Consider the following 45372-nt stretch of genomic DNA (forward strand, 5'->3'; position numbering starts at 1 on the left):
GAACTCAAGAACAAGTATCTCGAGCTTAAAAAACGTCGCGGAGGAAAGAAAGCCGTTATTGCGATTGCAAGAAAACTCCTGACTGCTATTTGGCACATTCTCAGCAAGAATGAGGTCTACAGCGCCAAGCTCTACAGAAAGGCCGATAAGCCGCCTGCCGCTCGCGAACTGACCATGACTCAGGCTATTACATTCCTGCGCAGCAAAGGTTTCTTGATATTAGACGAGGAAAGCGGCGAGGTCCTGTAGCTGTTCAATCTGTTTTTTTGACCATTCTCGAATGGTCTGATTTGTTATGCCCTTTTGAGAGTGGCTTGCTTGTGATTTGTTTCAAACTATTATACCTTATCTGCTCAGTTAATACAATTATAATTATAGGTTCTTCACATATTTAGCCTCGCTCAGGAAAAAATACTAGCGTGAATAGGCTGTGCAAATCGCATGGCTTCAATACAGAGCGCCCTTCAGCACTCCTTAATTTACCAGGCCGGTAAGGGCTTAATGAAAAAGGATGAAAGGATTCGTTATTATGAGCAGAAGAGCAAAGGTAAGAACCGTAAGCCTTCTTACCGTATTATTCCTCATTATGGGCGGTTTTATCGTAAGAGGGTACGCGCAGGCTAAAGATTATCGTACCCAACTGGAATACACCTATCAGCGTGCACTGGTAGACCTGGGGGGGAACGTTACCGAGATTAGTGCAACCCTAAACAAGAGTGTTTATGCCGGAACCCCCGCACAGCTGACACAGCTTTCCTCCAAGCTTCTGCGGGACTGTGACGCAGCCAAGGCAAACCTTTCACAGCTGCCCACCAGTGCGTTCCATCTTGACGGAACCAACAAATTTATCTCTCAGGCTGGCGAATACGCCTCCAGCCTAACGCGGAAAATCTCCACCTCGCAGGATGTTACAGATACCGAAAAGCAGAATCTTTTAAAGCTTTTAAACTATGCAAAGGAACTTGAAAAGACCATCAATGCCATGAAGGATGATATCGACAGAGGAAACATGGATATCGGCAAGGTATTTCAGGCAGCGAAAGAAGAGGGCGATGTCACCGCAAAGGAGCCTTCGGTAACCAGCGGTTTTCAAACTGTCGAGGAGAATATGCAGGGCTACCCCACACTGATTTATGACGGACCATACTCCGATCATATTCTGGAGAAGGAACCTGTTCTGCTCAAGGATGCCAAAACGGTAACCCGAGAGGATGCCCGTAAACGTGCGGCATGGGCGCTGTATGCCAGCCCCGCCGACCTTAAGGACGATACCGACGAAAACGGCAGGATGCCCGCCTACTGCTTTATTTACGGCAGCAGCAACATCTCGATGACCAAGCAGGGCAACGTAATAAGCTATATGGTAAACTCCCGCGCGGTATCCGAGGGCAAGCTTAGTATTAAGCAGGCCGGCATCAAGGCAGGGGAATACCTCAGGCGTCTTGGCATAGAAAACATGGTGCAAAGCTACTACGATACCGCAAACAACATCTGTACCTTCAACTATGCCTACGATCAAAACGGTGTGGTATGCTACCCTGATTTGATTAAAGTAGGTGTTGCACTGGATAACGGTGAGATTGTAAGCTTCGAGTCCCGCGGATTTATTACCAACCACAAGGAAAAGCGTGATCTGCCGAAGCCCAAGATTACCGAGGAACAAGCCAAAGCGGTAATCAGCAAGCGGCTCAAGGCCGGTAAGGTAAGGCTGGCCGTTATTCCCTCCATCGGCTTAAATGAGGTATTTGCTTATGAAATCCGCTGCAAGGGCTTGGATGACAACCAGAATGTACTGGTTTATGTGAATGCCGTTACCGGCGCGGAGGAGCAGATTCTGATATTGGTTGAAACCGAAACCGGCGTGCTTACAATTTAAAGTTACTATTAATAAAAACCAGCCGCAAGCATTGTTGCCTGCGGCTGGTTTTTAAATAATAAACATGAACTCCGTACCAGAGCCTTCCTCACTCTTTACCCGAATCTCAATGTGATGCCTTTGGGCAATCTGCTTTGCTATTGCAAGGCCGAGGCCGGTACCGTTGCTGTTTGCTTTCGATTTTACCTTGTAAAAGCGGTCAAAGATGTATGGCAGATCGTCTGACGGGATACCCGGGCCGTTATCCTGAACGGTTACTGTATTCTCCCGCTTGGTTACCGTAACCGCCGTACCTTCCGGCGAGAATTTAACCGCATTATCCAGTATGATAAGCAGCATCTGGCGCAGGCGCCCATAATCACCGGTAATCTTTTGTGCGGGTGTATCCAGTTGAAGCCTTACATCCACCTGCTTGGGCTGTGCAGCCTGCTTAATGCTGCGTACCGCGTCGCTGATAACATCACACCAGTTCAGCTCCTGCATTTCCATCTTGAAATCAAGGTTCTGCAGGCGGGAAAGGTCAAGCAGGTCGTTTACAAGCCGCTCTAAAAACACACTATCCTTGAGCATCTGACGATGGTAAGCGTCCACCTGCTTTGGGCTATTTACTATTCCGTCACATAGAGCTTCTAAAGATGCCCGTACCACGGTAACGGGAGTACGCAGCTCGTGTGAGATATTGACGATAAATTCCCGGCGAAGCTTTTCCAGCCGTTCACTCTCGTGGCTAGCCTGTTCCAACCGAAGGCTGAGGGTATCAATGGTTGCGGCAAGCTCTCCAATCTCGTCCTTTTGCCGCACCTCGGTTCTGGCCGAGTAGTTGCCCTCTGCCAGTTGAAGCGCGGTTGTCTTCATCTGCCTCAGGGGCTTGGAAAATGCAAGGGCAAGCACAATGGACAGGATAACCGCCAAAACGAGCGCCGCAAGCATACTGATAACCAAGATGCCAATACCCTGTGAGGCCGCCTCATCCATTCCCTTTGCCGCCGCGTGCATCAACAGCACACCCGAGACACTGCCGTTTATTATAATGGGGGTTCCCACCGTAAGAACCGGCGTGTTCAGCATGGAGCTAAAGCTTTGGCTGAAGGTTGTTTGGCCTTCAAAAGCCTTTTTCACCACCGCCTCCGCATCCTGCGGAAGGTCGGCATAGTTATACTCGGTGCTTGTCATCATCCCAGAGGTAATCAGCTGCAGGTTCTCGTCCACCACCCATACATCGGTCATCGCAATCTTATCCAACAGCCGCAGGTACATCCCATAGCCGCCTCTGCCCATTCCCATACCCTTGCCCATCATACCGCTCTGGTAGCTTCCAGTCATCAGTTCCGAAAGCGTCTGTGCCATCGAAACCGCCTTGATCTGCATATCCTCCTTGCTCAGCTGAAGGGTATGGCTTTTAAACAGTGCCGCAAACACACCGCCAATCACAACCGAGAACAGCACCAATACCGCTGAAAAATATACTGTAAGCTTCACCGCAATTTTATTTTTCATCTGTATTCCCCTCAAACTTATACCCTACCCCCCAGATTGTTTTAATCTCCCAGTTGGGGTGCGCGGCGGCATCCAGCTTCGCTCTTAGCCGCTTGATATGTGTATCTACCGTGCGGCTGTCGCCAAAATAATCATAGCCCCACAGGCTGTTGAGCAGATTGTCGCGCGAGAACACCTTGTTTCTGTTTATTGCCAGTGTCCAAAGCAGCTCAATCTCCTTTTTGGTAAGCGGTATCTGGCTTTCTCCAACCGAAGCCGTATAATCCTCAAGACTAACTTTAAGATTATCAAACCGCAGTTTCTGCTGTTTTTGGTTCTCATCCCGTGCAATCCTGCGCAGAACCGCACGCACCCTTGCCATAACCTCAGGCGGAGAGAACGGCTTGACAATATAATCATCCGCGCCGATATCCAAGCCCATGATGCGTTCAAAATCCTCACCGCGTGCCGTGATCATGATTACCGGCGTGCTGCTGTTTTTGCGAATTTCCCTACAAACCTCAAACCCATCCATTACCGGCATCATCACATCCAGCAATACTATATCCGGGTGCAGACTTTCAAACCGGCGCAATGCCTCTCTGCCATCAAACACTGTTGTGGGAGTAAAGCCTTCTTTTTTTGCATACTCTGCCAAAACAGAGGTGATCTGTTCGTTATCATCCGCTATCAGCATGGTTGGCATTGTACCGCCTCCGATTCCATTCCTTTATTAAGTATCATCATACAAACACATTATGGCAAAATTATGTCGGCATCATTCCTATTATCACAAAAAAGCACTATGCATGACACACTTTCGCCACAGGGCAGCAGTATTCTTTAGTCATGGCAGCAGACTGCTAAATATCAATTCAGGAGGACTATAATATGAACGTTCTTAAAAAACTGGCAATCGCAGCTGTGAGCGTAGCAGCGCTCGGCGCAATGACTATCACCGCGTTTGCCGCACCGGCCTATGCAACCCCTGCAGAAGCCGCAGCCGCACTGACGGGGAAAACGGTGGAAGCGGTTACCGCACAGCACAACGACAGCCACCTAACCTACGGCCAGATTGCTTCCGAAGCCGGAAAGCTGACAGAATTTAAAGCCGCAATGCTGGAGATTAGAAAGGATGCACTCGATAAAAAGGTAGCTGACGGTACCCTTACTCAGGCAAGGGCAGACGAGATTCTCGCTGCAATTAAGGATCGGCAGGCAACCTGTGACGGAACCGGAACCAACAGAACCGGAGCATGCTTTGGGCTTGGCAACGGCAACGGCGGCGCAAATTGCGGCACGGGCTGTACCGGTACCCGTCAAGGCAGAGGCCGCGGTAATGGTATGCGCGGCAGCTGCAGCGGCACCTGCACCGCAGAATAAGCCTAACCTTATGTGCATATAACAAAGAACCGCCGATTGCTCGGCGGTTCTTACAATTTATTACGCTATTAGTTTAAGATGCAAAGCTCAGACTCTTTATCGAAGAGGTGCAGCTTGTTAACATCCATTGCAACCTTAATAACATCGCCAGTTCTGGCGGTGCAGCGGGGGGAAACTCTCGCGATAAGGTTGTTGCCGAGGCAGTTCAGGTACAGATAGGTCTCGGCGCCCATGAGCTCGGTAACCTCAACGTTGCACTCAATAACGCCGGTCTTGGCAGCAGAGAGGAACATCTCTTCGTCGTGAATGTTCTCAGGGCGAATGCCGAGCACTACGCTCTTGCCAACATACTCGTCGAAATCCTGAGGCTTGGTCTTGGAGTCGGGAACCTCAACGCTGTACTTCTGGTCATCGTTGCCGAATTCAACAACATACTTGCCATCCTTCTTCAGGAGGGTAGCGTCGATGAAGTTCATTTGAGGTGAACCCATGAAGCCTGCTACGAACATATTAACGGGCTTATCGTAGAGGTTTTGAGGGGTATCAACCTGCTGGATGAAGCCGTCCTTCATAACTACGATTCTGTCGCCCATCGTCATAGCTTCGGTCTGGTCATGTGTTACATAGATAAAGGTTGTGCCAAGACGGATGTGGAGCTTTGCAAGCTCGGTTCTCATCTGAGCACGCAGCTTAGCATCAAGGTTGGAAAGCGGCTCGTCAAGCAGGAATACCTTCGGCTCACGAACGATAGCACGGCCAAGTGCAACACGCTGACGCTGACCGCCGGAAAGAGCCTTCGGCTTTCTGTCGAGCAGATGCTCGATATCAAGGATGCGAGCAGCCTCGTCTACGCGGCGCTTAATCTCATCCTTCGGGGTTTTTCTGAGCTTCAGGCCGAATGCCATGTTCTCATAAACGGTCATGTGAGGGTACAGAGCGTAGTTCTGGAAAACCATCGCGATATCGCGATCCTTCGGTGCAACGTCGTTAACCAGCTTGTCGCCGATGAAAAGCTCGCCCTCAGAAATCTCTTCCAGGCCGGCAATCATACGAAGGGTCGTAGACTTACCGCAGCCCGAAGGGCCTACAAGGATAACGAACTCCTTGTCCTGAATGTCGAGGTTGAAATCGGAAACCGCTGTAACGCCGCCTGCGTATCTCTTGTAAATACTTTTTAATGTTACACTAGCCATAATGGACCTCCTGTATTCTAAATTGAAACTGCGTATATCAAAATATACCTCGTCCTTACAACCAATACTATATCAAAAACAGGTTGGAAAGAACAGTTGCTTAATATCCAAACTTAATTTTCGTGCTTTATGAAAATTTACTAATATTTATAAAATACATGCGAATTTAAGGTTTATTCAAAAATCGCGTGTCAAAAGTTTTTCAACATCTTTGTTGATTATTTCTTTGCATGCGCCTTCAGGCAGGCTTTCATCCAGCGGCAGTGCGCCGATTTTTATGCGTTTTAAATGAATAACCTTGCAGCCTACCGCCTCAAACATGCGCTTAATCTGGTGGTACATTCCCTCCGAAATCACCACCTCAACCGTTGGCTGCTCCCCCTCTTTTACCACGGTTACGCGTGCTTTTTTGCAAACCTCCCCGCCGCCGATATCAATCCCGCTTTCGAGCCGTTGTATCTCTGCGCCGCCGATGGGCTTATCAATTACCACAAGATAAGTTTTCGGCACATGGCTTTTAGGGGCAAGCATACGATGTGCAAGCGCGCCGTCGTCGGTTATCAGCACAAACCCCACGGTATCCTTGTCCAGCCTGCCGGCGGGAAACAGGTCTCTTCGCCAGAGCGCGGGCGGCACTAAATCCAGCACCGTTTTGGTTTTATTGTCACGCGTGGCGCTTACAACCCCCGCGGGCTTGTTGAGCATGATATAAATATGCTCCTTGTAGCTTATAATCTCTCCGTCTGCCTTAATCTCATCCGAAAGAGGGTCAGCCTTTTCGGCGGGGGAACGTACAGGCACGCCGTTTACCACAACCTGTCCCATAGCAATCATCTTCTTTACCTCTCCGCGCGAGAGATTCATCTGCCCGGATAGGATTTTATCAATCCGTAGTTTTTCCATCCCGTTCACCAATCCTTTTAGAACCCCGCCTACACATTCAGTCTGCCTGCCCGCCGCCATCCTAAGAGCCGATGTCGGCGGGCAGAGCAGACTTCATTGCACTGCTTATTGATACTATATTATAGTGTCGGCTACGCTTTGTAAATAATGTCTTTCTTAAATTACTCCGTTATGCTCATCACGATTATAAAACCTCTGAAAAGTAGAGAAAAGCTTGTATTTATGGGCTTTTGCGTAGATTTTTAGGTAGGTTTCAATGATGATTAGTATTACTGCGCTTTTTCTTTATCGTCGGCGGCCTCAATGAGCATTTCCAAACTCTGTTCTATTTCATTGCGCGTTTTCTGTTCGATATCTTCCACCGCCTCGCTCTTTTCAGCGGCGCTGTTTACCTTAGCCTTTGTATCGGCACCGTCTTCACTCTTAACCTCCTTAGCAGCCTTATCCTGTGTCTTTTCATCGGTAATCGCCGGTTCAGACTCGGTAGACTTGCTCACCTGCTTAATGCCGCTGAACTCTATGGGCAGGTCGCCCGTCGTCAGCCCGTTTTCAGCAAAGGCCCCGGTCTCCTCCGGCTTAAAGCCATGGATAAACCCGCCCAGGGCTGTTGAGCAGATATCCCCCGCTATAATCTTATTCTCGTGCACAATAACATTGGCGTGCACCTCTTCATCCGAGGGGTAGTTCAGCACCGTATAGGTCCAGCGCTTGGTACGCTTGCCCTTGAAATCCTCCAGATTCAGCCCCTGGCTCTTTTGCAACTCGTTATACTTTTTAAACACCTCATCAAAGCTGTCGGGCATGATGATTTCGCATACCTCTATCGGCTCATCGCTTACATCCCAGCCAAAGCTCTCAAGGAACGCAACCCTTTCACTGTTATTGGCCGCATCAAACTTGGTTTTAGCCGAGGCCGGATTTTCGCCGCTCTTTCCGCGCAGGAAGATCCACAGGCCGATGAGCACAAGTATCAGCGCAGCAATGATGATACTCCAGGTAAGCATCTTTTTCTTTTCTACCTTCATGGACATAATAAACATAGTGTAATCGCATCCCCCTTATATCTGCATATCGATTTACCTTTGTGCACGCCTGTTTTTATTTCCAATTATTTTTAGTCAACTCATTCGGTGATGGTACAACCGTTTTTATACAAGGGATACACTGATTAAGTTTGCTGCTAACGATAGGAATTGCATTAATCAGCGTTTCCCTAGATTATATGCAGACAACCACAACATAAAGAACTTTTCATCATGCCATTTACCGACAAGCCTTAAATTATGATATTGAGTATCCATAAGACAAAACTAAGCCCCTTACATCGTGATAACCCGGCAGTTATATGTATCTTTTTTATAAAAAACTTTCAACATTTGTATAAATTAGTGTTGAAATTAATTAAGGGGTGTGCTATTATAAGTACACACTAAATATGATAACTACTACTTCATCCTTTTCCCATGCTATGTATGTCTCTATCCCCGAAAAAGAGCGGCCAAAACGGCCGCTCTTTTTCAATTATAAAACTGTTTCAAAATTTTTACAATTTCTCAAATTGTTATTGATTTTTGTTTCCGATTATTATATTATTACTTTTAGCGGCGTTTCTGAAACAGAATTTCATGACTTTTTAAATTTATGCAGAAATACTGCGTTTAATTGGCACTATTAAGAAGTCAACTTATTTTTAGGAGGTAAAAAGATGAATAAGAAAAAGCTGTTATTCATACGTACGATAGCTTTCGCTTTAATTCTCACCATGACCCTTCCCCTTGCGGCTTGCAGCAGTAAGCCCACAGAGACCAGCAGTGTAGCCTCTTCCGAGGCCCCTTCTGTGCAGGAATCCTCGGTAGCGGAAGCTGCCCCCGCCAAGATTACCCCCGATACCCAGAAGAAGCTGGATGATGCAAAAGTCACCAACCCGGAAGTGGTTTCGTGGATTTCTATTCCCAACACCAACATCGACTACCCCGTTCTGCAATCCCTTGAAGACAACTACAAATACGAGTCTAAGGACATAAACGGCAAAAAGACCGCCCTTGATACCAGCAAAATGGATAAGGATGTAGCCAACAACCTTGGCGGCACCAAAGCATTGGTTGGTGCTATCTATTTCGATGCTAAAGATATGGTTTCGCTAAAGAAGGAAGAAGCTTCAAAGAACCTTATCATTTACGGTCACAACTGGACCAATATCGTTGAGCCGTTCCGCATCGGCAACCAGAAGGATTACGATGTAATGTTCGCGCAGCTGAAGTCTTACACCGACGAAAACTTTGCTAAAACAAACCCCTATATCTACCTGAGCACCAACGGCGAAACCCAGGTGTATAAGGTATTCAGTGTGGTGTACTTCAATGCGTTCTGCAAGAACTATATCACCCCCAACCCCTCTGATGACGAGTTTAAAAAGCTTCTGGCCGACTCTCAGGCTCGCTCTTTGTATAAATACAACACTGAAGTAAGCACCGGCGATAACATCATCTCGCTGATTACCTGCTCTCGTAAGTACCCCAAGAGCCTCACTCAAGGCAACGGCTTTAATATCCAGCGTTTCGCTGTGCTTGCCCGTCTGCTGCGCCAGGGCGAAACCGATAAGGATGCTGTAACCGTAACCAAGAACACTGGCAACCTTGATCCGAAGTGGACGATGAAGTCCTTCAGCCTTTCCTGATCAGCTAACAATTCTTTCAGCCCGTCTGCACTGCAGACGGGCTTTTTTATGCTCAGCTTCATTCAAAGCTTAAATGCGCTTGCCTGTTGTTTTAAATTGTTCTGGAAATTCAGTAAGAAATATGTTGATAGAATTGTTCATGAGAATATTTTGCCGAGTTTATATCTTAAAAGCAGAAATAATAAACCGTATTCCTCCCATTTTCTGATTGTCAACTCATTATTGGTTGTGGTATAATTTATTTGTTTTTACTAGTAATTTATTCTTCTTCCCGGGAGGACTGCATGTGAAAAAGCTTACCGATCTGGCTGGTTTGATTGGCACGAACCCTAAAAGATTATCCGGTGCTATGGTGATACTTCTTGCGGTTGCGGTGCTAGCTGACAGCTTGTCTTGGGGTTCATTGCATAATGCCATGATTTCAAGTGCTCCTAACACTATTAAATATAATGTTGCCGGAACCGTAACGGCTCCGGTATTTGAACAGCCCGAATATATCATTTCAAAAAGCGCGCGGTTAGAGCTCCCTTCGCTGGAACTGGCGGAAGGCATCTCTATGACCGATGCTGAGTTTGAGGCCGAGCAGAAGCTTATTGCGGCACGCGGCAAAGGCATCGGCGGAAAGTCCGGAGCCCCGGTAGCCGGCACAGGCGGCGCTTCCATCAACTATGGTGCGGTTCCCTCGGGCGGGAGCGGGCAAGACAGTCTTTCCTACTGGCAGAGTATAAACCCCGATACGGTAGCATTTTTGCATATACCGGGAACGGCTATCGATTACCCTGTTATGCGCGGCACCTCTTACGAGCATCGGCAATTTGACGGCTCCTACGGCAAAAAGCCCGGTTCGCTGTGGGTACACACCGGCAGCCTTTCTTCCCGCGGTGCGATGCAGGGCAACACCGTTATCACTGGCCATAACTGGGGTAACTGTACCGGTGCATACCCCTTTATTGGCGCGGTAACCTATGCCGGGCGGATGGATCAGCTGCTTTCTTATACCTCTCCTGCGTTTGCGGCCTCCAACCCCTATATCACCCTTTCCATCCCCGGCGATGATATTACCCTCGCCGTAATCGCCGCATTCTATGTACCCAACATCTATAACGACAGCGACTGCATCTATAACGGAGACCCTGTCTACCTTGCCAACAGTGCGAAGGCCAGAAGCCTGTTCGGCTCGGGCATTGAGGTAGGTTCCGGCGATAAGCTGGTAACCTTCTTTACCTGCTCGCGCTACCTGCGCACCGGCGCCTTGCAGCGTTTTGTTGTGGTTACAAAGATTGTGGGGTAACAAGGCACTCTTATAAGAGGCTTAATCGACCTGTTTTTAACGGGGCAGGATGCTTTCCTGCCCCGTTTTATTTTACCTTAATGCAATAATTTCTTTATTTATTTGCACCTTATTATAAATCGTCGATTCTATTTGTGTCTGCTGTCTGGAGGTTTTATGCAGAAAAATAACAAGAGGCTACAGTTTAAACTATGTTCTGCCGCTCTTTGGTGTGTGCTGCTCACGCTGTTCTTTTCATCCTGTTCTCCGGCAGCACCGGTTATCGCACAAGAAGTCGTAAGCACCCCCGAACCGGAATACAGCTCTTCGCATGCAGTAATTGGGAGTTCATCTGATGAAGAACCGCCCTACGGTGTCCCCAAAATCCCCGGCAAAGAGCTTACCGAAAAGCTTGCGCAGACTTTTCCCGTTGGCAAAGCCTACGGTTGGCTTACGGTTCCCGGCACAACCATTGATAATGCGGTAATGTATAGCCCCGAAAGCAACGATGTCTATCTTGAGCAGCGTATCAATTACGAGGGCAAAGAGAGTAAGGCTGGATTAATCTTTGCCGATTACCGCGATAATATGGGTAACCGGAATGAGCTTTGCCGCAACACGGTAATCTATGGGCATAATGTGGAGATTTGGGGCAGTAACAACGGCAAGCGCTTTTCGCAGCTTTTAAAATACACCGACCTTGACTTTGCGAAGAACAACCAGTTCATCACCTTCTCTACCCCTACCGATGAAATGGTTTGGCAGGTGTTCGCCACCTTTTATACCGATACCAATCTGGATTACGTCGATACCAATCCCTCCGATGAGAAGCTGATGTATATTGTCTCCGAGGCAGGGCAGCGCACCGAGAACTTCTTTGATGTAGAGGTTACCCCAAAGGACAAGATTCTTACCCTTTCAACCTGTGCTTACGACTTTGGGGTGGTTACCAAAAGGTTTGTCGTGATGGCGAAGCTGCTGGATTCCAACGCTGTTTTTAAGCCTGCGGAGGTAATAAAGAACGAAAGCCCCAAAAAGCCTTCATAGAAGCGCTCTCTCTTCCTTCTTCAAATTATCAGTGACTCCCCTCGTTACTTATGCTGATTCCACGTTCTACTAATTAATATGTTAATATTTCTTGTATTTTTTGTTTTCAATTTCATGATATAATAGCTTATAATGCTAATTCCTCATTAAAACCTTTTTAAATCAGCGCTTCCGCTCGATTTTTAAGAAATATTCTTGAATGGTTCTTATAAAAGGGATAAGTATATGTTGTTTAAACGGAGGACGTTATGCAGACCACGAAACCAGCCTCAGGGTCATGGCGGCACAGGTTTTTAAAGCGGTTCAGCTTTCTGCTTGTTTTAGGTGCGCTGCTTGCCGCAACCCTTTCCGCCTGCACCCCTTCCCAGCCTGCGCAGCCCTCGGATGTAATCAGCAGCTCAGCGCCAGTAAGCTCTTCTTCCAAAAGCGTGGAGGACTATATTCCCGAAAAGCCGCCGTATGGTGACCCAAAGGTGCCTGATAAGGCAATAACCGATAAGCTTTCACAAACCTTCAAGGTAGGCAAGGCGTACGGCTGGCTTACCGTGCCCGGTACTACCATTGATAACGCTGTACTGTACAGCCCCAAGAACAATAATGTGTATCTTGACCAACGTGTGAACTATGAAGGAAACTGGGACTATTCCGGCCTGATTTTTGCTGATTTTAGAAATAACCTTGGCAACCGAACCGAGCTCAAACGCAATACGGTAATCTACGGGCATAACATCGAGGTTGGCGGCAGCAACAACGGTGCACGTTTTTCTCAGCTGCTAAAATACGAAGACCTTGAGTTTGCCAAGAAGAATCAGTTTATTACCTTCTCTACCCCCACCGACGAGATGGTGTGGCAGGTTTTTGCAACCTTTACAACCGACACAAACTTCTACTACATCGAAACCGACCCAACCGATGATGAGCTCCAGTTTATCATCTCCGAGGCGTTTCAGCGTTCTGAGCACATGTTTGATGTGGATGTAACCACACATGATAAGATACTTACGCTTTCCACCTGTACCTATAAATACAAGGGTGCGCTCGGTAAAGCCCGCGAGGACCAGCGCTTTGTGGTAATGGCAAAGCTGCTCTCACCCGAAGGAACACCGCTCCCCGCAGAGGTTATTAAAAACGAAAACCCCAAGCTTCCCTCCTTTGTTAAGAAATAGTAATACTGGTTTACCCGTAAGGTTGCTCCCTACGGGTAATTTATTTGGATAGATTAACGTATTATTGGGCTCTTTGTCATAGCGGCGAAATGATAATTGATGGGCGAGTGATTCAAAACAAGGCTGGCTTGGCTTTATGTATGTTCAATGCTATACGGTTGATGCTAATAACACGGATTAATCTATATAAAGCTGAATAATACCTGTTGCTTTTGGGTGGCTAATGGTGCAGCAAAGATTTATTGTGTTATATATATTGACATCATCAACAATATTCGATATGATAACTGTATTAAGAGACGTAGTACAGTTAATACATTGGCAGAGATATTTCAAAGGAGCGGTGCGATGCCATGATGATTTCCATCGATCTTACCGACAGGCGGCCCATCTATGAGCAGCTCAAAGAAAATGTCATTCGTCTTGCAATGCTGGGGGTACTTGCGCCCGACGAGCAGCTGCCCTCGGTGCGCACACTCGCGAAGCAGCTTGCGGTAAACCCCAATACGGTGCAGAAGGCTTATCAGGATTTGGAGCACGAAGGGTTTATCTATTCCGCACCCGGGCGCGGCAGCTTCATCTCGGCCGGTATGTCTGAGAGCAAGCGGCTGAAGGAAGAGGCCCGCGAAAGCCTGCAAAAGGCGTGTATCCAGTGCAGGCTGGTAAACATTAATAGAGAAGAGGCGGCAGAGATACTAAGTGCCGCGTATCAGGAGAAGCTTGAGAAATAGAACATGCTTTGCTCGATGAGAGAAAGGAATGGTCATAGCATGATAGAGGTAAATACAGTTACCAAGCTGTTTGACGAAACCAAGGCGCTCGATAACGTAAGCATGAGGATGAAGCAGGGGGGCGTATACGGGCTGATCGGTTCCAACGGTTCGGGCAAATCCACCCTGCTGCGTATCATCTCGGGCGTATACCGCACCGACGGCGGAAGCGTTACCATTGAAGGCGAGAGCACCTTTGAAAATACGGCACTCAAGGATCGCATCTTCTTTGTGAGTGATGAGCCCTACTTTTTTAGTCAGTACACCATTCACGATGCCGCAAAGTTCTACCGCCAGTACTATTCCAACTGGGATGAGGCCACCTTCAAGCGGTTGTGCGAAATCTTCCCGCTGAACTATAAAAAGAAGATACACACCTTCTCTAAGGGGATGAAGCGGCAGGCGTCGCTGCTGCTGGCGCTTTCCGCAAACCCCGATTACCTGCTGCTGGATGAGGCGTTTGATGGGTTGGACGCCGTAATCCGCAGCCTGCTAAAACGTATTATCGCGGAAAAGGTGGTAGATAAAAACCTTACTACCGTTATCACCTCGCACAACCTTCGCGAGCTGGAGGATCTCTGCACGCAGATTGGCCTGCTGCACTACGGAAAGCTGGTGATGGAGCGGGATTACGACAGCCTGAAGGACAGTATGCACAAGGTGCAGCTGGCATTTGAGCAGGCCCCCGACGAGGAGAAGCTCAAAACACTTGCGCCGCTGAAAACCGAGCTTTCGGGCCGGGTAGTTACCCTGATTCTGCGCGGGGAGCGGGAAGAGCTAAAGCCCAAGCTGGATGCATTCAACCCCATCTTTATAGAGATGCTGCCGTTAACGCTTGAGGAGATATTCCTGTATGAAATGGAGGGAACCGGCTATGACTTCAGCCAGATCATGGACTAACCGCCGGGGGCTTGGCCTGTATCTGCACACCGTAAAGGGCCACATCGGCCTGATGGTTGCGTTTTTTCTGCTGCTCACCCTCACCGGGCCGCTGCCGTATACCATCAGCTCCCTGAGCGTATTGGCACAGATGCGCAACGGCGGATTGATTGGCGCAAGCAGCGGCAGTATCTATGCCTCGCAATACCCGCAGGAGAATTTGTTTGCTTTCCTTATAATTACACTTATTGGCTCGCTGGTGATAGGGCTTATTACCACCGCATACATGCACAACCGCAGCGCGATGGATCTGTATGGCGCTCTGCCGATAAAACGCCAGCATCTGCTGCTTTCTAAGGCGCTGGCAGGTGTTACGGTAATCCTGATTCCGTACATCCTTTCAACATCCCTGCTCTTTGTTGCACAGGGTGTTCTGCAGGCCTATAAGGTGGATACCCTGCAATGGATGATCAGCTTTGGTTCCTTCGCTGTTTACGCAATAGGGGTTTATATCATCTGTGTGTTCAGTGCCGTTACTACGGGCGCTGTGTTTGATACGGCGGTGTTTACCCTGGCACTTTGCGGTGCGCCCAGCATCATCCTGCTGCTTGATCGTATGTTCACGCAGATTGCTTTAATCGGTTACCAGACCGCCGATGATATGAACACCATCATTCTGGGGCTTTCGCCGGTGGCATCGTCGGTAGCGAGGCTTTTTGACAACAGTGTGATCGGGCAAAACAGCTATGTAATCCGCAGCTTTATTATCTGGCCGATTGCCATCGCTCTGCTTGCATGGGCTGCCCTTGCGCTTTATCAGCGCAGAAGAACCGAAATTGCAGGTACATCAAAGCCCAGCGGCGTTTTGCAGATTATTATGAAGCTGATGGCGGCCAATATCGCGGGCATTCTTACCGCAGCGCTGTTTGCCGAAACACTGAACAATACCTGGCCTATGGCTACGGCTGGGTTTTTAATCGGTGCGTTTGTGGCCTACTTTGTTGCCGAGGCAGTGCTGGCCCGCGGCTTTAAAACCTTTAAAAAGATGCTGTTGCAGTTTGCCGCGGTTGCCGCGGTAATCCTCACCTTTACCGGCATTCTTTATACCGGCGCGTTCGGGTACTCCGGCTATGTGCCCAAGGAGGATGAGGTAAAGGATGTGAATATCAGCTACAACGGTGCGGCAGAGTTTATGTACAAATTCTTCCCGACCGCCGATTGGCAGGATACCGGCTTTACAGAACCGGAGGTCATCCGTCAGGTTATTCTTGCACATCAGGCTATCACCACCTCACAGCAGTTCGGCAGGCTCAACCTGAACCGGAATAATCCCAGTGCCTCGGCAGACGGAATACTCAACACCTCTACCCAGATTACCTACACCCTAAAGAACGGGCAGACCGTAAAACGATTGTTTTCCGCAACGCCCGTTGAGGCAAGGGAAAAGATTTACGCCCTGAACGGGCTTGCCGCCTTCCGTGCAAAAACCAATATTGCCTCTTATTTAAAGCCGGAGGATATTATATCGGTTACCCGTTCCGATTTTACCTTTGCACAAGAGCAGCCGATTACCCGCTTGAACAAGGAGCAGGCAACAGAGCTGCTAAAGGCACTCAAGGATGATGAAGCCGCACAAAGTTTTGAGCAGGTAATGTCTCCCCCCTCTCGCGAGCTGTTTACGATGGTTCTCAATTACACGGTAACCTATACCGATACAGAAGGCGGAAAGCATCAGGAGCTGCAGACGGGCAACGTCGCAATAGCGCCGTGGTATAAGAATACCATAGCCGCACTTCGCAACATAGGTTGGGACATTACCGAAGTTCCCGATTACTCTGCTGTTACAGGGGCGTATATCCTGCAGCCGGAGGTTAACCTGTGGAGATACTGGGAATCCTACGCCAGCGAGCAAACCGGCGGGCAGGTAAGCACCACCGATGGCCTGCTGCCAACCAGCGAGCTTTATCAGCAGGCGTTATACAGCAAAGACCAATATTATAAAGAATACGGCACAGTCCCTATAACCGACGGCCAGACCTACGACGCCAATATGCTGGATTATTATCTGAAGGGCCGTATTACCGACAAGGCACAGATAGAGGCACTTGCCAATGCCTGCGTAAAGCGGTATCTCGCACAGCCCGGCGAGAGGATTTACACCGTGGCGTTTGAGGCCCCTGTTTCCAGTTTGCCTTCCGTTAACAACGGTATCTCAAGCAATATGATGATTTTTCTGCTGCCTGAAAGCAAGGCGCCAGCCTTTATAAACGAGCTGCCGTTTTTAAACTTTGAGAAGAATCAAACAGCGGGAACAACCGTGGCACAGAGCACCGGCACTGAATACCTGACACCCGAGCAAAAAGAGAAGGCATTTCAACAAATGGTAGAAGCGCAGAAGAATTAGCGGTCCACCATCAAGCGGGCACAGTAAGGGGGCGCGGTAGGATTACCGTGCCCCTTACTGTGCCCGCTACTACAAAATCTTAAATTTAAATAATTTTATCACAACTGAGGTGTAGAGTTTCTTTATTCCCATTCGTTATTATATTGGAGTGTTTAATAGAAGGGAGGGGTTTATTGTGAAAATGTCGTTGAGATGCGTGCATACCGGGCTTATTAAAGCGTTCAGTTATCTTCCTTTATAGGCTTAAAGCCCTCTCCCCGCACCTCACTGGTACTGGTGACAATTACAAATGATTTGGGGTCAATGCTGTGGGCCAGCTGCTTGAGCTTAACATACTCGGAATTACGCACCGCACACATTACGACGTTTTGCTGCTTGCCGGAGTAGCCCCCCGCGGCCTTCAGCAGGGTTACGCCACGATCAAGGTCGTGTATAATCCGCTGCGAAATCTCATCACTCTTCTCTGAAATTACCAGCACCAGCTTGCCGATATCCAGCCCGTAGAGCAGTGCGTCGATAACCCTTGCGGTTGTAAACATCGCAATAATCGCGTAAAGTGCGGAATCAATGCTCTTATACACAATCGTCGAAGCTGAGATAATAATCAGGTCGATGATGAAGATGATTCGGCCCATCTGCAGGTAGGGGTGCTTTTGCAGCAGCAGCTTGGTTACGATGTCGGTACCGCCGGTGGTGGAGCCGCCCATAAACACAATGGCAAGGCCCGCCCCCATTACAACACCGCCGAACAGCGAGGCTAATAGGGTGTTGCCCGTATAAACCGGCAGCTTCACCACTACATAATCCAAGAAAAAGGTGAGGATGGCGACCGAGATGAGGGTACGCACGGTAAACCTGCGCCCCAGAAATTTTAAGCCAATCAGCAGCAGCGGGATGTTAATGAGCAGCACTAAGATGCCGATAGGGATACCCGTAAGGTAATTGATAATGATTGAGATACCCGTTACGCCGCCGGGCGCGATATGGTGCGCAGAGGTAAAGCAGTGAACCCCCGCAGCGTAGAGAAAGGCTCCTGCAATATCATAGCTCAGCCATCTAATGGTACCCATAACGGAACCCTTTCGATTCTCCATGTTGTCCCATCCTTTCAGCGTTTAAAAACTCTATTCATATTATGAACCCGCAGAGCAGGATTATCAAGCATGGGTTCTATGGTGTGGGTGTTTAAACAGAATTCTCTGTTTTTGTTCACAACGATTTAACAAACAGGCCCTAGTGACATTTTGTGATTTTATAGTAGAATAGAGGATGAAGGATCGGTTAGTCCTTTCCCCATGCCAAGCAGTAAGGCTATAATACTTATTTCCGATAAATTTGATATACTTTTTAATCATATATATGTACATTGGGTAGGATATGCAGGCTATAGCATTTAATCATTTTTTCTAGGGCTTACATAATAAGGGCCTTGCGTGTTGCGTGCGAGTAAAAAATACAAATTATTCGGGTTTATTAAAAATATATAGGCAATAAAATTGTTTGCAGGCTGCACTATATGGTTGTAGCGGCAAAGTAGGTGGTGCTACGATGGAAACAACCCTGTCACTGGTTGGGCTGGCGAAAAACGGTGATAAACAGGCGTTTGGCGACTTATATAACGAAATCTACAAAGACCTATATCGCTTTGCGTATTATACATTGGGAAACCGCGAGGATGCGGAGGATGCAGTGTCTGAAACCTTTTTGGAGGGATACAAGGGCCTGAAAAACCTGCGGGATGAGACATTGTTCAAGCCGTGGATGATGCGTATTCTCAGTATCCGCTGCAAGCGAAAGATTAAGCAGTATGTAACCACGAGGCAGAAGATTGACCCGGAGGATATCTCCGAGCATGTTATCAGCTTCGATTTGAATACCGATAACGACGAAAAGCTAGCACTTCTGGCGGCACTTTCTACCATCGATTATTCAGAGCGTACCATCCTGGTGCTGGCGGTGGTGGAAGGGTATAAAACGCGAGAGATTGCCGACATCTTGGGCTGTCCGCAGGGAACGGTATCCTCCAAACTTTACCGCACCCTTAAAAAACTGCGCGCCGAGCTGGAAAGGAAGTGATGAAGAATGCCCCGTTATAACCCTGAAAAAGACATCGATTTTTTGCGGCAAAAAATGAACCGGTTAAACGAGGATATTCTTCCCTCAGCTCGTATTTCGCCCGAGATACTTGTGCAAAAGCTGGACGATGAGCAGCCCGCACCCGCGAACCGTAAGGTGTTCTTTACTCGCCGGCGGCTTGCTTTTGCCTTGTGCGCCGGTTTTGTGTGCTGCATCGCGCTGGTTTATGCTGCCCTGCAGCCGATGAAAATTGGGTTGCAGGGGGATGTCGCACCTTCAACTGAAAAAAACGCACAGGCGATGGGTATTGCCCCTATCAAGGATGAGGCGATCTTAGAAGCGGCTCCGGCGGCAGATGCGGAAGCTTCCGAAGCGCTGGCAGCGGACGAGAGCTACCAGAGCGTTCGTACCGCGCTTGAACAAACGCAGATCGAGAACCAGGAGAAGGTGTATACTGCGGTAGACGGTATCCCCTCCGAGACCTCCGACAAAAACCCCGACGAGCCCGAGGGATCCGGCGGGAAGGGCGGCGGCGGTGGCGGCGGAAGTGAAGCCGGATTTGCGGCGAAGGTCTCTGGCAGCAGCCGGTTGTCTGACAGTGCCGACGCGGATATCATTCAGGCAGACGATAGGTATATCTACTATACTACCGGCACCACGGTGAAGATAGCAGAGACCTCTCAGAACGGAAAGCTTACCCTTTCCTCCGAGATTGATGTCTCAAAGGAAGATCGGTATGTCATCGAGCTTTTTGTACAGGGTAATAATCTAACCCTGTTGTGCAATAACTATGCTTATATTGCTCCCGGGGCCTCTGAAGAGATTCAGTCGGTGGGTACCACTGTGGAGATGTATGACATCACCAATCGCCAAAGCCCGGTAAAAAAACGCGAGTATACGCAGGAGGGTGAATACCTCACTGCGAAAGTAAGCAGCGACACGCTGTACATGGTTTCGGTGCGCAGAACCTTTGAATACAGCGGGGTGCTGCCGGTTTGCAGCATCGTACCGTCTTATTACGACAGCGCGACGGGTATGGGCGGCGCTGCTCCGTTAAGCTCGAAGGACATTATCCTGCCGGAAGCCGCCGGTGACAACAGCTATGCAACGGTTACCGCCATGAAGCTGTATGACGCTTCGGCACCAGCCTCCACCAAGGCGGTTCTTGGGGGCGCTTGCAGCGCGTATATCGCGCCGGGCGGTGTCTATCTGATAAACTCCGCCATGCTTGCGGAGAATCAAACGGGCACCCGCATTACCAAGCTGGCCTATAACGGCAGTGAACATATCGGCATTACGGAAGCCAAGGTGGCGGGCCGGGTACCGGACGGTACGGCTATGGACGAATCGGACGGAACGCTTCGAATGGTCACCACCTCGCAGAATCAGCAAGGAAAGAACGCCGTTAACCTTTATGTGTTTGGCAGAGATCTTTCTATAGCCGGCAGCACGCAAGCCCCGAATGACCAGACGGTGTATGCCGCACGCTTTTATGGCGGCACGGCTTATGTCTCTGCCTACGGAGAGCAAGACCCGCTGCTGGTATTCGACCTTTCCGATGCCCTGCACCCCAAGCTGTTAGGAGATGTAAAGGTAAAAGGCTTTTCAACCAGTCTGCACCCGGTGGGCGACCAGACGGTAGTGGGCCTTGGGTATCTTACCGCACTGGAGAACGGAGAAACCGTGCGCAAGGGCCTGCAGCTTACCCTTTTTGATATCTCCGACAAACAGAAGCCCGTTGTTAAAAAGGCAATAACCCTTGGCCAGGACGGCAGCTATTCCGAAGCTGTTTTAAACCTTAAATCGTTATATTACAGCACGGAAAAACAGATGATTGGTTTTTCCGCTGTGATTACACGGCTTAAGGAGGGCTCAAACATACTTGAAACGGCGTTTTCCGGCTATTATCTTTACAGCCTGAAGGATAATTCTCTTGCCTTGCTCGGAAAGCTGCCCAATGCCTCGGAGCAGCCGGAGGATGCGGTACACCGCGGTCTCTGTATAGGCAACTATCTTTACACCGCAAGCGACAAGCAGATATCAAGCTATGACCTCTCATCCTTTAATAAGGCAGATACCCTTAAGTGGTAAAAATCAAACCGGGGCGGTGATACCGCTTCCGGTTTTCGTATGGGCCTATTGAAGATTGCTAGCTTTGCTTTTGACTGATTACAATAGCTATAAATGTTGCCTAGCTGGTATAATCCTCAACAAGGGTTTTCAGCTCCTCCAGATTGTTAGCTGTAATACCTTGCTGCAGGGCGGCTTTATCGTAATCGCTCATCGTTTCCATGCTCACGTTAAAAACGTAAAGCGGTTCAGCCCCGCCGGTTTTAAAGATTGCCAGCTTCCCGTCATATTCACGCAGAATATACCCTTCCGATTCTTTGGGCGAGACACTGCTGCTTACAACCGTTAGCGGTACCGTTTCTGCCGCATCTGAGGTTACTTCATCGGCCAGCAGCACCTTGTTTTGCTGTGAGTATTCCGCGAAAATGGTTATCAGTGCCACGGTAGCAACAGCAGAGAAAACCCATCGTAACAGCTTAATCACGGCTCATTCCCTCTCTAATTTGACAAAGTGTAATAATCAATCGACAAATAACGAATTGTTTACACAAGTCTGTGTAGTCCTTCAATCTATTGTTGACGATACTTGGTATTGCTATACAGGAAAGCGTAAAAATTTTCACAGATTTTTCCGAAATATTCTTTAGTATTTAGCCCTATAATATGATATAATAATAAGTCGGGATGTGACATTACAAAGTATGGAAAACACATCCTCATATCAAATTATAAAAGGAGGCTGACTGCGGCTATGGCATATGTATCTAATCCCAAAGGCCCAGCACCCACCCCCAAAGCGACAGGCAGCACAAAAAAAGGTAAAACCACCTCGCCGGGTGTAGTAGCTATAAAAGGAACATTAGGGTTTATAGGCCGTATTATTGCCACTGTGTTTCTGGTATGTGTCATTACGGGCTGCATTGTTGCAACGGTAATGTCGATTTATGTTTTACAGCTGGTGAACACCAACGACGTTATCGACCTGCGCAACTTTAAGCAAAACTATACCAGCATTATCTATGCTGAGAACCCCGAAACGGGTGAAACGTACGAGCTTCAACGCCTGATCGGTGGCGAAAACCGTATCTGGGTAGGTATTGATAAGATTCCGAAATATATGCAGCAGGCGGTAATCGCCATTGAGGACAAGCGCTTTGACAATAAGCTTGGCCCCGCGCATTCGGGCGTGGACTGGAGACGAACCCTTTATGCAACAGTAAACTACTTTGTTAGCTTTTCTGCCCGTACGCAGGGTGGTTCCACCCTTACACAGCAGCTCATTAAGAACATTACAGGTGAGGACGAGGTGAGTATTCCGCGTAAGGTGCAGGAGATCTTCCGAGCTATAAACGTGGAGAAGGTATACTCTAAGGATGATATTCTGGAGGCATACCTGAATACCATTGCGCTTGGCAACAATACCAACGGCGTGCAGGCAGCCGCTAACCTGTATTTTAATAAAGATGTTCAGGATCTTACCCTGATGGAGTGCTGTGCGTTAGCGTCTATTACGCAGAACCCCTCTAGGTACAATCCCTTTGCTCACCCCGAAAACAATAAGGAGCGCCGGGAGTATGTTTTACTGGAGATGCTCAATCAGGGGCGCATTACCCAGCAGGAATATGATAATGCCCTTAAGGAGCCGATTACCTTTAAGAAGGAAGAGGCCATGCAGAAAAAGGGCTCTAAATGGAACTGGTTTGTTGAAAACCTGATTGATGAGATTGTCAGTGACCTGATGACGAAAAAGGGCATGACCAAACAACAGGCCGAAGCCAAGCTGTTCAGCGGCGGATTGCGTATTTACACTACAATGAACCCTATGATTCAGAAGATTCTTGATGAGAAATATACAAGTGACGAAACCTTTAAGGCGGTTACCAATAAGGAGCCGCCGCAGTCTGCGATGGCTATTATCGACCCGCACGGCAAGATATTGGGTATCGCGGGGCAGCGCGGCGAAAAGGTATCGGACCGTGGCTTTAACTACGCCACAATGGCAAAGCGCCAGCCCGGTTCCTCCATAAAGCCGATTGCCACCTATTCTCAGGCCATTGAGCTAGGTATCATTAATTACTCCTCGCCCATTGAAGATTCACCGATGAAAGAGGTGAAGAACGGTGAAGAGGTAATGTCGACATGGCCTAAAAACCACTACGCGGGATATAAAGAGAATATGACGGTGGTGCGCGCAATACAAAACTCTACCAATACGGTTGCCGTAAAGGTGTTGGATATGCTCACGCCCCGCCGCGCCTTTGACTTCTTGAAGAATAAGCTGGGCATAACTACATTGATAGAGGCTCGAAAAAAAGAAGACGGTACAGTACTCACAGATGTTGGCCTTGCTCAGCTTGGCCTAGGAAGCCTTACCGAAGGTGTAACAGTGTTAGAAATGACGGGAGCCTACCAGATATTCGCTAATGGTGGAACCTATACAAAGCCCTATTCCTATACGCAGGTGTTGGATGCCGCTACCGGTGAGGTGATTCTGGAGAACAAGGGTGACTCTAACCGCGTAATCAGTGACGAAACCGCTTATATCATGAACCGCCTGCTCTATCAGGTAGTAAACGGTGCTACCGAGGGTACCGGACTTGCCGCGAAGGTAAAGGGTGCCGAGGTGGTTGGTAAAACCGGTACCTCCGACGATAACTATAACCAGTGGTTTATCGGCTGTACTCCCAAATATGTTGCGGCTCTGTGGATCGGCTATGACCGAAACAAGGAGGTTACCTATAGTTCTTCCTACCCGCCCGTAAACGCATGGAAGCAGGTAATGCAGGAGGTTGTGAAGCTGGATAAAGACCCCGGTACCTTCCCCGTTTCCGATGGCGTGGTGCAGGAGGCCTATTGTGTGGAGACCGGTGAGCTTGCATCGCCGTACTGCCCGACAACCGCAATTGGTTATTATAACAAGAATAACCTGCCCAATATCTGCACCAAACACCTCAACGGAGGAACCAGTACAACTGATCCGTTTGCTACAACAAGCAGCAATTTCTGGGAATAAGTTTTAACAGCTATGAAGCAGCCGCAGAACAGAATCTGCGGCTGCTTTTATGTTTGGGTAAATTCTTCTCGGTTAACATAATTCTCAATACAAATGAAGTATCGTTTTCATTTTGAGGGCTAGTCTGGCGGGAGAGTAATCGTTTTGCTCCAGCTGTACCCAAATTGCGGACGAAATAGTTACAAAGTGTAACAAATTTAAAGGAGTGTTCTTCCAAGGATATAATATACAGCAGAATATCACAATATTTTTTGGTTATTAGTGCACTATGCATATAAATAGATTACAAATTAGTTACACAATGATGTCAAAATAGGTATTGTCAAAGACGGCTACTCACGGTATAATAATGCCAGAGCAACAGCAAAGACGTCCGGGACAGAGAGCAAGCGACAAGCTTGCACTCGATAACGGAACCTGCTGCAGGAGAGCTCGAAACATTTTCAAGGAGGAAACAACATGAAAAAACTTATTGCAATCGTACTTACTCTGACATTTGTACTGAGCTTGGCAACCATCGTTTCAGCCGCCGACATCAGTGGTGAAATTATCGGCACTGTTCCCGGCACTTCCACCTTCCCCACCGCATTGCAGTTTACCGATGAACCCGTTAACGTGGACCTTGCACCCGGTGGCAACTTTGACACTTGGAACGGCGGCGAGAGCCTCAGCGTAGCCTCTTCCGATACCAACAAGCTTACCGTAAGCTACAAGAAGACCACCGCAACTGACGGTTCAGTAGTTTACTCCGTAAAGCTGTCCCCCGTTAAGACCATCACTGCCGAAGAGCATGACGTTAAGGTTACCATTGTAATTGCTCAGGTTAAGAGCACCGGCGATCGTGTAAAGGGTACCGTAGAGAAAACCATCACCATGTTCAACGAAAGACAGGATGATACCGACCTTATCCCTCAGGCTGATGATACCTACAAAATGATTGCTTCCAGCCCCGTTATCGATGCCTCCGTATTCGCGAAGGTAGCCGAGAGCCAGCAGAAGCTGAGCATCAACTACCCCTCTTACAGCGTAGTATTCTCCAAGGTTGCCAACCAGGATACCTCCCTCTACCTTGCAGCTACCACCACCGTGCCGGATTATATCACTAAGATTGCAAACGGCAAGGACGTTAAGTACATCAACTTCCCCGGCAGCCCCTACTTAAAGGACAACGCAAAGATCTCTGTTAACTTCAATAATGACTGGCAGAACGAAAACGGCACCACCGCTTATGTTTATGCCGTAAAAAACAGCGTTCTTGTAGGCGAGCCGATTGTAGCTACCATTGAAAACGGCGCAGTAGTTTTCGAGACCAAGGGTCGTCTCGGCGAGTATGCAATCTTTGCGACCAAGATGGCTTCCATTCCCGATGCAGCTAACACCAGCTCCACCCCCGCTACCGCAAACCCCAATACCGGTGATTCTTCCTCGATTGTAATCGCTATGGTTCTTGCAACCCTTGCACTGGCCGGCGCAGGCTTCGTGGCAGTTAAAAAGGCCAGCAAGTAATTTATTTACCCTTAGTTTCTAACTTCTAACCACAAGCAAACAGCCATCGGCTCTGCCGATGGCTGTTTGCTTTAGCCTGTGAAAAAGTCCGGCTGCGACTGGGTTTTTTTTACAGGCTGGAACCACTCACCCACGAGTGGTTTTCTAAACAAAAACCGAAGCCTGCATCGCTTCGGTTTAATATAATTACTGTTGCTTTGGTTCGTCATTATCATTTGTAAACGGAACAGACGATTGTTGAACATTTTCTTGTTGAACGGGCGGCACAGCATTCCCCTGCCCGTAATAAGGGGGCGGTGTGGTGCCGTAGGGCTGTTGAGGCGGCGCCCAGTTCCAGTTTGGCGCGGCATTTGAGCTGCCATAGATCGATACTGCCGGCTTGTTACGGATGGATAACAGCAAAAAAGGATAGGTGACGCTTATAAAGATGGAGAGCAGCAAAAACATCACCGCGTTTTGCGGGGTGTAATCCTCGAAGGTTTTATACAATACAATATACATCACCACCGAAAACCCTATTGCTACCGCATTCAAAAGAAGAGAAAACAGCGGTGACAATGTCATAAACAAACCAGACGGCCCGGAGGCTGAAAAGCTCCTGTAAAATCCTCTGTGTTGAAAAAAGTTTGGGAGTTGATCAAATCCCGATGAAAAGGCAGTACCAAGACCGAACACAATACCCAGCACTATTACGATAACACCCGAAAAGCTTGTTACAATACTCAGCACCAGCAGCCAGGTTCTGAAGTTCGAAGCCTTGCCCTTGCGCCGGTTAATATCATCGGCAACGGCGCCCTTGAGGTAGTCGCTGGCCACCGGTATCCATGCAAGCCATGGCTTATCATACCCGCGGTTTTTTGAAATGGTATAGTAGCTGATGGCATTAAGAATATAAAACAGGATACCAAGCACCGCACTGATACTCAGCATAACGCCGATAAAGCCAATAAGGAAATTCATTGCCTGCATAAAAAGTAACCTCCAATATCATAAGGATCCATTCCTTCCGATTTGTTTTATTCTACCATAGTATTTTTAGCAGAACAATAACTAAGCTATGAACATTTTATAATATTAATGGCCGCAGACGGGGTTATAAAAATATAACGATATACATACGCCCCCAACCGGCAGAACCGACTGGGGGCGATCATGTTTAGTAACCGATTATTTCTCCTCTTCCTCCTGGTGCAACAGCTTAGCGTCTTCAATTACCGCCGCTTCCAGCTGCGAGGGCAGCTGTTCGTAGCGTGTAAAGGTGAGCGAGAAGCTGCCGCGGCCCTGTGTCATCGAGCGCAGAACGGTGGTAAAATCGCTCATCTCGCTCATCGGCACCTCGGCCTCCACCATCTGCAGCTTTTCCTCGGTGGGAGACATACCCAGCACACGCCCGCGGCGCTTGTTCATCTCGCTGATAACATCGCCGGTGTTAGCGTCTGGCACCATAATCTTTGCAGTACCGATCGGCTCCAGTATCGCGGGGGAAGCCGTAGGCAGTGCGGCCTTGTAAGCAAGCGACGCCGCCATCTTAAACGACATTTCGGAGGAATCTACCGGGTGGTAGGAGCCATCCACAAGTGTAGCCTTGAGGCCCACTACGGGGTAGCCCGCCAGCACGCCGTGCTTTACGCAGTCGCGCAGGCCCTTTTCAACCGCAGGGAAGAAGTTCTTGGGCACCGAGCCGCCGAACACCTTCTCTTCGAACACCAGGTCTTCGCTGTCGCAAGGCTCGAACTCTATCCACACATCGCCGAACTGGCCGTGGCCGCCCGACTGCTTCTTGTGCCTGCCCTGCACCTTTACCTTCTTGCGGATGGTCTCGCGGTAGGGTACGCGTGGCTTTTCAAGCGAAACATCAACGCCGAACTTGCTCTTGAGTTTGGAAACCAGAACATCCAGATGCTGGTCACCAAGGCCGGAGATCAACTGCTGATGGGTTTCGGAGTTTGTAACAAAGCCGATAGAGGGGTCCTCCTCCATCAGGCGCTGGATGCCCTGTGCTATCTTGCCCTCATCGCCCTTGGCCTTGGGCTTGATGGACATGGACATGCAGGGGGCGGGGAACTTAACGCTCTCAAAGCTTACCACGCGCTTGGGGTCACAAAGGGTGTCGCCCGTAACGGTTTCGGAAAGCTTGGAAACGGCGGCGATATCACCCGCAAGAACGCTGGGCGCATCCTCCTGCTTCTTACCCTTGATATAGATAAGCTTGCCCAAGCGCTCGGGGTTGCCGGTGCGGGCATTTATAGGAGCGATTTCAGGGCTGATCTTGCCCGAAACTACCTTAAAATACGACAGCTTGCCCACAAACGGGTCGGCTACCGTCTTAAACACAAACAATGAAAGTGGTGCTGCTTCGTCACATGCAATCTCCACCTCTTTGCCGCTGGCGTCCTTCGCGGTTTCGCCCGCCTTCTCCTTTGCGGTTGGCAACAGGGTGGTAATAGCGCCAAGCAACAGATCCACCGCGGCAAGGGTGAGGCCGGAGCCGCAGAGCACAGGGGTAATCACACCGCTCTTGGTGCCCTCCACCACGCCTTTCGAGAGCTCCTCGGCGGTAAACGGCTCGCCCATAAAGAATTTATCCATCAGTGCCTCGTCGGTTTCGGCAATCGCCTCGCTGATGGCCCCTAAAATCTCATCATGAACCGCGTCCTCCGGCACCGGTACCTCGGTGGCCTTGCCGGAAGCGTCGTACTGATAAGCACGATCTTCAAGGATATTGATGTAACAGGTAACCTTGCGGTTTTCCACATGAGGAATCACCACCGGGCAGATGGCAGTGCCGAAGCGCTCCTTGAGTGCGGTGTAAACCTTGTAGAAGTCGGCGTTATCGTTATCCATCTTGGTAACGAAGATAATCTTAGCCTTGTTGTTCTTCTGGGCGTATTTATAGGCCTTCTCCATGCCCACCGTAACGCCGGATTTACCCGAAACCGCGATGATTACGCTCTCGGCAGGGCGCATACCCTCGTAAAAGCCGCCCTCAAAGTCAAACAGTCCGGGAGTATCTATGAGATTAATCTTGCTGTTGTTAAACTCAATGGGTGCAAGAGAAGCCGAAACCGAGACCTTGCGCTTAATCTCCTCAGCGTCAAAATCACAGATAGTGTTCCCCTCAGCCACCTTTCCCAGCCTGTCGGTGCCCTTTGTCAAAAACAAAAGAGCCTCCGCCAAAGATGTTTTTCCCGAACCGCCGTGACCTGCCAAGGCAACATTCCTGATCTTGTCTGCTGTGTATTGCCTCAATTTCATTCTCCCCTTTCTTCGGCCCGTTATGTTTGGGCTGATACCTCATTCCTTTGGAATTCAGTAATTCTCCGCCCCAAAGATGAAGCTGCGGGCCTTATGTTACCTTTGCTTACCTTACCAATTGGCAAAATGTGAAGCAACGTTAGTGATTATTATAGCGTATTTACACATATTTTTCAACTTGTTTTTAAATACATTTAGTGAATTTGTGCACTTAAACTGTCAAAAATTTGATGGGCTGATTGTATAAATTATACAATCAGCCCATCGATTTTTCTGAGATTCAATTGATTTTTCAGTATTTCCGCGCACTGATAAACACCGTAACTACCAGTGCCGCAACCAGCTGATACGAGAGCAGCAGCAGCGGGTTAATAAGCGAGATGCCGTAAAAGAAGGTAAACAGCGTGGCAAGCGCATAACCGAGCAGGATAAACACCATCTGCACCACTAAGGCGGTGGTGGTAGAGGACTTCACCCTTGCGGCGGCTATCACCGTATCCATCATCGCCATCGCGCCGCCCATGTTGGCGGCCCCGGCAAGGCCGGCGGGCTTTTCTTCGGTAAGCTCCAGGTAAGCGCCGTGCAGCGAGGCGGGCATAATGCGCACCATATCGTAGTCCAGCTCATACAGGTCAGAGAGCATATCGCGTGTGATGTTCGGGTCGGTGGTTTTCACCAAAACGGCAATGCCGCTCTGCTCCAGCCGCTTTAGGCGGCGGTACACCGCGGGGTCGGCGTGGTAGCTGATGACGAACATCGAGGCAAGCTCGCCGGAGGTGGCAAGATACATCAGATCCCGGCCATCCTGCGTGTACTTGAGCTCATACTCGCGCGGGGGCAGCTCCACGCCGTGGTGGCGCATCAGCTCGCGGTTGCCGATGAGCACCCGTTTGCCGTTCACCCACGCCGAGATGCCCATGCCCTCTTCGTAGACAATATCCTCAACGTTTTCAAGAATCTCCTTACGCCCCTCAATAATCTGGTAGAAGATGTCGGACATGGTGCCGCCCACCTTCTCCATAATACTGGCAGCCTCGAGAATCGACATGTCGATACGTCCGCCCTTAAAGGTGCGGATACCGTGCAGCGTGATGCTGCCCGAGGGGAACAGCTCCGCCGCGTTCACCGCAACCGCCGTAGCCTCAGAGATTGACTCCACCGCGTCGCTGCCCGAAAGCATGGCCCCGCGAGGCGTTAGGCTTTTGGCCGCGCGCAGCAACGGAAGGTTAATTACCGCAATCGAGGTAAACGGTGCACAAACACACAGCACTGCCGTAAACACGGTAAAGCAGGAAAGAACATCCTTATATAAGAAATAGGAAGCAGCCGAAAGCACCACCGCCGCCCCGAAGCAGATGGGGGAAAGGATGCGGCTGGCGCCCTGCGCCTGTTCATCATCATAGGAGAAATGCAAAAATCCCTTTAAAAAGCCGGCAGGAGCCGAAACCGCAACCTGCGGCTCCTCGTCGTCCAGCACCGTTGCGGCGTTGCGAGCAAACTCGCCGCTTTTGGCAAGCTGCACCTCATACAGCCGCTCGCCGCTGCCCGCAACCGAAAGGTTGTGCCGCACACGCGAAAGGACCATAAGCTTGCCCAGCGAGTTAAACCACAGCCCGATGATGGCTACCACACAGTAATACTGCGCGTTGGAGTTGTTTATCAGCGACGGCCTTGCCACAAACGCGAAGGTATAGATAAGTGTGGCTACCGAGGCTAAAGCCGTCATGCTGTCGGCATTGGCCTTCAGCTTAAAAAGCGAAAGCAGCCCGTGGCTGATGGGCATAATGCTAACTAAAAAGCTTACAAAGCTTAGTGCAAACAGCGCCAGCGCATACATTCCCGGCGCCTTTTGCGCGCTGATGGCCTCGGGGATGGGCAGGGCTGTTGCAATGCGGGTTAATATCAGGTAGATGGCACCCACCGAGGTGACGGTAAGCGCCGCAGTTCTTAATACACCGAATATCTGCCTCAGCTGCAGGCGGCGCAGTACCTTGGGGGTATCCTCGGGGGAGCTTAATTCGTTTTCGTCCGGTTCAAAATCCTCGGCGGTCGGTAGTTCCTCATTCTCCGAAAGATCACCGTCCTGCTCTAGCATCCGGTAAGACTGCCAGCGGCTCAGCCGGCTCTCCTCCTGAGGAACAGCCGCAAGCGGCCTGCCGGCAAGGGGGTTTACCCCTGCAAGCTCACCTGCCGCCTCCATAGCGGGGGAAACAGCATCAAACTGCCTGGTATCATGCTCTTGCTGTGGCTGCGGTGCAGCCTGCCTCTCCTGGGGTACCTGCGGAGCACCGTAATAGGGAGCATCGAAACCCTTATCCATTGGCGGTTCAGGCGAGGCTGCCTGAGGAGCACCGTAGTAGGGAGCATTGAATCCCCTGTCTACCGGCGGTTCAGGCTCAGCAGCCTGCGAAGTACCATTGTAGGGGGTATTATAGCCCTTATTCATCGGTGGCTCGGAGGGAACAGCCTGCGGAGCACCACGGTAGGAAGCATTAAAGCCCCTATCGTCCTGCGGCTCCAGTGGAGCTGCCTGCGGAGTGCCACGGTAGGAAGCATTAAAACCTCTATCCTCCGGCGGTTCAAAAGCCATAGGCTCGGGGCGCCGCGGCTCATTTTCCACCTGCGGCCGAACCGGGCGGTGAAGCTTAAAGCCGGTAGACGCAGGTGCCTGCATCTGTGCTGACGGTGCCTGCGGCGACGCGGGAGCTTTCTGCTGTACTGGTGGTTGATACGCTTTAGGTGCCGACTGCTCCGGCTCGTATACCCCGCTCAGCGGCGGCCTGGATACCGACGGCGGCGTAAAGGTGAGCGGCTCCTGCCAAACGGGGGTGGGAGCCTGCTGCGGCACCGGAGCGGTATACGGCTGTGGCTGCTGCACATGCGGTGCGGTATAATAGCCCGCGTTGCGCTCCGGCGGGTAGTCCTCGCGGGTTCTCGCAGGCGGCGCAGGCTCCTGAGGCCGGCGGGGCGCGGTATTCTGGTAGGCGCCGAACACCTCGCTTTCACGAGCGATGGAAAAGCCCTTCGGCTGCGCGTTCCTCGCTGTGCGGGGCTGAGCCTGCGGTGCCTGCTGCTCTATGTAAGCGGGGTTTGGATGGGTGTTGTTTGAAAAAGAGGCGCTCCCTGCCTGCGTGGGGGCACTGTAACTCTGCGGCGGCACCTGTTTATAGGTATTGCCGGCTTCCTGCGGGGCTTCGTTTGCAGAAGCACGGCGGTTCTCCGCAGGTATAATGGGGGGGGTATTTCCGTCCTCCGGTGCGCCGTAAACCTTTTGTTCCTTGATGCGTTTAGCTTCGTTTAAGATCTCGTCCAAGGAATAATAGTCATCAAACATCTAACGTTCTTCCCCCTTTGACTGCTGAATCTGAGAACATTATAACTTCAAGCGTTGCCGTGCCACCTCGAACATCAATATGCCGCCCGCCACCGAGGCGTTTAACGACGACACCTTGCCGAGCATGGGCAGCGAAACAATAAAATCACATTTATCCTTTACAAGACGGCCGATTCCTTCGCCCTCCGAGCCGATAACAAGCCCTACGGCACCGCCGAAATCCTGCCTGCACCACGGGGTAGCGTTCATATCAGCACCGTAAATCCACACGCCGTTTTCCTTCAGCTCATCAATCGCAGCGGGAATGTTGGCCACCTTTGCCACCGGCAGATGCGCACACGCGCCCGCCGAGGCCTTGAACACCGCCGCGGTAACCGAGGCGCTGCGCCGTTTGGCGATAATCATGCCATGAGCACCCGCGGCCTCCGCCGTACGGATGAGCGCGCCGAGGTTGTGCGGGTCTTCGATCCCATCGGCGATAATGATAAACGGGGGCTCGTCCTTTTCCTTCGCGCGGGCAAGGATGTCGTCAACCGAGGCATACTCGATGGCTGCCATCACTGCCGCCACACCCTGATGGGTTTCGCCGCCCGCCAGATGGGTGAGCTTTTCGGCAGAAACCTCCTTAACAGGAATTCCGCTGTCTTTGGCAAGCGCGATAATCTTGGATATGCTGCCCTGACGTTCGCCCTGCAGCACATAGAGGGTATCCACCGTTTTGCCCGATTTCAGTGCCTCCAGCACGGCGTTTCTGCCAACAATCGCATCGGTGGACCGTTCCTGCGAATTCTCTCTCTGCATCTGTGTCTGTTCTCCGTTGCCGCTTTGCGCCGGCCATTCTATTTGTTTTTCTATGTATAACACAATAATATTAGCTGCAGCAACAGTGGCCCAAAAGTCATTGTGTTATATATGGCGCATGTGCGTATGCACGCGCCATGGCGTTTAGCCCGTCTTTATATCACTGAGTAATGTCTGGGGGCATTATTCAGTGATATATGTATGCGTGCCCTAACCCGCAAAGCAGATGGTAAGGGCACATTTATTTTTTATTATAGCATACCTATGGTTATTTTTGAAATGAAATATAGAGGGATTTAACAGATTATTTCATCAGCAGCATGAAGCACAGGCTGGAAATAGCAGCCCCCGCCGCCGCCGCCGCCATAATCTTTAATACCCCCGCGAGGATGGTGGAGCGAAAGATCGCTGCCCTGCGAATCTTCGGCCCGTGCAGCGTCATATAGGAGTTGGCCTGACGCTTGAGCTCCGGCTCCGCCGCGTTTCGTTTTTCGTTATTAACGATGAAAATAATCCGTTCAAAAAAATCATTCTCGGTATTGATAACCTCAATTACCCGTTTGTTGGTTCCGCGCAGCATCTTCCGGTCTACCCCCCGCTTAACAAATACATCAAAATAGGCACCTGCTTTATTTTTGGCTGCTTACGCTCAAGTTATGCGCCAGATGCTGCCTGTGTTGGGGGTAAAAAGAGGGCTTGTTTACATGAAATTTCTGGATATACAGTCGATATACATCCCATATTGTGGAATACTCAGTTGAAAACGTTGAAAACACGCGGCTTATACCCGATGTAAACATAAAGTTTACATAACAGATGTTGAAAACTCTGTTGAAAAGGTTGAAAATCCAGTTTAAAACATCCGCAAAAGCCTTTGTGACTGTACAAAATCTTTATGCATAACGGTTGAAAAACTTTATTATGTTAACTGATACCGTTTTAGAATAGAAAGTATGTAAAACGCTTGACCTCAATAGTTGTTATGATTTACCAGTATTTTTTATACAGTAAGTTTTTACCCCTTTACGACATCTTCTGTTGAATTTCGCCATGCTTAGATACTCCACGCCAAAGTTTCTGTGCACTATTATCCATTAATGTAGTTTATTCTGTATAGGCTGACAAATTAAACCTATAAAACCACACCGCCCTTATTGCCACCGATTCAGCTTGCATCCGGCATCGTATCAGGCACAGGCTTACGGCGGTTCTGCCACGCTTTACTCGGGGCGGACGGAGGTAAGGTAACCGATGGCGCGCTCCACCGAGGTTTTAGCCTCCGTGCGGTCGATATCCACCCCCGCGCTGCGGTAATCAAACATCTTACAGAAGCTGCTCACATCCGCCTTGGTCTTCTCCAGGTAGCTTTTGGTAAGGGCGGTGGAGACGGTTAAAAACTCCGCAAGCTCCTTTTTGCCCAGGCGCTTTTGGGCACGCTCAACAAGCTGAAGGTAGTGCGGCAGGCAGAGGAACGGCTGCTCGGCGTAGAGGGTGCGAAACGCCTGCTCCCTGCCCCAGATGGTGAACAGGTTGGCCGTCATCTGCTCCATGGAGGCATCCACCTTGGCGCAGACATAGCACCCCTGTGCCATCGACTTGGCGGTGCGGATGTCCGCCTTGCCGCCCTTAAGCGCTTTCTCGTCGGGCAGCGCCTTGATAAGCTCATCCAGATGGCTTTCGAGCATCAGCGCCAGCGAAAGGCGGTTCTTGCGTTTGAGCATCCTGCCATAGTGGCCGGAGCAGAAGCCCTGCGAGTTCGTCTGTATGCGGATATCCGGCTCCATCATCGCGGCGCCCATGATGGCGTCGAGCGCGCGCTCCTCCAGCAGATCGTGCAGGCGGCAGAGGGGGCAGCCGTCCTTCGGCTCGAAAACCTCGCTGATGGGGATGGTGTACAGGGTTTCCTTCATGGTGATGGCCATTCCTTTCCTGTGGATATGGTGTACATTTCTTGAATTTTTATTTCAGTTACTAAAGCTATTATACCACATCAATGATATAATGGTAGTATTATATACTATTGGTGGGGGTTTTGTCGTGGAGATACAGGTTTCGGGGAAGGATATTGTCATCACTCACCTGCAGGATTTCTGCCTGCGGGATATCCTGTGCTGCGGGCAGTGCTTTGTGTTTCGCGAGCTTGCGCCCGATACCTTCTTCGGCACGGCGGGCGGCAGGGCGCTTACCGTCTCGCAAAGCGGTGACACCCTTACGCTGCACAACACCACCCCCACCGACTTCGAGGGCTTCTGGCGCGGGTATTTTGACCTTGACCGCGACTACGCCGCCGTAAAGCGCGCCCTCTGCTGCGACGAAACCCTGCGCCTTGCGGTGGCATATGCCCCCGGCATGCGGGTGCTGCGCCAGCCGCCGTGGGAGGCGCTGTGCTCGTTTATATTATCGCAGAACAACAACATCAAGCGCATTCAGGGGATTGTAGAGCGCCTGTGTGAAACCTTCGGCGAGGCGCTGCCCGGCGGCGGGTACGGCTTCCCTACTCCGCAGACGCTTGCAAGCCTTACGGTGGAGGACTTAGCCCCGCTGCGGGCGGGCTTTCGTGCAAAATATATCCTTGACGCCGCGCAAAAGGTGGCCTCGGGCGAGGTAAACCTTAACGAGCTGTACACGCTGGATATTGACGACGCCCGCCGGTCGCTTATGCGCATTAAAGGCGTGGGCATTAAGGTGGCCGACTGCGCGCTGCTTTACGGCGCCTCACGGGTGGAGGCCTTCCCGCTCGACGTGTGGATGAAGCGGGCGATGGCCTCGCTGTTCCCGAAAGGGCTGCCGGACTGCGCCGTACCCTATGCGGGGCTGGCGCAGCAGTATATCTTTCATTACATACGGTGCGGGGTAAAGGGCGCGTGTGAGGTTGGGGCTGAGGGGAAATAAAAGAGCCGCAGCCATGAGGGCTGCGGCGGGGTAAATGGCACGCCAACCGCCAACACAAACATAGGGGCAGACCGGTGCGTCTGCCCCTATAAAACTATGCGGGTGAAGCGGAACGGTCAAGACCGTTCACTACAAGAAAACCGAAAGCAGGGCTTCAATCGCCCCTGCTCCATTATTCTTTAGTAGTCTCCTCTTTGACATAGGAAATATATCTATAATTATCCCCGTCCACCTCAAGGACTGCCTGGCAATTCCAGCGAAGAATAGCTTCCGAACTGGTAATGCTGTCTTTCATCGTTAAGGTAAGCCGGTTACCCTCCTGTTTTGCGCTGACGATTTCTGTATCCGCCGTCGTGCCGATTCCGCCCGTCCAATAGGCGTTGCGCTTTTTGTCGTAGTACTGCGATTTCCGTATCTGCTCCGGCGTTACGTCAAGGTGCTTCATCACCGCCGCCTCAAGCTCCTTGGCGGGCATATAGGGGTTGCCGAAATACTCCTCAATGGGGGTGTTCTTGGGCATGTCTACCTCGCCCGTACCGCACAGGTAGATATAGTAAACCACCAGCGCGTCCGGTTCAAGCTTTGCGGCATCGTTCCAAGTACTCCGCCCCAAATCATACTCAAACGCCTCTGCGTATTTTTTGTACCGTTCGAGCTTCTCGGTCTCCTTTAAAAACGTCTCGCTGCATTTATAGGAAACATACTTCACCGTATTGTCACCGGTCAGCTCCACCGTCAGCGTGCCGCTCGGGAAGATGAGCCTGTCCTTCCCGTAGGGCCTGTAGTTCACCGCCGCATACCCCGCGAGCAGGGTGGCCTCCTTATCCTCCACTTTACCGGGGTCTGGCACCGTCAGCCCCACCTCTATCTCAATCCGGCTGCCCTTTTGCGTTGCAGAGATAGCGCGGAATGGCAGTTCTTGCTTATGGGTGTACAGGTGATAGGTCTGCGCCTTTTTGTTATACATCCATGAGGTTCTCAAATAATCGGCACTCACATCAAAATGACGCTGCAGCGCCGCCTCCACCTCTGCCGCCGATGGGTCGGGGGTATTGAGGTTTACATCTGCGGGGCGGTTTAACAGGTTATTATCCCCGCAGATACTTATCAGATGATTCACTTGAATCTCCGACGCGCTTGCCCATGGGTAGCACAGGCAGTAGTCGCCGAGGGGTGCTACGTAGGCTTTGGTAACGGCCTCGATATCGCTTAAATCGACGGGCGCGCTGTTAGTACCGGAGCTTAGTGCCGCCGCCTTGCTTTCCTGCCCGGACGAGCCTTGCGCCTGAGATGACAACAGCTCCCCAACCGGAACAGGGTTTTGCTTGTTCACTCCTGTGCAGGAGCCAAGCAGCATTGCGCCCGCCAGTAATCCGGCGGCTGCTTTGAGGATACCTTTTACCCGCATGATGATTCCCTCTTTCATTAATACGAACCATATCCTAACAGATTTTGCATTATTAATAAAGTGCATTAATACTTACATTTTACTTCATTTTAAAAATTTGTCTATTATTTAAGTGGATTGTAGAATATGGTTACTTTTCACAATTCGAGCAAATTGACGTCGATATTTTTTATTATAATTGACATATTAAATGGTTATTGATATGATATTAGTAAAAGATAAAGTGTTTTTTCTTGTAACAACAAATACATCCTACATAAGGAGAAAAAAATGATTTCTGTTGTTGACTCTAAGGTGGATCTTAAAAAGCTCGAGCTTGCAGACATTATTGACGTCAATGTATTGCAGAAATTTTTAGATAACTTTGCGGTGGGGTTTAACTGCGCCGCCGTTTCGGTAGGCCGGCACGGCGAGGAATTCACGCGCCCCAGCCACTACCGCCCGTTTTGCTCCAACTATATCCACGCAAGCAAGGTCGGCGACGAGCGCTGCGCCGTTTGCCACAACGACTTCGGGCGAAAGGCAATCTCCATCGGCCGCCCCTACATAGGGCAGTGCCATGCGGGCCTGGTAGACTTCTCCGCACCTGTGATCATCAACGGTGAACACATCGGAACCGTTCTGGGCGGGCAGATACTTGAAAAGCCCGCAGACGAGAAAACCATCCGCCGGGTAGCCTCCGAAATCGGCACCAGCAGCGACGGGCTGTGGGAGGCCGCGGAGCAGATTGACATTGTTCCGATGAAAACCATCGAGGCTGCCGCAGAGGTAATGTATATCGTAGTAAACGCGCTGGCGCAGAGCGGCTACAACCGCATCGAAACCGATCTGCTTTCGTCTGACCTGGCCAACAACTTCATCCAGATATCCGCCACCATCGACAATCTGTCGGAGGATTCCCAAACCATCACCGTAAGCCAGAGCAATCTGGTAGAGGAGATCAACCAGATTCGCGATAACATTAAGGAGATTACCAAGGTTCTTGAATCGATTAAGCAGATTGCGTACCAAACCACCATTCTGGGCGTAAATGCGTCTATCGAGGCCGCGCATATCGGAAAGGCCGGAAAAGGCTTTGCGGTGGTGGCCGACGAAATCCGCAGGCTTTCGGATACCACTAAGGCTACCGTTGAGTCGATCGACCATATCAAGCAGACCATCGATTCCAGCATCAACACCACGTTAAAGAGCGCCAACACAACGCTCGGCACCACCAGCAACCAATCCGCCGCAATGGAGGAGCTATCCGCCACCGTACAAAGCTCGGTTACCCTTGCCGAAGACCTCCGCTCATTGTTCGGCAAGAAGCAATAAATACCTTCCCCACTAATACAATATGAAACAATAAAGGCTCCCCCGCAGCAGAAACCCTCTGCCGCAGGGAAGCCTTTTCTCATTTCCTGTTTATACGTTCGCCGTTACCAGCACCGCCGCTGCCGAGATGTCATCGTCGTGCCCGTCGCTGCGGCGCTTCTTGGCGGTTTCTACTATATACTTTGCAAGGTTACCCATGTCGTCGCTGTCGTACCGCTCCAGCTCCTGGATAATCCACTCGGGGCCGTCGGCCAAGGCACCGTCAGAAACCATCAGCACCATGTCGCCGCTCTCCAGCTTCAGCTGGTTCTGATCGATAGAAACACCGTTTAGGATGCCGATGGGTAAGCTGTCGCCCTCCAGCATGAAGGTCTTTCCCGCGCTTTTTACAAAGGTTGGCGCGGCGCCCGCCTTATAGATCTGCGTTTTACCGGTGTACAGGTCGATGAGCGTGATGTCGGCGGTAGAGAGCGATTCCTCCGCCGATTTTACCAGCAGCGCGGAGTTTGCAAACTTCATGGCGCCCTCCGGCCGTAACCCGGCGCTGATCATCTTGGTGAGCAGCGAGGAGGTCATGGCGGAATCCACTGCCGCTGCGGGGCCGCTGCCCATGCCGTCGCTCAGCACTACCTGTACCTGCCCGCCGGAATTTGCCACATAGCGGATATTGTCGCCGCACACCCGCCCGTCCTTGAACGCGGATTGGTACTCGCCGTAGAGCACCGTCAGCCTGGGCTTTTCGCGCAGGCGGATGGTTGTGAGGTTATCCTTCTCGGTAATCACCGGAAGTGCCAGGCTCTTCTTGCACACCACGCCCAGCGCCTTGGCCAGCTTCACGCGGCTGATGCTCTCGATCTCGTCGGTGGCAATGCGGATGGTTAAGAGCAACCGTCCGTCTTTGTCGTTTTCGCACAGCACGCCGGTGGGCGTGATGCCGGTACCCTCCAAGTACTCCCTTACTGCTGCCGAAAGCGCCGCGTTCACCTCATGCCGGTTTATCACCTCTCGGCTCAGCTCGTCCAGCAGCTCAGACATTGTCTCAAACTGCTCCGAGACAATCGACCGCACCTCGCCAAAACGCCGCACCGAGCTTTCCCGCGCGCGGAACCGGCTGAAACCGTCGTTTACGGCAGTGATGATTCGGCGGGTTTTCTTGCAGCTTTCCAGGAATTCCGGCGGGAAGTCGTCCTCGGCGATGGTGCTCTGCTGCCTATATGCCTCCGAAAGGGTATTGAACGCGCCCATAGTGCGGTTGTAGTGCTTGCCCCAGCAGCTAAATCGCTTGTCACAGTGCCCGCAAACGCTGTGCGAAACCTCGTCGTACACCGAGGAGATATCACCCGACTGGATGCGGCCAAGCCCCTGCGACACCGTCTCTACCGCCGTACGCACCTCACGCATGGCATTCCCCGCAAGGGTAAGCCGCGTGTACACCTCCGCATCAGCCTCCGCCTGCGGCTTAAGGCTCTCTAGCTTAAACAGGGCGGCGCGATTGATGAGCTTCTGCGGCAGCAGCATATACACAAGCGTTGCGGCCATCACCTCATACAGCACCGATAAGGGAACCACGTCGGTGCCCGCCATCAGCACGGCCATGCCGTTGGCGAGGATAAACGCCGCAGCGCTTCCGGTGCGCCCGAACACGCCGAACACCCCTGCAAGCAGCGCCGCAAAGCCATACACCGCCGCCAGTACAATGAGGTTAAAGCTCGCAAGCCCCGAGGTTACACCCACCACAACCCCCGCCGCACAAGCCGCTGCCGGGCCGTAGGCAGACGCGATTACCAGAATTACCAGCACCGCCGCAAACCGCCCCACCGAAAAGCCCATGACATTTACCCCGCACAGTGCCAGCAGCATAATACTGGCCACCACCACCAGGCAGGCGTGCTGCTTACGGTCTACCACGCTGGCAAGAAACCCCTGGTCAAGCGACTGCAGCGCAACCGAGCAGAAGAAGGCCACGGCTGCGGAAAGCACCGCCTCGGCTGCCGAAACGGTAACGCCCGCTGCGTCGGCCATCAGCGTGTAGGCGGATAGCAGCGAGGGTACCCCTGTGGCCAGCAGTGCCACCGCGGCCAAAAAGCCGCTCTTTTTCGCAAGCTTCACACGATTATTCAGCAGCAGGCGGATTACCGCCACTACACAAAGCGCCAAGAGGTATTTCGTAGCACCCGCTACCGGCAGCAGCGGCAGGCAGTAGCCCACCGCGGCGCCCAGCAGGGCCGGAAACAGCAGGCTTGCCGGCACCCCGGCGGCAAACGCCACGCCGAAGGGTGCGATACGGTCAAACATCCCGGCGCGGGACATTAAAATACCCGCGGCAAACACCGCCGCCCACCGCCCCAGCAGGCGGATATCCAGATACGGCGCAACCAACGCCGCCAAACGGTTTTGTGTAGCTGAACGCTGTTTCATAGTAAGATCCATGCCCTTTCTTTTAGGCTTTACGCCTAAAAAAAGGCATAAAACCGATTTTGAAAAGTGTCGATGCCGCTTGCGGCAGGAGCGGCTACGCATACGATGAAAGACTTCGTCTTTTAAACAGACAGTTTTTAGAAGGCTGAAAGATTTTATTTCAACCAAACCTTTAGTAAAACATCTGCGTATATTCTTAAGCCGCTGCGAATACACATAAACTGACCCTGTGTTTACTGTTATTATTGGTATTAATTACCTAATTTATACTACCCCCGTCCGCTCAAGAAACCTGTCGCAACCATGGTACATAAGGAATCAAAACAGGCAGAAAAAAGGAGTACCCGCAATAATTTGTGGGTACTCCTATATGAATTAAAGCTATTCTACTGTATATATATCCTTGGCCCAAAAAGCGCGGTGCCTACGCGCACAAGGGTTGAGCCCTCCAGAATCGCCTCCTGGTAGTCGCCGGACATACCCATCGAGAGCACATGCGGTATCTGCTTACTGAAATACGGCTCGGTTTGGTCGAAAAGCACCTTCATGCGCGCAAAATAACGGCGCGCCTCATCGGGAGTTTCGGCACGCGGCGGGATGCACATCAGCCCCGCAATCCGCAGGCTGGGCAGCTTTGCAATCTCCTCCAGCAGCGCCTGCAGCCCCTGCGGCTCCACCCCGCTCTTGGAAAGCTCGCCTCCGATGTTCACCTCAACAAGGATATCCTGAAACTGCACACTCGCGGCTAAACCCGAAAGCTGCTGCATGGTGTGGCTAACTTCCTGCGCAAGCTTTAGGCTATCCACCGAATGGATGAGCACTACCTTCCCCGCCACCTGACGCACCTTATTGGTTTGCAGGTGCCCGATGAAATGCAGCGCCGCGCCCTCATACGCGTTTTGCGCGAGCTTTTCGGTCAGCTCCTGCACGCGGTTTTCCCCCGCCGCCTTCACTCCGCAGGCGATGGCCTCGCGCACGGTTGCGGCATCCTGCGTTTTGGTGGCGGCAAGCAGGGTGATCTCATCGGCTCTGCGGCCCGCCTTTTGCGCCGCCTTTGCAATCTGCCGCTCAATCTCCTTGAGCTTTTCGGCTAAATCCATTCGGAAACACCAGCTTTCAACTATATCAATTCAATATTGGATTTTAATTATACCAGAATCAGCCTTGCACTGTCTATGACTTAACACTCGTATAGCCTGCGGTCTAGTGGGGATACTAGCTGAAAATGCGCATAATAAGGAGAATGATAATGTCAAATAACAGTACCTACGAGAATATCCCCGTGATAACCCCTTCGCAGTTCCCGCCGCAGCATCAGCCGCTTCAGCCCGGCTCGCAGGGCGCCATGAACCCCATCCCGATTACCGACAACCCGCTCTACCACGGCAGCGGAAAGCTGGAAGGCCGTGTTGCCATCGTTACCGGCGGCGACAGCGGCATCGGGCAGGCGGTGGCGGTGGCGTTTGCCAAGGAGGGCGCCGACATCGTGGTGCCGTTTTACAGCGAGCAGGAGGATGCGGGCGAAACCGTGCGGTTGGTTTCGGCTACCGGCAGGCGCTGCGTAACGGTAATCTGCGACCTTAAGCAGGAGTCAAGCGCCCGGCAGGTGGTGGATACCGCCCTTCATGATTTTGGGCATATCAGCATCCTCGTAAACAATATCGCGGTGCAGTTTCCGCAAAACAGCATCTCTGACATCACTGTGGAGCAGCTCAACAACACCTTTGCCACCAACATCATCAGCTATTTTTATATGACCAAGGCGGTGCTTCCCCATCTCAGGCAGGGCGCCAGCATCATCAACACCACCTCGGTGACGGCCTACAAAGGGCAGCCTACCCTCATCGACTACTCCGCCAGCAAGGGCGCGGTGGTGTCGTTCACCCGCTCGATGGCGCTCTCGCTTGCCTCAAACGGCATTCGTGTAAACGCCGTTGCCCCCGGCCCGGTGTGGACACCGCTCATCCCTTCAAGCTTCAGCGAAGAGGATGTTGCCAAATTCGGCAAGAATGTCCCGCTCGGGCGCGCCGCGCAGCCGTTTGAGCTCGCCCCCACCTATGTATACCTCGCGAGCGACGACTCCGCCTTTGTCACCGGTCAGGTGCTGCATGTAAACGGCGGCATTATCACCGATTCCTGATTTTTCGCCAATCTTTGCATATAATCCACAAGCGGGCCGTATCCGACCCGCTTTTTATTTGCCAGTTCTCTCAATAGCAAAAGGAATAAAGATGTGCTATAATCAGTTCAATTTACCTGAACCAACAGAATATTTGACATCGAGAGGAAGGATTGCATCATGAACTGTGGGATACGCAAATGGCGGATTGAGGACGCTGCCGACCTGGCCGCGGCCCTGAACAACACAAAGATTATGGATAACCTGCGCGACGGCCTGCCCTACCCCTATACCGCTGCCGACGCTGAGGGCTACATCACCGCCATGCTGAGCGCGGAGAAAGACAGCGTCTACGCCTTTGCCATCACGGTAGACGACAAGGCGGTTGGCAGCATCGGCGTGTTCCGCAAGGAGAACATCCACCGCCGCACCGCCGAAATCGGGTACTATGTTGCGGAGCCCTACTGGGGCAAGGGCGTCGGCACCGCCGCGCTGAAGGAGACCTGCCGCTATGTGTTTAAGCACACCGACATTCTGCGCATCTTCGCCGAGCCGTTTGCCTATAATCAGGCGTCCTGCCGTATCCTTGAAAAGGCGGGCTTTACCTGCGAGGGCACATTAAGAAGCAACGCGGTGAAGAACGGCAAGGTGCAGGATATGAAGATGTATTCGCTCATCAAATAGCAATAAAACCGCAAGAGATATCAGGTTATTTCATACACTCTGTGATATAATGAACATAAACCCTATGCAAAGGAGCGTTTATATGGATTACAAGCATCAGATGAAGCAGGCTGCCGACTATATTGAAACGCACCTGTGCGAGCCTATCCGTCTGGCGGAGGTGGCAAGGCAGACGTTTCTTTCGCCCTACCATTTTCACCGGATATTCCGCACCCAAACGGGCGTTGCCGTAATGGCCTATGTGCGCAGCCGCCGTTTATCCGAGGCCGCGCGCGAGCTGAAGGAAACCGACACCCGCATCACCGACCTTGCGTTTAAATACCAGTTTAATTCGGAGGAGGCATTCTCCCGCGCGTTTAAGGGGCTATTCGGCCTAAGCCCGAGGGAATACCGCCAGACCGCGCGTGCCGCTCAGCCTGTGTGCGTGCAGCATACCGCGCACACCTCCTGCGGTTCACCGCGCATGGCGGCATAGTGCCTATTCCGAAGCCATACATTTTATAAAGGGATGATTGTACATGAGCTTAGTACCGGTAGTAATTGAACAAACCAGCCGCGGCGAGCGGTCGTATGATATCTACTCGCGGCTGCTGAATGACCGCATTATCATGTTAAGCGAAGAGGTAAACGACACCACCGCAAGCCTTATTATCGCGCAGCTCTTGTTTCTGGAGGGCGCCGACCCCGACAAGGACATCCAGTTTTACATCAACAGCCCCGGCGGCTCGGTAACCTCGGCGTTCGCCATCTTCGACACCATGCGCTACATCAAGCCGGATGTTTCCACCATCTGCGTGGGCCTTGCCGCAAGCGCCGCCTCGTTCTTGCTGGCGGCGGGCACCAAGGGCAAGCGGTTTGTGCTGCCCAACAGCGAGGTGCTTATCCATCAGCCATGGGTGCAGGGCATTAAGGGGCAGGCCACCGACATCAAGATTCACGCCGACTGGCTGCAGGGCACCAAGGCCAAGCTCAACCGCTATTTCAGCGAGCTTACCGGCCAGCCGATTGAGCGCATTAATCAGGACATGGAGCGCGACCACTTTCTCACTGCGCAGGAGGCCAAGGACTACGGTCTAGTCGATGCGGTAATCACCAGCAGGGTTTAATCAAAACCACCAGTTAAACTGGTGGTATGCACCAGCCCTAAAAGGGCATATTACTGGCACAGCGTCTCAAGACGCACTGAATGGTTCCGCCAACCGCATTACTATTACGGGCAGCCGCTAAAGCGGCTGTTCGTTTTTCATGCCTTTGTTTCCTTGCTACCCGTGAACGGGTCTATGTATTCTTTGAATGATATTTGATCTGAAGCTATGTCTTCTTGTAATTGGTTTTTGATATATTCTTCAATTACTTTTGCATTTCTTCCTACTGTATCAACATAATATCCTCTGCACCAGAAATGCCTGTTCCCATACTTATACTTCAAATTTGCATG

36 protein-coding genes and 1 pseudogene are annotated in these 45372 nt (G+C 51.0%); 20 read left to right on the top strand and 17 right to left on the bottom strand.

All coding sequences use genetic code 11. From position 1 onward, the window contains the following. Together BLR50_RS14505 and ypeB are read left to right on the top strand one after the other, a co-directional pair. Nucleotides 1-249: pseudogene (locus BLR50_RS14505) on the top strand (IS110 family RNA-guided transposase); the annotation flags it as partial. Nucleotides 250-529: 280 nt separating this feature from the next. Then, nucleotides 530-1876, top strand: a complete 1347-nt coding sequence (ypeB, locus tag BLR50_RS09485; protein WP_162840391.1) for a germination protein YpeB — start codon at nucleotides 530-532, stop codon at nucleotides 1874-1876. A 51-nt stretch (nucleotides 1877-1927) separates the two neighbouring features. Here the strand turns inward: ypeB and BLR50_RS09490 are convergent, their stop codons facing one another. Together BLR50_RS09490 and BLR50_RS09495 are read right to left on the bottom strand one after the other, a co-directional pair. Continuing rightward, a complete protein-coding gene (locus BLR50_RS09490) occupies nucleotides 1928-3373 on the bottom strand; it encodes a HAMP domain-containing sensor histidine kinase (protein ID WP_092641179.1) in 1446 nt (481 codons plus the stop codon). After that, nucleotides 3363-4058, bottom strand: a complete 696-nt coding sequence (locus BLR50_RS09495) for a response regulator transcription factor (protein WP_092641182.1) — start codon at nucleotides 4056-4058, stop codon at nucleotides 3363-3365. Before BLR50_RS09495 ends, BLR50_RS09490 begins: the two co-directional genes overlap by 11 nt. A gap of 185 nt (nucleotides 4059-4243) precedes the next feature. Between BLR50_RS09495 and BLR50_RS09500 the strand changes: the two genes are divergently transcribed. Then, nucleotides 4244-4735: a hypothetical protein gene (locus BLR50_RS09500; RefSeq protein ID WP_092641185.1), complete on the top strand. Its 492-nt coding sequence runs from the start codon at nucleotides 4244-4246 to the stop codon at nucleotides 4733-4735. Between the two features lie 68 nt (nucleotides 4736-4803). On the opposite strand, the gene BLR50_RS09505 is transcribed toward BLR50_RS09500, so the two are convergent. The 3 genes from BLR50_RS09505 to BLR50_RS09515 form a co-directional block, all read right to left on the bottom strand. Next, nucleotides 4804-5928 carry an ABC transporter ATP-binding protein gene (locus tag BLR50_RS09505; protein ID WP_092641188.1) on the bottom strand — a complete coding sequence of 375 codons (1125 nt, stop codon included), beginning with the start codon at nucleotides 5926-5928 and terminating at the stop codon, nucleotides 4804-4806. A 177-nt stretch (nucleotides 5929-6105) separates the two neighbouring features. After that, nucleotides 6106-6831 (bottom strand): pseudouridine synthase, encoded by a 726-nt coding sequence (locus BLR50_RS09510; RefSeq protein WP_092641191.1) that lies wholly within the window; start codon nucleotides 6829-6831, stop codon nucleotides 6106-6108. 269 nt (nucleotides 6832-7100) lie between these two features. Beyond that, on the bottom strand, nucleotides 7101-7871 hold the full coding sequence (locus BLR50_RS09515) for a DUF4830 domain-containing protein (RefSeq protein WP_092641194.1): 771 nt from the start codon (nucleotides 7869-7871) through the stop codon (nucleotides 7101-7103). Nucleotides 7872-8536: 665 nt separating this feature from the next. Between BLR50_RS09515 and BLR50_RS09520 the strand changes: the two genes are divergently transcribed. The 7 genes from BLR50_RS09520 (at nucleotide 8537) to BLR50_RS09550 (ending at nucleotide 17044) form a co-directional block, all read left to right on the top strand. Beyond that, complete coding sequence (locus tag BLR50_RS09520; protein ID WP_092641198.1) at nucleotides 8537-9508, top strand: class B sortase; 972 nt, start codon at nucleotides 8537-8539, stop codon at nucleotides 9506-9508. 286 nt (nucleotides 9509-9794) lie between these two features. Next, complete coding sequence (locus BLR50_RS09525) at nucleotides 9795-10799, top strand: class B sortase (protein ID WP_092641201.1); 1005 nt, start codon at nucleotides 9795-9797, stop codon at nucleotides 10797-10799. A gap of 156 nt (nucleotides 10800-10955) precedes the next feature. Then, nucleotides 10956-11825, top strand: coding sequence for a class B sortase (locus BLR50_RS09530; RefSeq protein ID WP_092641204.1), 870 nt, complete (start codon nucleotides 10956-10958; stop codon nucleotides 11823-11825). A gap of 248 nt (nucleotides 11826-12073) precedes the next feature. Further along, complete coding sequence (locus tag BLR50_RS09535) at nucleotides 12074-12991, top strand: class B sortase (RefSeq protein ID WP_092641207.1); 918 nt, start codon at nucleotides 12074-12076, stop codon at nucleotides 12989-12991. A gap of 353 nt (nucleotides 12992-13344) precedes the next feature. Continuing rightward, nucleotides 13345-13722, top strand: a complete 378-nt coding sequence (locus BLR50_RS09540; protein ID WP_242871734.1) for a GntR family transcriptional regulator — start codon at nucleotides 13345-13347, stop codon at nucleotides 13720-13722. Nucleotides 13723-13761: 39 nt separating this feature from the next. Then, entirely contained in the window at nucleotides 13762-14661 is a 900-nt protein-coding gene (locus tag BLR50_RS09545; protein WP_162840392.1) for an ABC transporter ATP-binding protein, read from the top strand. After that, complete coding sequence (locus BLR50_RS09550; RefSeq protein WP_092641213.1) at nucleotides 14636-17044, top strand: gluconate 2-dehydrogenase subunit 3 family protein; 2409 nt, start codon at nucleotides 14636-14638, stop codon at nucleotides 17042-17044. Before BLR50_RS09545 ends, BLR50_RS09550 begins: the two co-directional genes overlap by 26 nt. A gap of 221 nt (nucleotides 17045-17265) precedes the next feature. Here BLR50_RS09550 and BLR50_RS09555 read toward each other — a convergent pair whose 3' ends face one another. Beyond that, complete coding sequence (locus tag BLR50_RS09555; protein WP_092641216.1) at nucleotides 17266-18138, bottom strand: YitT family protein; 873 nt, start codon at nucleotides 18136-18138, stop codon at nucleotides 17266-17268. A gap of 454 nt (nucleotides 18139-18592) precedes the next feature. Here BLR50_RS09555 and BLR50_RS09560 point away from each other — a divergent pair, with 454 nt between their 5' ends. Together BLR50_RS09560 and BLR50_RS09565 are read left to right on the top strand one after the other, a co-directional pair. Continuing rightward, a complete protein-coding gene (locus BLR50_RS09560) occupies nucleotides 18593-19120 on the top strand; it encodes an RNA polymerase sigma factor (RefSeq protein ID WP_092641219.1) in 528 nt (175 codons plus the stop codon). A gap of 6 nt (nucleotides 19121-19126) precedes the next feature. Then, complete coding sequence (locus BLR50_RS09565) at nucleotides 19127-21211, top strand: beta-propeller domain-containing protein (protein WP_092641222.1); 2085 nt, start codon at nucleotides 19127-19129, stop codon at nucleotides 21209-21211. A 100-nt stretch (nucleotides 21212-21311) separates the two neighbouring features. Here BLR50_RS09565 and BLR50_RS09570 read toward each other — a convergent pair whose 3' ends face one another. Next, nucleotides 21312-21674 (bottom strand): BofC C-terminal domain-containing protein, encoded by a 363-nt coding sequence (locus tag BLR50_RS09570; RefSeq protein ID WP_092641225.1) that lies wholly within the window; start codon nucleotides 21672-21674, stop codon nucleotides 21312-21314. Nucleotides 21675-21941: 267 nt separating this feature from the next. On the opposite strand from BLR50_RS09570, the gene BLR50_RS09575 reads away from it, so the two are divergent. Together BLR50_RS09575 and BLR50_RS09580 are read left to right on the top strand one after the other, a co-directional pair. Further along, a complete protein-coding gene (locus tag BLR50_RS09575) occupies nucleotides 21942-24203 on the top strand; it encodes a transglycosylase domain-containing protein (protein ID WP_092641228.1) in 2262 nt (753 codons plus the stop codon). Nucleotides 24204-24662: 459 nt separating this feature from the next. Beyond that, nucleotides 24663-25709, top strand: coding sequence for an LPXTG cell wall anchor domain-containing protein (locus BLR50_RS09580; protein ID WP_092641231.1), 1047 nt, complete (start codon nucleotides 24663-24665; stop codon nucleotides 25707-25709). Between the two features lie 186 nt (nucleotides 25710-25895). Here BLR50_RS09580 and BLR50_RS09585 read toward each other — a convergent pair whose 3' ends face one another. The 6 genes from BLR50_RS09585 to BLR50_RS09610 all read right to left on the bottom strand — a co-directional run bounded on the left by BLR50_RS09585 (nucleotide 25896) and on the right by BLR50_RS09610 (nucleotide 35021). Then, a complete protein-coding gene (locus BLR50_RS09585) occupies nucleotides 25896-26678 on the bottom strand; it encodes a hypothetical protein (RefSeq protein WP_092641234.1) in 783 nt (260 codons plus the stop codon). Between the two features lie 198 nt (nucleotides 26679-26876). Continuing rightward, nucleotides 26877-28958: an elongation factor G gene (locus BLR50_RS09590; protein WP_092641238.1), complete on the bottom strand. Its 2082-nt coding sequence runs from the start codon at nucleotides 28956-28958 to the stop codon at nucleotides 26877-26879. 298 nt (nucleotides 28959-29256) lie between these two features. Then, a complete protein-coding gene (locus BLR50_RS09595; protein WP_092641241.1) occupies nucleotides 29257-32298 on the bottom strand; it encodes a hypothetical protein in 3042 nt (1013 codons plus the stop codon). 39 nt (nucleotides 32299-32337) lie between these two features. Then, nucleotides 32338-33099, bottom strand: a complete 762-nt coding sequence (rlmB, locus tag BLR50_RS09600) for a 23S rRNA (guanosine(2251)-2'-O)-methyltransferase RlmB (RefSeq protein ID WP_092641244.1) — start codon at nucleotides 33097-33099, stop codon at nucleotides 32338-32340. 304 nt (nucleotides 33100-33403) lie between these two features. Further along, a complete protein-coding gene (locus BLR50_RS09605; RefSeq protein ID WP_092641247.1) occupies nucleotides 33404-33679 on the bottom strand; it encodes a hypothetical protein in 276 nt (91 codons plus the stop codon). 640 nt (nucleotides 33680-34319) lie between these two features. Then, nucleotides 34320-35021, bottom strand: coding sequence for a DUF6062 family protein (locus tag BLR50_RS09610; protein ID WP_143008089.1), 702 nt, complete (start codon nucleotides 35019-35021; stop codon nucleotides 34320-34322). 115 nt (nucleotides 35022-35136) lie between these two features. On the opposite strand from BLR50_RS09610, the gene BLR50_RS09615 reads away from it, so the two are divergent. After that, nucleotides 35137-35991, top strand: coding sequence for a DNA-3-methyladenine glycosylase family protein (locus BLR50_RS09615; RefSeq protein WP_242871735.1), 855 nt, complete (start codon nucleotides 35137-35139; stop codon nucleotides 35989-35991). Nucleotides 35992-36163: 172 nt separating this feature from the next. Here BLR50_RS09615 and BLR50_RS09620 read toward each other — a convergent pair whose 3' ends face one another. After that, nucleotides 36164-37399, bottom strand: coding sequence for a hypothetical protein (locus BLR50_RS09620; RefSeq protein ID WP_092641252.1), 1236 nt, complete (start codon nucleotides 37397-37399; stop codon nucleotides 36164-36166). 270 nt (nucleotides 37400-37669) lie between these two features. Here BLR50_RS09620 and BLR50_RS09625 point away from each other — a divergent pair, with 270 nt between their 5' ends. Continuing rightward, complete coding sequence (locus BLR50_RS09625) at nucleotides 37670-38713, top strand: PocR ligand-binding domain-containing protein (RefSeq protein WP_092641255.1); 1044 nt, start codon at nucleotides 37670-37672, stop codon at nucleotides 38711-38713. Nucleotides 38714-38803: 90 nt separating this feature from the next. Here the strand turns inward: BLR50_RS09625 and BLR50_RS09630 are convergent, their stop codons facing one another. Both BLR50_RS09630 and BLR50_RS09635 read right to left on the bottom strand, forming a co-directional pair. Continuing rightward, nucleotides 38804-41131 (bottom strand): SpoIIE family protein phosphatase, encoded by a 2328-nt coding sequence (locus BLR50_RS09630; protein WP_143008090.1) that lies wholly within the window; start codon nucleotides 41129-41131, stop codon nucleotides 38804-38806. A 386-nt stretch (nucleotides 41132-41517) separates the two neighbouring features. After that, on the bottom strand, nucleotides 41518-42231 hold the full coding sequence (locus BLR50_RS09635) for a YggS family pyridoxal phosphate-dependent enzyme (protein ID WP_092641261.1): 714 nt from the start codon (nucleotides 42229-42231) through the stop codon (nucleotides 41518-41520). A 149-nt stretch (nucleotides 42232-42380) separates the two neighbouring features. Here BLR50_RS09635 and BLR50_RS09640 point away from each other — a divergent pair, with 149 nt between their 5' ends. The 4 genes from BLR50_RS09640 (at nucleotide 42381) to BLR50_RS09655 (ending at nucleotide 45040) form a co-directional block, all read left to right on the top strand. Further along, nucleotides 42381-43271, top strand: coding sequence for a glucose 1-dehydrogenase (locus BLR50_RS09640; RefSeq protein ID WP_205408685.1), 891 nt, complete (start codon nucleotides 42381-42383; stop codon nucleotides 43269-43271). A gap of 159 nt (nucleotides 43272-43430) precedes the next feature. Continuing rightward, a complete protein-coding gene (locus BLR50_RS09645; protein ID WP_092641267.1) occupies nucleotides 43431-43934 on the top strand; it encodes a GNAT family N-acetyltransferase in 504 nt (167 codons plus the stop codon). Between the two features lie 82 nt (nucleotides 43935-44016). After that, a complete protein-coding gene (locus BLR50_RS09650) occupies nucleotides 44017-44409 on the top strand; it encodes a helix-turn-helix transcriptional regulator (protein WP_092641270.1) in 393 nt (130 codons plus the stop codon). Between the two features lie 43 nt (nucleotides 44410-44452). Continuing rightward, nucleotides 44453-45040 (top strand): ATP-dependent Clp protease proteolytic subunit, encoded by a 588-nt coding sequence (locus BLR50_RS09655; protein ID WP_092641273.1) that lies wholly within the window; start codon nucleotides 44453-44455, stop codon nucleotides 45038-45040. A gap of 137 nt (nucleotides 45041-45177) precedes the next feature. Here the strand turns inward: BLR50_RS09655 and BLR50_RS09660 are convergent. Beyond that, a partial coding sequence (locus BLR50_RS09660) for a transposase (protein WP_205408686.1) occupies nucleotides 45178-45372 on the bottom strand: 195 nt, incomplete at its 5' end.

Origin of the sequence: Acetanaerobacterium elongatum, from assembly GCF_900103835.1 — a bacterium.
Taxonomy (GTDB): Bacteria; Bacillota; Clostridia; order Oscillospirales; family Ruminococcaceae; genus Acetanaerobacterium; species Acetanaerobacterium elongatum.

Coding starts and splice junctions, on each gene's coding strand:
- ypeB (WP_162840391.1), top strand. CDS start 530: ATGAGCAGAAGAGCAAAGGTAAGAACCGTAAGCCTTCTTACCGTATTA.
- BLR50_RS09490 (WP_092641179.1), bottom strand. CDS start 3,373: ATGAAAAATAAAATTGCGGTGAAGCTTACAGTATATTTTTCAGCGGTA.
- BLR50_RS09495 (WP_092641182.1), bottom strand. CDS start 4,058: ATGCCAACCATGCTGATAGCGGATGATAACGAACAGATCACCTCTGTT.
- BLR50_RS09500 (WP_092641185.1), top strand. CDS start 4,244: ATGAACGTTCTTAAAAAACTGGCAATCGCAGCTGTGAGCGTAGCAGCG.
- BLR50_RS09505 (WP_092641188.1), bottom strand. CDS start 5,928: ATGGCTAGTGTAACATTAAAAAGTATTTACAAGAGATACGCAGGCGGC.
- BLR50_RS09510 (WP_092641191.1), bottom strand. CDS start 6,831: ATGGAAAAACTACGGATTGATAAAATCCTATCCGGGCAGATGAATCTC.
- BLR50_RS09515 (WP_092641194.1), bottom strand. CDS start 7,871: ATGTTTATTATGTCCATGAAGGTAGAAAAGAAAAAGATGCTTACCTGG.
- BLR50_RS09520 (WP_092641198.1), top strand. CDS start 8,537: ATGAATAAGAAAAAGCTGTTATTCATACGTACGATAGCTTTCGCTTTA.
- BLR50_RS09530 (WP_092641204.1), top strand. CDS start 10,956: ATGCAGAAAAATAACAAGAGGCTACAGTTTAAACTATGTTCTGCCGCT.
- BLR50_RS09535 (WP_092641207.1), top strand. CDS start 12,074: ATGCAGACCACGAAACCAGCCTCAGGGTCATGGCGGCACAGGTTTTTA.
- BLR50_RS09540 (WP_242871734.1), top strand. CDS start 13,345: ATGATGATTTCCATCGATCTTACCGACAGGCGGCCCATCTATGAGCAG.
- BLR50_RS09545 (WP_162840392.1), top strand. CDS start 13,762: ATGATAGAGGTAAATACAGTTACCAAGCTGTTTGACGAAACCAAGGCG.
- BLR50_RS09550 (WP_092641213.1), top strand. CDS start 14,636: ATGACTTCAGCCAGATCATGGACTAACCGCCGGGGGCTTGGCCTGTAT.
- BLR50_RS09555 (WP_092641216.1), bottom strand. CDS start 18,138: ATGGAGAATCGAAAGGGTTCCGTTATGGGTACCATTAGATGGCTGAGC.
- BLR50_RS09560 (WP_092641219.1), top strand. CDS start 18,593: ATGGAAACAACCCTGTCACTGGTTGGGCTGGCGAAAAACGGTGATAAA.
- BLR50_RS09565 (WP_092641222.1), top strand. CDS start 19,127: ATGCCCCGTTATAACCCTGAAAAAGACATCGATTTTTTGCGGCAAAAA.
- BLR50_RS09575 (WP_092641228.1), top strand. CDS start 21,942: ATGGCATATGTATCTAATCCCAAAGGCCCAGCACCCACCCCCAAAGCG.
- BLR50_RS09580 (WP_092641231.1), top strand. CDS start 24,663: ATGAAAAAACTTATTGCAATCGTACTTACTCTGACATTTGTACTGAGC.
- BLR50_RS09585 (WP_092641234.1), bottom strand. CDS start 26,678: ATGCAGGCAATGAATTTCCTTATTGGCTTTATCGGCGTTATGCTGAGT.
- BLR50_RS09595 (WP_092641241.1), bottom strand. CDS start 32,298: ATGTTTGATGACTATTATTCCTTGGACGAGATCTTAAACGAAGCTAAA.
- rlmB (WP_092641244.1), bottom strand. CDS start 33,099: ATGCAGAGAGAGAATTCGCAGGAACGGTCCACCGATGCGATTGTTGGC.
- BLR50_RS09605 (WP_092641247.1), bottom strand. CDS start 33,679: ATGCTGCGCGGAACCAACAAACGGGTAATTGAGGTTATCAATACCGAG.
- BLR50_RS09610 (WP_143008089.1), bottom strand. CDS start 35,021: ATGGCCATCACCATGAAGGAAACCCTGTACACCATCCCCATCAGCGAG.
- BLR50_RS09620 (WP_092641252.1), bottom strand. CDS start 37,399: ATGCGGGTAAAAGGTATCCTCAAAGCAGCCGCCGGATTACTGGCGGGC.
- BLR50_RS09625 (WP_092641255.1), top strand. CDS start 37,670: ATGATTTCTGTTGTTGACTCTAAGGTGGATCTTAAAAAGCTCGAGCTT.
- BLR50_RS09630 (WP_143008090.1), bottom strand. CDS start 41,131: ATGAAACAGCGTTCAGCTACACAAAACCGTTTGGCGGCGTTGGTTGCG.
- BLR50_RS09635 (WP_092641261.1), bottom strand. CDS start 42,231: ATGGATTTAGCCGAAAAGCTCAAGGAGATTGAGCGGCAGATTGCAAAG.
- BLR50_RS09640 (WP_205408685.1), top strand. CDS start 42,381: ATGTCAAATAACAGTACCTACGAGAATATCCCCGTGATAACCCCTTCG.
- BLR50_RS09645 (WP_092641267.1), top strand. CDS start 43,431: ATGAACTGTGGGATACGCAAATGGCGGATTGAGGACGCTGCCGACCTG.
- BLR50_RS09650 (WP_092641270.1), top strand. CDS start 44,017: ATGGATTACAAGCATCAGATGAAGCAGGCTGCCGACTATATTGAAACG.
- BLR50_RS09655 (WP_092641273.1), top strand. CDS start 44,453: ATGAGCTTAGTACCGGTAGTAATTGAACAAACCAGCCGCGGCGAGCGG.